At 70.8% G+C, this 57376-nt stretch carries 45 protein-coding genes and 2 pseudogenes (1 of these 47 cut by a window edge); 19 read left to right on the top strand and 28 right to left on the bottom strand.

What is annotated here, in order from left to right:
* Positions 1-196, top strand: partial view of a class I SAM-dependent methyltransferase gene (locus tag ACFVYN_RS23035; RefSeq protein WP_390001378.1) — the final stretch only. 812 nt of this gene lie to the left of the window's left edge; the window shows 196 of its 1008 coding nt (coding positions 813-1008); its start codon lies beyond the left edge, outside the window; the stop codon is at positions 194-196.
* Positions 193-1380: pseudogene (locus tag ACFVYN_RS23030) on the top strand (lysylphosphatidylglycerol synthase transmembrane domain-containing protein); the annotation flags it as partial. The gene ACFVYN_RS23035 and the pseudogene ACFVYN_RS23030, both read left to right, overlap by 4 nt.
* Before the next feature lie 65 nt (positions 1381-1445).
* On the opposite strand, the gene ACFVYN_RS23025 reads toward ACFVYN_RS23030, so the two are convergent.
* The gene (locus tag ACFVYN_RS23025; RefSeq protein WP_390001377.1) at positions 1446-2207 is read right to left on the bottom strand and encodes a creatininase family protein; all 762 of its coding nucleotides are present in this window, start codon (positions 2205-2207) and stop codon (positions 1446-1448) included.
* A gap of 38 nt (positions 2208-2245) precedes the next feature.
* On the opposite strand from ACFVYN_RS23025, the gene ribA reads away from it, so the two are divergent.
* From ribA to ACFVYN_RS23005, 4 genes are read left to right on the top strand one after another with little or no spacing between them, the layout of a single operon-like run.
* Positions 2246-2905, top strand: coding sequence for a GTP cyclohydrolase II (ribA, locus tag ACFVYN_RS23020; RefSeq protein WP_390001375.1), 660 nt, complete (start codon positions 2246-2248; stop codon positions 2903-2905).
* A 45-nt stretch (positions 2906-2950) separates the two neighbouring features.
* Positions 2951-4141, top strand: coding sequence for an NAD(P)/FAD-dependent oxidoreductase (locus tag ACFVYN_RS23015; protein WP_390001374.1), 1191 nt, complete (start codon positions 2951-2953; stop codon positions 4139-4141).
* Positions 4138-5202, top strand: coding sequence for a saccharopine dehydrogenase (locus tag ACFVYN_RS23010; RefSeq protein ID WP_390001372.1), 1065 nt, complete (start codon positions 4138-4140; stop codon positions 5200-5202). Before ACFVYN_RS23015 ends, ACFVYN_RS23010 begins: the two co-directional genes overlap by 4 nt.
* Positions 5195-6349, top strand: coding sequence for a saccharopine dehydrogenase family protein (locus tag ACFVYN_RS23005; protein WP_390001370.1), 1155 nt, complete (start codon positions 5195-5197; stop codon positions 6347-6349). The genes ACFVYN_RS23010 and ACFVYN_RS23005 overlap by 8 nt, the downstream gene beginning before the upstream one ends.
* Before the next feature lie 4 nt (positions 6350-6353).
* Here the strand turns inward: ACFVYN_RS23005 and ACFVYN_RS23000 are convergent, their stop codons facing one another.
* Positions 6354-7580, bottom strand: coding sequence for a serine hydrolase domain-containing protein (locus ACFVYN_RS23000; protein WP_390001368.1), 1227 nt, complete (start codon positions 7578-7580; stop codon positions 6354-6356).
* A 158-nt stretch (positions 7581-7738) separates the two neighbouring features.
* Between ACFVYN_RS23000 and ACFVYN_RS22995 the strand changes: the two genes are divergently transcribed.
* Together ACFVYN_RS22995 and ACFVYN_RS22990 are read left to right on the top strand one after the other, a co-directional pair.
* Complete coding sequence (locus tag ACFVYN_RS22995) at positions 7739-8188, top strand: PPOX class F420-dependent oxidoreductase (protein WP_390001366.1); 450 nt, start codon at positions 7739-7741, stop codon at positions 8186-8188.
* A 311-nt stretch (positions 8189-8499) separates the two neighbouring features.
* Positions 8500-8910 (top strand): VOC family protein, encoded by a 411-nt coding sequence (locus ACFVYN_RS22990; protein WP_390001365.1) that lies wholly within the window; start codon positions 8500-8502, stop codon positions 8908-8910.
* 155 nt (positions 8911-9065) lie between these two features.
* On the opposite strand, the gene ACFVYN_RS22985 is transcribed toward ACFVYN_RS22990, so the two are convergent.
* Both ACFVYN_RS22985 and ACFVYN_RS22980 read right to left on the bottom strand, forming a co-directional pair.
* Positions 9066-10406 (bottom strand): MFS transporter, encoded by a 1341-nt coding sequence (locus ACFVYN_RS22985; protein ID WP_390001363.1) that lies wholly within the window; start codon positions 10404-10406, stop codon positions 9066-9068.
* A gap of 128 nt (positions 10407-10534) precedes the next feature.
* Complete coding sequence (locus ACFVYN_RS22980; protein WP_390001361.1) at positions 10535-11200, bottom strand: TetR family transcriptional regulator; 666 nt, start codon at positions 11198-11200, stop codon at positions 10535-10537.
* A 131-nt stretch (positions 11201-11331) separates the two neighbouring features.
* Here ACFVYN_RS22980 and ACFVYN_RS22975 point away from each other — a divergent pair, with 131 nt between their 5' ends.
* Positions 11332-12207, top strand: coding sequence for a shikimate dehydrogenase (locus tag ACFVYN_RS22975; RefSeq protein ID WP_390001359.1), 876 nt, complete (start codon positions 11332-11334; stop codon positions 12205-12207).
* Positions 12208-12243: 36 nt separating this feature from the next.
* Here the strand turns inward: ACFVYN_RS22975 and ACFVYN_RS22970 are convergent, their stop codons facing one another.
* The 8 genes from ACFVYN_RS22970 to tkt form a co-directional block, all read right to left on the bottom strand.
* A complete protein-coding gene (locus ACFVYN_RS22970) occupies positions 12244-13707 on the bottom strand; it encodes a membrane-associated oxidoreductase (RefSeq protein WP_390001358.1) in 1464 nt (487 codons plus the stop codon).
* Positions 13708-13806: 99 nt separating this feature from the next.
* Entirely contained in the window at positions 13807-14394 is a 588-nt protein-coding gene (locus tag ACFVYN_RS22965) for a histidine phosphatase family protein (protein ID WP_390001356.1), read from the bottom strand.
* A gap of 7 nt (positions 14395-14401) precedes the next feature.
* Positions 14402-15280, bottom strand: coding sequence for a phosphogluconate dehydrogenase (NAD(+)-dependent, decarboxylating) (gene gnd / locus ACFVYN_RS22960; RefSeq protein ID WP_390001427.1), 879 nt, complete (start codon positions 15278-15280; stop codon positions 14402-14404).
* Between the two features lie 10 nt (positions 15281-15290).
* On the bottom strand, positions 15291-16943 hold the full coding sequence (pgi, locus tag ACFVYN_RS22955; protein WP_390001354.1) for a glucose-6-phosphate isomerase: 1653 nt from the start codon (positions 16941-16943) through the stop codon (positions 15291-15293).
* Positions 16936-17871: a glucose-6-phosphate dehydrogenase assembly protein OpcA gene (gene opcA / locus ACFVYN_RS22950; protein ID WP_352381094.1), complete on the bottom strand. Its 936-nt coding sequence runs from the start codon at positions 17869-17871 to the stop codon at positions 16936-16938. Before opcA ends, pgi begins: the two co-directional genes overlap by 8 nt.
* Complete coding sequence (gene zwf, locus ACFVYN_RS22945; RefSeq protein WP_390001353.1) at positions 17868-19403, bottom strand: glucose-6-phosphate dehydrogenase; 1536 nt, start codon at positions 19401-19403, stop codon at positions 17868-17870. The genes opcA and zwf overlap by 4 nt, the downstream gene beginning before the upstream one ends.
* On the bottom strand, positions 19400-20545 hold the full coding sequence (gene tal, locus ACFVYN_RS22940) for a transaldolase (protein ID WP_390001351.1): 1146 nt from the start codon (positions 20543-20545) through the stop codon (positions 19400-19402). Before tal ends, zwf begins: the two co-directional genes overlap by 4 nt.
* Positions 20546-20564: 19 nt before the next feature.
* Positions 20565-22640, bottom strand: a complete 2076-nt coding sequence (gene tkt, locus ACFVYN_RS22935; RefSeq protein WP_390001349.1) for a transketolase — start codon at positions 22638-22640, stop codon at positions 20565-20567.
* A 146-nt stretch (positions 22641-22786) separates the two neighbouring features.
* Here tkt and ACFVYN_RS22930 point away from each other — a divergent pair, with 146 nt between their 5' ends.
* Entirely contained in the window at positions 22787-23701 is a 915-nt protein-coding gene (locus ACFVYN_RS22930) for an AraC family transcriptional regulator (RefSeq protein ID WP_390001347.1), read from the top strand.
* A gap of 375 nt (positions 23702-24076) precedes the next feature.
* On the opposite strand, the gene ACFVYN_RS22925 is transcribed toward ACFVYN_RS22930, so the two are convergent.
* The 4 genes from ACFVYN_RS22925 to ACFVYN_RS22910 all read right to left on the bottom strand — a co-directional run bounded on the left by ACFVYN_RS22925 (position 24077) and on the right by ACFVYN_RS22910 (position 30406).
* Positions 24077-24562 (bottom strand): hypothetical protein, encoded by a 486-nt coding sequence (locus tag ACFVYN_RS22925; RefSeq protein WP_390001345.1) that lies wholly within the window; start codon positions 24560-24562, stop codon positions 24077-24079.
* Positions 24563-24779: 217 nt separating this feature from the next.
* Positions 24780-26165 carry a glycoside hydrolase family 16 protein gene (locus ACFVYN_RS22920; RefSeq protein WP_390001343.1) on the bottom strand — a complete coding sequence of 462 codons (1386 nt, stop codon included), beginning with the start codon at positions 26163-26165 and terminating at the stop codon, positions 24780-24782.
* 752 nt (positions 26166-26917) lie between these two features.
* Positions 26918-28153, bottom strand: a complete 1236-nt coding sequence (locus ACFVYN_RS22915; protein ID WP_390001342.1) for an Ig-like domain-containing protein — start codon at positions 28151-28153, stop codon at positions 26918-26920.
* Between the two features lie 132 nt (positions 28154-28285).
* Positions 28286-30406, bottom strand: a complete 2121-nt coding sequence (locus ACFVYN_RS22910; protein WP_390001340.1) for an MMPL family transporter — start codon at positions 30404-30406, stop codon at positions 28286-28288.
* 194 nt (positions 30407-30600) lie between these two features.
* Between ACFVYN_RS22910 and ACFVYN_RS22905 the strand changes: the two genes are divergently transcribed.
* The gene (locus ACFVYN_RS22905) at positions 30601-31008 is read left to right on the top strand and encodes a VOC family protein (protein WP_390001338.1); all 408 of its coding nucleotides are present in this window, start codon (positions 30601-30603) and stop codon (positions 31006-31008) included.
* Here ACFVYN_RS22905 and ACFVYN_RS22900 read toward each other — a convergent pair.
* The 4 genes from ACFVYN_RS22900 to ACFVYN_RS22885 are packed head-to-tail and all read right to left on the bottom strand — an operon-like array spanning position 31005 to position 34162.
* Positions 31005-31673 carry a response regulator gene (locus ACFVYN_RS22900; RefSeq protein WP_390001336.1) on the bottom strand — a complete coding sequence of 223 codons (669 nt, stop codon included), beginning with the start codon at positions 31671-31673 and terminating at the stop codon, positions 31005-31007. The two genes, ACFVYN_RS22905 and ACFVYN_RS22900, sit on opposite strands and share 4 nt — an antisense overlap.
* Positions 31670-32866 carry a sensor histidine kinase gene (locus ACFVYN_RS22895; protein WP_390001334.1) on the bottom strand — a complete coding sequence of 399 codons (1197 nt, stop codon included), beginning with the start codon at positions 32864-32866 and terminating at the stop codon, positions 31670-31672. The genes ACFVYN_RS22900 and ACFVYN_RS22895 overlap by 4 nt, the downstream gene beginning before the upstream one ends.
* A gap of 58 nt (positions 32867-32924) precedes the next feature.
* Positions 32925-33746, bottom strand: coding sequence for an IclR family transcriptional regulator (locus tag ACFVYN_RS22890; protein ID WP_390001332.1), 822 nt, complete (start codon positions 33744-33746; stop codon positions 32925-32927).
* The gene (locus ACFVYN_RS22885; RefSeq protein WP_390001331.1) at positions 33743-34162 is read right to left on the bottom strand and encodes a MarR family winged helix-turn-helix transcriptional regulator; all 420 of its coding nucleotides are present in this window, start codon (positions 34160-34162) and stop codon (positions 33743-33745) included. Before ACFVYN_RS22885 ends, ACFVYN_RS22890 begins: the two co-directional genes overlap by 4 nt.
* A 197-nt stretch (positions 34163-34359) precedes the next feature.
* Here ACFVYN_RS22885 and ACFVYN_RS22880 point away from each other — a divergent pair, with 197 nt between their 5' ends.
* From ACFVYN_RS22880 to ACFVYN_RS22865, 4 genes are read left to right on the top strand one after another with little or no spacing between them, the layout of a single operon-like run.
* Positions 34360-35277, top strand: coding sequence for an SDR family NAD(P)-dependent oxidoreductase (locus ACFVYN_RS22880; protein ID WP_390001330.1), 918 nt, complete (start codon positions 34360-34362; stop codon positions 35275-35277).
* An 11-nt stretch (positions 35278-35288) separates the two neighbouring features.
* A complete protein-coding gene (locus tag ACFVYN_RS22875) occupies positions 35289-36164 on the top strand; it encodes an amidohydrolase family protein (protein WP_390001328.1) in 876 nt (291 codons plus the stop codon).
* A gap of 10 nt (positions 36165-36174) precedes the next feature.
* Positions 36175-37680 (top strand): long-chain fatty acid--CoA ligase, encoded by a 1506-nt coding sequence (locus ACFVYN_RS22870; protein WP_390001326.1) that lies wholly within the window; start codon positions 36175-36177, stop codon positions 37678-37680.
* A gap of 14 nt (positions 37681-37694) precedes the next feature.
* The gene (locus ACFVYN_RS22865) at positions 37695-38150 is read left to right on the top strand and encodes a MaoC family dehydratase (protein ID WP_355756133.1); all 456 of its coding nucleotides are present in this window, start codon (positions 37695-37697) and stop codon (positions 38148-38150) included.
* A 74-nt stretch (positions 38151-38224) separates the two neighbouring features.
* Here ACFVYN_RS22865 and ACFVYN_RS22860 read toward each other — a convergent pair whose 3' ends face one another.
* The 7 genes from ACFVYN_RS22860 to ACFVYN_RS22830 form a co-directional block, all read right to left on the bottom strand.
* Positions 38225-39898, bottom strand: a complete 1674-nt coding sequence (locus tag ACFVYN_RS22860; protein WP_390001324.1) for a PHP domain-containing protein — start codon at positions 39896-39898, stop codon at positions 38225-38227.
* A gap of 22 nt (positions 39899-39920) precedes the next feature.
* Positions 39921-41747, bottom strand: a complete 1827-nt coding sequence (locus ACFVYN_RS22855; RefSeq protein ID WP_390001323.1) for a LamG-like jellyroll fold domain-containing protein — start codon at positions 41745-41747, stop codon at positions 39921-39923.
* A gap of 80 nt (positions 41748-41827) precedes the next feature.
* Positions 41828-44752, bottom strand: a complete 2925-nt coding sequence (locus ACFVYN_RS22850; protein ID WP_390001321.1) for a glycoside hydrolase family 2 TIM barrel-domain containing protein — start codon at positions 44750-44752, stop codon at positions 41828-41830.
* A complete protein-coding gene (locus ACFVYN_RS22845) occupies positions 44749-45588 on the bottom strand; it encodes a carbohydrate ABC transporter permease (protein ID WP_390001319.1) in 840 nt (279 codons plus the stop codon). Before ACFVYN_RS22845 ends, ACFVYN_RS22850 begins: the two co-directional genes overlap by 4 nt.
* Before the next feature lie 12 nt (positions 45589-45600).
* Entirely contained in the window at positions 45601-46551 is a 951-nt protein-coding gene (locus tag ACFVYN_RS22840; RefSeq protein ID WP_390001317.1) for a carbohydrate ABC transporter permease, read from the bottom strand.
* Complete coding sequence (locus ACFVYN_RS22835) at positions 46551-47837, bottom strand: extracellular solute-binding protein (protein ID WP_390001316.1); 1287 nt, start codon at positions 47835-47837, stop codon at positions 46551-46553. The genes ACFVYN_RS22840 and ACFVYN_RS22835 overlap by 1 nt, the downstream gene beginning before the upstream one ends.
* Before the next feature lie 64 nt (positions 47838-47901).
* A complete protein-coding gene (locus ACFVYN_RS22830) occupies positions 47902-49062 on the bottom strand; it encodes a carbohydrate kinase family protein (protein WP_390001315.1) in 1161 nt (386 codons plus the stop codon).
* Positions 49063-49189: 127 nt separating this feature from the next.
* Here ACFVYN_RS22830 and ACFVYN_RS22825 point away from each other — a divergent pair, with 127 nt between their 5' ends.
* The 4 genes from ACFVYN_RS22825 (at position 49190) to ACFVYN_RS22810 (ending at position 55680) form a co-directional block, all read left to right on the top strand.
* A complete protein-coding gene (locus ACFVYN_RS22825; protein ID WP_390001313.1) occupies positions 49190-49954 on the top strand; it encodes a DeoR/GlpR family DNA-binding transcription regulator in 765 nt (254 codons plus the stop codon).
* On the top strand, positions 49951-51288 hold the full coding sequence (locus ACFVYN_RS22820; protein WP_390001311.1) for a 6-phospho-beta-glucosidase: 1338 nt from the start codon (positions 49951-49953) through the stop codon (positions 51286-51288). The genes ACFVYN_RS22825 and ACFVYN_RS22820 overlap by 4 nt, the downstream gene beginning before the upstream one ends.
* 90 nt (positions 51289-51378) lie before the next feature.
* Positions 51379-54426, top strand: coding sequence for an alpha-mannosidase (locus ACFVYN_RS22815; protein WP_390001309.1), 3048 nt, complete (start codon positions 51379-51381; stop codon positions 54424-54426).
* A gap of 3 nt (positions 54427-54429) precedes the next feature.
* The gene (locus tag ACFVYN_RS22810) at positions 54430-55680 is read left to right on the top strand and encodes an alpha-L-fucosidase (RefSeq protein WP_390001307.1); all 1251 of its coding nucleotides are present in this window, start codon (positions 54430-54432) and stop codon (positions 55678-55680) included.
* Between the two features lie 64 nt (positions 55681-55744).
* Here ACFVYN_RS22810 and ACFVYN_RS22805 read toward each other — a convergent pair.
* Positions 55745-57325: pseudogene (locus ACFVYN_RS22805) on the bottom strand (carbohydrate binding domain-containing protein); the annotation flags it as partial.
* Positions 57326-57376: the final 51 nt, after the last annotated feature.

Here is a 57376-nt window from a genome sequence, read left to right as displayed (position 1 = left end):
CGCCGAGTCCGCGCTCACCGCGCAGTGGCTGCGCGGCTGGGTCGGCGCGGCCGTCGAGGAGCGCCCCGAACTGAAGGAGCGCGCCGAGCGTTACCTCCGGGACCGCCTGGAGGCCTGCACCGCGGGCGAGTTGAAGGTGGTCGTCCACCACAGCGACCTGCTGGCGCTGTCCCGTCCGACGGGCGGAGCGTCATGAGCGTGGAGACGGTGCGGCCGGGCACCGGGCGGCCGAGCCTGCCCGTACGGCGGTCCGCGCGACCGGTCGAGCCGCCGTCCCTCTCCGACCGGGCCCTCACGCTGAAGGCAGAGGTCGTCCGGACCCGGGACGAGGTGCTCACGGCGCGCGCCGACGCCCTCGTGGCCCGGGCCCGGATCCTGGAGGCGGCCGGAGAGTCCGTCACGGACCTGACCGCCGCCGCCGTCTCCCCGCACCGGATCGGCGTGATCGTGACCGAGGCCCGGCCCCGGCCCGCCGAGGCACCCCGGTGGCGTACCGCACTGCGCGCGGTCCTCAACTCCCGCGCCCTGCGCACCCACTTCGGCACCGTCGCCGGCGTCACCATCCTCGCCCTCCTGCTGTGGCGCCTCGGCACCGGCGTCTTCCTGGACGGGCTGCGCCGGATCGACGGCCCCGCCCTGCTCGCGGCGCTCGCGATCGGCGTGCTGACCACCGTACTCAGCGCCTGGCGCTGGCAGTTGGTGGCCCGAGGACTGCGGATCCGGCTGCCGCTCGGCGAGGCCGTGGCCGACTACTACCGGGCCCTGTTCCTGAACGCCGCGCTGCCGGGCGGTGTGCTCGGCGATGTGCACCGCGCGGTGCGGCACGGGCAGAGCGCCGGTGACATGGGCCGCGGGGTGCGGGCGGTCGTCCTCGAACGGGTCGCCGGACAGGTCGCGTTGGCGGTCGTCGGCGGTGCCGTGCTGCTCACCATGGACTCCCCGGTGCTGGCCGAGGCCCGCCACCTCGCCCCCGTCGTCGGCCTCGCCGCCCTCGGGGCGCTCGCCGTCGTCGTGGCCCTGCGGATGAACCGCGCCCCCTCCACCCGCCGGGGCCGGGCCCTGCGCAAGACCCTGGGCGAGGCACGCGAGGCCCTGCTGTCCCGCCGCAACTGGCCCGGTGTCGCGCTCTCCTCGGCCGTCGTCCTCGCCGGCCACCTCGGGATGTTCGTGCTGGCCGCCCGCATCGCGGGCTCCGACGCCTCGGTCGCCGTACTGCTGCCGCTGGCCGTGCTCGCCCTGCTCGCCATGGGACTGCCTCTGAACATCGGCGGGTTCGGCCCCCGGGAGGGCGTCACCGCCTGGGCGTTCGCCGCCATGGGCCTCGGAGCCGGAGCCGGCCTCGCGACCGCGATCGTGTACGGCGTCCTCAGCTTCGTGGCGAGCCTGCCGGGCGCGGTCGTCCTGGTCGTCCGCTGGTACCAGGGACTGCGACGCCCGGCGCAGCCCTACTCGGCCTCGGCCGCGGTCAGCATCGAGAAATACGTCCCGAAGGATGCCGCGAGGCTCTCCAGCAAGGCTTTCCCTTTTTCCGCCGAGCCCAGTGAAGGGCGCCCGATGACACCGGAATCGGTGTAACCGGACATGCCGAGGGTGAGGAGATGACGACGGTCGTCCGCGACGAAATCGGAGGTCTCGTAACCGGGGCGGAGGCTTTCCGGATGCGTGTGCAGAAGAATGGAGGTCTCGATTTCTCCCGCATGCATGTCGGTGAGCAACGAGGTGACCACACCCGCCTCTTCGCGGGCCGCCTCCCAGTCCTCCGCGGCCGGGAACAGCGCCATCCGCTCCCCGCGGGCGGAAGCCTCCTGGACGACATTGCCCAGCACGTAGTTCCCCCCGTGCCCGTTGACCACGACCAGGGCCTCGACGCCCGAGCGGCGCAGCGAGGCCGCGATGTCCCGAACCACCGAGTGAAGGGTGACGGCGGAGATGCTGACGGTCCCCGGCCAGGCCGCGTGCTCGTGCGAACAGGAGATCGTCACCGGGGGCAGGAGGTGCACCGGGTACGCCGTGGCGATCTCCCGCGCGACGGCACAGGCGACGAGGGTGTCGGTCGCCAGCGGAAGGTACGCACCGTGCTGCTCGAAGCTCCCGACCGGAAGAACGGCGACCTGTGTTGAGACGCCCGCCCCCCGCGTCCGTACGTCTTCCGTAGTGTCCGTCGGCACCAGGCCGTACGCCGCCGACCCTATTCCCGAACCGCTCATCTTTTCACGGCCTTTCGTCTCTGCTTAGGAAACAGATCATGACAGATAAAGTTGGCGTCCTCGGCAAGAAGGCATCACAGCGTACCGGCGTGGAACGCGTGGTGAATGCCCCGCTGCCCACCGTGTACGGGAAATTCCAGGCGGTCGGCTACCTCGATCACGACCGCGGTGACGAACAAGTCGCCCTGGTCCATGGAGACATCGGATCGGAAGACGTCCTTGTGCGGCTGCATTCCGAGTGCCTGACCGGTGACGCGTTCGGCTCCCAGCACTGCGAGTGCGGCGACCAGCTGGATGCCGCGATGCGGGCCGTGGTCAAGGCGGGCAGCGGCATCGTCGTCTATCTGCGGGGCCACGAGGGCCGGGGCATCGGACTGCTCGCCAAGCTGCGCGCGATGGCGCTGCAGGCTGAGGGCCTGGACACCGTCGAGGCGAACCTCGCGCTCGGTCTGCCGGTGGACTCCCGCGACTACGGTGTCGCCGCCGGGATCTTCCACGACCTGGGCGTGAACTCGGTCCGCCTCATGTCCAACAACCCGCGCAAGCGCGAGGCACTGCAGCGACACGGCATCGAGGTCTCCGAGACGGTGCCGCTGCTCATCACGCCGTGCGAGAGCAACATCACCTATCTGCGCACCAAGCGGGAGCGCCTGGACCACCACCTGCCCCACCTGGACGCGGTGGCCCACCTCTCCTGACCGCCGGGCGGATTCCGGCAGGGCGGATCCGGACAGGAAGAGGGAATGACCGACGACATCCTCTTCCTCTCCGGAGAGCAGGTACCGGTGACCACGCGTACGGCCGAGGTCGTCGTCATCGGCGGCGGTGTCATGGGCACGAGCATCGCCCGCCACCTGGCGCGCGCGGGCGTACCGGACGTGGTGCTCGTCGAGCGGGACGAGCTCGCCTCCGGCTCCACCTCGAAGGCGGCGGGCGGGGTGCGGGCGCAGTTCTCGGACGAGCTCAACATCCGGCTGGGGACGCGCAGCCTGGAGGCGTTCGGGCGGTTCGCCACCGAGACCGGGCAGGACATCGGACTGCACCGGGTCGGCTATCTCTTCCTGCTGTCGACGCCGCAGGAAGTGGTCTCCTTCGAGGAGAGCGTGCGGCTGCAGAACTCCCTCGGCGTCCCCAGCCGCATGATCGACCCGGCCGAGGCACGTCGGCTGTGCCCGCTCATCACCACCGACGGCCTCCTCGCCGCCGCCTTCTCGCCCGACGACGGCCACTGCACCCCCGAGTCCGTCGTCCAGGGCTACGCGGCCGACGCCCGCCGGCACGGCGTGACCATCCTGCGGCACACCGAGGTCACCGGCATCGACCTGCGCGGCGACGACATCACGGCCGTCGTGACGACCAGGGGCCGGATCGCCACCGGCACGGTCGTCTGCGCGGCCGGCGCCTGGTCGCGGGCCGTCGGCGCGATGGCCGGCGTGGACCTGCCGGTCGAGCCGCTGCGCCGCCAGATCGCGGTCACCGAACCGGTCCCGGGCCTGCCGCCCGGCCTCCCCATGACCATCGACTTCACCACCGGCCTCTACTTCCACGGCGAGGGCCCCGGCCTCCTCCTCGGCATGTCCGACCCCGACGAGACACCCGGCTTCGACACCACCACCCACGACCGCTGGATCCCCCGCCTGGCCGAGGCCATGCAGCACCGCGCCCCCGCCCTCCTCGACCTGCGCCGCACCGGCGGCTGGGCCGGCCTGTACGAGATCACCCCCGACCACAACGCCCTCATCGGCGAGGCCACTTCGGTCTCCCGCTTCCTGTACGCGACCGGCTTCTCCGGCCACGGCTTCCTCCAGGGACCGGCCGTCGGCGAGGTCGTCCGCGACCTGTACCTCGGCCGCGTACCCTTCGTGGACATCAGCCCGCTCAGCGCCGGCCGGTTCGCGGCCGACGCCCCGCGCCCGGAGGCCCACCGCGTATGACCGAGTTCCATCTGTGGCTGCGCCACGAGGTCCGCTCCACCGAGCGACGCACGCCCGTCGTGCCGTCCGACGCCCGGCGCCTCGTCGACAGCGGCGTGACGCTGACCGTCGAGGAGTCCCCGCAGCGGATCTTCCCGCTCGAGCAGTACGAGGCGGCCGGCTGCCACGTCGCGCCCGCGGGTTCGTGGGCCACCCGGGCGCCGCGGGACGCCGTGATCCTCGGTCTGAAGGAACTCCCCGACGAGCCGGCCGCCCTGCCGCACCGGCACGTCTTCTTCGGGCACGCCTACAAGGGGCAGCCGGGCGCCCCGGAACTGCTGCGCCGGTTCGCCGCCGGGGGAGGGGCCCTGCTCGACCTGGAGTACCTGGTCGACGACCACGGCCGCAGGCTCGCCGCCTTCGGGTACTGGGCCGGCTACCTGGGCGCGGCCCTGGCCGTGCTCCAGCACCGGGGCAGGCTGTCCGCGCCCCTCACGCCCACCTCGCGGGAGGAACTGGAGCAGGATCTGAGGCCCGTCGCCGGGGACGAGGAGTTCACGGCGCTGGTGATCGGGGCGCTGGGCCGCAGCGGGCAGGGCGCCCGCGTCGCACTCCGGGCCGCCGGGGTCGAGCCGACCTGCTGGGACCTGGAGGAGACCCGCGACCTGGACCGCCCGGCCCTGCTCGCCCACGACGTGCTGGTCAACTGCGTCCTCGCCACCACCCCCGTCCCGCCCTTCGTCCGCGAGGCGGACCTGGACGACCCTGACCGCCGGCTGCGCACCCTCTCCGACGTCACCTGCGACGTCGGCTCGCCCCTGAACGTCCTGCCGGTCTACGACCGCGTCACCGAGTGGACCGAGCCGGTCCGCCGGCTGCACAAGGAGCCCCCGCTCGACCTGATCGCCATCGACAACCTGCCGTCCCTGCTTCCGGAGGAGTCGAGCGTCGGCTTCTCGGAGTCCCTGCTGCCTCTCCTGCTGGAGTTCGGGGCGGGCGGACCCTGGGGGCGCTGTCTGGACCGGTTCCACCAGGCGTGCCGTGAACTCGGCGTCGAGGAAGGGGAGTTCGGCCGTGGCTGATCTGGTTCCCGCGACCGGCACCGTCCACTGGATCGGCGCCGGGCTCTCCACCGGCAGCGGTCTGGCCGCCCTGTGCGACACGGCCGACCGCGTGCTGCTGTGGCACCGCACCGAGGAGCGGGCGGAAGAGGCCCTCGAAGGACGGGGACTCAACGGACGGGCCGCGCCGCGCGCCTACACGCTGTCCGCGCTCGCGGCCGAACTGGCGCCCGGGGACGTCGTGGTGTCGATGCTGCCCGCCCCGGAGCACGCCGGGATCCTCGCCGCCTGTGCCCGGGAGAACGCCCACTTCGCCTGCTCCAGCTATGTGTCCGACGCCGTCCTCGCACACGTCCCGGAGGCGCAGAAGGCCGGGATCGTCGTCCTCACCGAGGCAGGCCTCGACCCGGGCATCGACCACCTCTTCGCGCACAGCCTCGTCGCCCGGGCCCGCGAGGCGATCGGCGACAGGACACCGGCGTCGTACGGTCTCACCTCCTACTGCGGTGGTGTGCCCGCCGTACCGAACGACTTCAGGTACCGCTTCAGCTGGGCCCCCGCCGGAGTCCTGAACGCCCTGCGCTCGCCCGCCCGTTACCTCGACCACGGCACCCCGGTCACCGCCGACCGGCCCTGGGAGGCGACCCGGCGCCATGTCGTGGACGGCGAGACCTTCGAGGTCTACCCCAACCGCGACAGCGTCCCCTTCGTCGAGCAGTACGGACTGCCCGCCGCCTGGACCGCGCGGACCTTCGTGCGCGGGACCCTGCGTCTGGACGGCTGGCTGCGGGCCTGGGAGCCGGTCTTCGAGGAGCTCGAGGCCGGTGACGACACCCGGATCGCCGCCCTGGCCCAGGAGTTGGCGGCCAGGTACCCGACCACGGACGCCGACCGCGACCGGGTCGTCCTCGCCGTCTCCCTCGACGTGCGCGCGGAGGACGGCCGTACCTGGTCCGGCGGCTATCTGCTGGACCTGGTGGGGGACGAGGAGGACAGCGCCATGGCCCGCTGTGTCTCCCGGACCCTCGCCCTGGGCGTCGGCCACATCCTGGACGGCTCCCTCCCGGCAGGACTGAACCGGGCCGCCGAGACCGCGGCCCGCTCGGAGGAATGGCTGGGCGAACTCGCCCGCGACGGCGTGCACTTCACCCTGCGGGTCGATCAGTAGGCGCCTAGGACACGACCGCCTCGTGGACCAGCCGCTTGAGGTCGGGGAAGAGCTTCAGCGATTTCGGCCGCACCTGGGTGAAGAACTGCACGGTCAGATCGCGGCCCGGGTCGACCCAGAAGGTCGTGGACGCCGCGCCGCTCCAGCCGAAGGAACCGAGGCCGCAGGGGGCCACGGTGCGGGCGGGGTCGATCACCACGGACACGCTGAGACCGAAGCCGACGCCGTCGTTGCCGGGCTCGTCGTGGGCCGGTTTGGCGCCGAACGCGCGCAGGTCGGCGCCGCCCGGGAGGTGGTTGGAGGTCATCAGGTCCACCGTCTCGGCGGACAGCAGGCGGGTGCCGTCCAGTTCGCCGCGGCGGCGCAGCAGTTCCGCGAAGCGGTGGACGTCGTACGCCGACGCCACCATGCCGCCGCTGCCGGACAGCAGGCGCGGGCGGCCCCGCAGCGGCAGTCCGGGGACCGGCTCGATGCTGCCGTCGTCCTTCTCGCCGTACAACTCCGAGAGCTGGTGCGCCTGTTCGTCCGTCACCCAGAAACCGGCGTCGGGCATCCCGAGGGGGCCGAAGACCCGCTCGGCGAGGAAGGCGTCGAGGCTCTGGCCGGACGCGATCTCGATGACCCGGCCCAGGACGTTGGAGGCGACCGAGTAGTTCCACTGGGTGCCCGGCTCGAACTGGAGCGGCAGGCTCGCGTACACGGCGACCGTCTCGGCGAGGTCCGAGCCCGGCAGCACGGACGACTCCAGTCCGGCCTCGCGGTACAGGGCGTCGACCGGGTGGGAGTGGTAGAAGGCGAAGGTCAGGCCCGCGGTGTGGGTCATCAGATGCCGGACCAGGATCGGACCCTCCGCGGGCCGGGTCGTGAGGCTGTCGCCGGAGCCGTCGACATAGACCCGGGGCCGGGCGAACGCCGGCAGGTACTCGGCGACCGGGTCGTCCAGCGACAGCCGGCCCTCCTCCACCAGGATCAGCGCGGCCACCGCGGTGACCGGCTTGGTCATCGAGTAGATCCGCCACAGGGTGTCGGCCTCGACGGGCAGGCCGGAGGCGAGGTCACGCCGGCCGTGCGTGCCGAGGTGGGCGACGCGTCCGCCGCGGGCGACGGACACCAGGAAACCGGGGATCCGGCCCTCGTCGACGTAGTGGGCGAAGTGCTGGTCGAGGCGGTCCAGCGCCTTCGCGTCCAGCCCCACCTCACCGGGGTCCACCTCTTGCCGAAGCTGTGCCATCGCTGTCCTCCGTCGCGTCCGTCGAGGTGGGGACCGACATACCCGGCCCGGGCCACCTCAGACATCATCGTCGCTCAGAAAACCGCGACGAGCCGCGGGTCGCCCGGGATCCGGCGGTCGCGGGAATGCCGGGCGCGGGTGGGCCGGTTGATCGTGTCATGACTGACGACGCGACGCAGGACGCACTGCTCCGGCTGCTCTCCGAGAGCCACGGCGGGGTGCTGGTCACCCTCAAGCGCGACGGGAGGCCCCAGCTGTCGAACGTCACCCACGCGTACTACCCCGACGAGCGCATCATCCGGGTCTCCCTCACCGACGACCGCGCCAAGACCCGCAACCTGCGCCGGGATCCCCGTGCCTCGTACCACGTGACGACACCGGACCGGTGGGCGTACACGGTCGCCGAGGGCACGGCCGACCTCACCCCCGTGGCGAAGGACCCGCATGACGACACGGTCGAGGAACTCGTCCGCCTGTACCGGGACGTCCAGGGCGAGCACCCCGACTGGGACGACTACCGGGCGGCGATGGTCCGGGACCGACGCCTGGTGTTGCGGTTGCGGGTGGAGCGGGCGTACGGGATTCCCGCAGGAACGCTGGGCGGCTGACCGAGGGCCGGGCACCCAGGCCGACCGCCCGAGCACGAGGCCACCACCAGCGCCGGCCGGGCACGGCGTGCCGCCCGGGCGGGCGCGAGCTGCCGCCACCGTCGCGCGCGCCGGCCCGGGCAGGGCCGGTGCGGTCGACGGGAACATGCCCGTGCCGGACGCCCAGAGCAGCGGCCCGCCTGGGGCGCCATCGTGGTCTGCCTCGGCCGCCACGTCCGTCGGTCCTACGACCCCGGGCGCAGGCCGGATGGCCGATGTGCCCGGGGTCGGCGGGTCCTACGCTGACCGGCACACCGAGGGAAGAGGTCGGCATGCCCGTCGACGGCCGCAGCCACATCCGTATCGCCCGTCCCTCCCGGGACCTGGCCGCCGCCGAGCGGTTCTGGGTCGAGGGGCTCGGGCTGGGGGTCGTGTGGCGTGCCGAGGGTGGCCCCGAACCCGGTGAGCACGACCTCCTGATGCTCGGCCGGCCGGACGCCGGCTGGCATCTGGAGCTGGTCCACGAGCAGGGCCACCCCGTCGAACCCCGCCCCACCGACGAGGACCTGCTGGTGATCTACCTCGACGGTCCGGTGCCGGAGGACCTCGTGGCCCGCCTGGAGGCCCACGGCGGCAAGCAGGTGCGGTCGCCGAATCCGTACTGGAACGAGTGGGGGGTCACGGTGGAGGACCCGGACGGATACCGGCTGGTGCTGTGCACGCGGGGCTGGTCGAACGGGTAGGCGGGGTCAGGCCGTCACCGTTTCCGGCTGGGACGCCTCCCGGAGAGCCCGGGCGCCGAGTGCCTCGGTGGGAGCCTTGTGGGTCTCGCAGGCGGTCAGGGCGGCCAGGACCGGCGGGACCCACGGGGCGGCCGTGTCGGACGGGCAGTCCGAGGTCAGGCCGTCACCGTTTCCGGGCGGGGCGCCTCCTGCGGTGCGCGTGCGCCGAGCGCCTGCGTGGGGACCTTGTGGGTCTCGCGGGCCGTCAGCACGGCGATCACCGGCGGGACGCACAGGGCTGCGGTGAACAGAGCCACCGAGGACCAGTCGGTGCCGTCGGGACCCGCGATCCGCGCCGCGAAGGTGACCGCGAAACCGGCCACCGCGAAACCGATCTGCGTGCCGATCGCCATGCCCGACAGCCGGACCCGGGTGGAGAACATCTCGCCGTAGAAGGACGGCCAGACACCGTTCGCGGCGCTGTAGACGACACCGAAGGCGACGATGCCGAGCAGCAGCGTCAGCGGGTAGTTGCCCGTGGAGATCGCCCACAGGTAGAGGAACATCGTCACCGCGCTGCCCGCCGCGCCGAGCAGGAAGACCGGCCGCCGCCCGATGCGGTCCGACAGCGTGGCCCACAGGGGGATCGCGGCGAGCGCGACGAGGTTGGCCAGCGCGCCCACCCACAGCATCGAGGAACGGCTCATCCCGACCGCGTCGCTCGTCGCGTACGCCAGCGCCCACACCGTGAAGATCGTGGAGACCGAGGCGATCAGCGCGCCCCCGATCACCCGCAGCACATCCGCCCAGTGCTCCCGCAGCAGCACCACCAGCGGCAGCTTCGGGGCGCCCTCGGAGGCGGCCAGCTGCTCGAACGCCGGTGTCTCGGCGAGCCTGCGGCGGATCACGAAGCCGACCACGGCGACCGCCACGCTCAGCCAGAACGGCACCCGCCAGCCCCAGGACAGCAACTGGTCCTCGGGCAGCGCGGCGACGGGCAGGAAGACCAGCGTGGCGAGCAGCTGTCCGCCCTGGGTGCCGCTGAGTGTGAAGCTCGTGAAGAAGCCCCGCCGGTGCGCCGGCGCGTGTTCCAGGCTCATGGAGTTGGCGCTGGCCTGCTCGCCGGCCGCCGAGATGCCCTGCAGGACCCGGCACAGCACCAGCAGGACCGGGGCGAGGGAGCCGACCTGGTGGCGGGTGGGCAGACATCCGATGAGGAACGTCGACAGGCCCATCAGGATCAGCGTGAAGACCATGATCTTCTTACGGCCGACCCGGTCGCCGAAATGGCCCAGGAAGAGCGCGCCGACCGGCCGGGCCGCGTAGGCGACACCGAACGTGGCCAGCGACAGCAGGGTCGCGGTGGCCGGGTCGGACTCGTCGAAGAACACCTTCGGGAAGATCAGGGCTGCGGCGCTGCCGTAGATGAAGAAGTCGTAATACTCCAGGGCGCTGCCGATCCAGGCCGCGGTGGCGGCCTTTTTCGGTTGCCCGACGGCTTCGGCGGGGACGGACACGGCGGTGCTCCATTCGGGGGGAGTCCGGGGAGCTACCCAGTTAATTAACCCACTGGGTAGTTAGTAGCGGTTGCCCACGGATGTTGCGCTCACGGGTCCCGGGTGTCAAGAGGTCCGGCCGTCCCGCCTCAGCGGCCGGTCCGTTCCGCCGTCAGGTAGGCGATCACCATGTCGCCCAGCATGGTCCGGTAGTGCTCGCGCTGCTCCGGCGCGACCAGGTCGCGGCCGAACAGGGCGCCGAAGGTGTGCCGGTTGGCCACCCGGAAGAAGCAGAACGAACTGATCATCGCGTGCAGGTCGACCGCGTCCACGTCGGCCGTGAACAGGCCGGACTCCTGCCCCGAGGCCAGGATGCGGCGGATCACGTCCAGAGCGGGGGAGCCGATCCTGCCGAGCTTCTCGGAGGCGGCGATGTGCTCGGCCCCGTGGATGTTCTCGATGCTGACCAGGCGGATGAAGTCCGGGTGCTGCTCGTGGTGGTCGAAGGTCAGCTCCGCGAGGCGCCGGATCGCCGCGACCGGGTCCAGGTGCTCGACGTCCAGCTCCTGCTCGGCCTCGCGGATCACGCTGTACGCCCGCTCCAGGACGGCGGTGAACAGCTGCTCCTTGCCGCCGAAGTAGTAGTAGATCATCCGCTTGGTGGTGCGGGTGCGGGCGGCGATCTCGTCCACGCGGGCGCCGTCGTAGCCGGACCGCGCGAACTCCTGGGTGGCCACGTCGAGGATCTCGGCCTGGGTGCGGGCGGCGTCGCGGATCCGCCCGTTCGGTCGTGCCGGTTCGTCGACGCTGGTCATCGGGGTTCCTTCGGGAGTGCGGCCGGTGCCGCAGATTCTAGAAGGCACCGTCCGGCTCTTCCCCGGCGGCGGCCCGGCTGATATAGCTAACGTACTGGTTCGTACATTAGAGCTCGTCTCAGGAGGTCCGCGTGCCCAAGGACTCGTTTCTCGTCGGACTGATCGGCGCCGGTATCGGGCCCTCGCTGAGCCCGGCGCTGCACGAGCGGGAGGCGGACCGGCAGGGCCTGCGCTATCTGTACCGGCTCATCGACATCGATGTCCTCGGGGCGCGTCCCGAGGCGGTCGGGGAACTGCTGCGGGCCGCCCGTGACCTGGGCTTCGACGGGCTGAACATCACCCACCCCTGCAAGCAGCTGGTCATCGGGCACCTGGACGCGCTCGCCCCGCAGGCCGACGCGCTCGGCGCGGTGAACACCGTGGTCTTCGAGAACGGCCGGGCGACCGGCCACAACACCGACGTCACCGGCTTCGCCGCGTCCTTCGCGCGCGGGCTGCCCGACGTGCCCCTGGAGCGGGTCGTCCAGCTGGGCGCGGGCGGTGCGGGGGCGGCCGTCGCGCACGCCATGCTCACCCTGGGCGCCGGGCGGGTCACCGTCGTCGACGCGCTCGCCGACCGTGCCGCGGATCTCGCCGCCTCCCTGAACCGGCACTTCGGCGAGGGACGCGCGGCCGCGGCCGGCCCCGACCGACTGCCCGCGCTGCTCGCCGACGCCGACGGCCTCGTGCACGCCACCCCGACCGGCATGGCCGCCCACCCCGGACTGCCCCTCCCGGCCCGCCTGCTCCGCCCCGAGCTGTGGGTGGCCGAGGTCGTCTACCGCCCGCTGGAGACGGAACTGCTGCGCACCACCCGCGCGCTCGGCTGCGCCACGCTCGACGGAGGCGGGATGGCCGTCTTCCAGGCCGTGGACGCGTTCCGGCTGTTCACGGGGCGCGAGCCGGACGCGGTCCGGATGCTCGCGGACATCGCGGAACTGGCCGGCGTGGTCGGCGCCCCCAAGTAGCAGGCCCCGCCGTAGCAGGACCCAAGTAGCCCGGGATCACTGGCGGTTGACGGTCCGGGTCACACCGGCGAAGACCGTCGTCGCCAGGATCCAGCCCGCGATGACCAGCGCGTACGACAGCGACTGGTACCACCCCTGCGGAGCGAATGCGCCCTCCTGGCCGAAGGAGATCACCGGCAGCAGCAGGTCGAGGGTGTAGAACAGCGCGTTGAAGTGCGGGGCCTCGTCCGCCTTGAGCGGTGGCGGGTGGTGGAGGCCGTAGGCGACCGTGCCGACGGCGAGCAGGGAGACCAGCCAGACGCAGGCCCGCAGGGGGTGGAAGCCGTAGCCGACGGTGGCGTCCTGGACGTGGCCCCACAGGCGCCCGTACCAGGCGAGGGTGGCGCGGTGGCGGCGCTGCTTGGCGAGCTGGACCAGTCGTGCGGCGCGGTCGTCGCCGATACGGCGGTAGGCGGCGGTCAACTGCTCGTAGGCGTGCGGGACATAGCCCTCGCGGTCCCGCTCCAGCATCGGCAGGCGGCGGTCGGCGGGCTCCTGTGGGGTGAGGGAGGTGTATACCAGTTTGTTGAACTGGACCTCTTCCGGCACCACCTCGGGTTCCAGGAACAGGTCGTCGATCTGGGCGCGGCGCAGGCTCAGGGTGCCCTGGATGCGCGGCCCCTTGCGCAGCCAGAGCTCCCCGATGGTGGAACTGTTCGCCCTGAGCGCCGCGTCGCCCGGGTTGGACAGATGCGCGTACGAGAAGTCGAGCCGGCCCGCGATCCGGGCGCCCCGCAGACCGATCCAGCCGAAGGTGTGCACCCGGCGCAGATGGACGTCACCCTCCACGACGAGGGTCTGGGCGTCGAGGACGATGTCGCCGGGGTGGCTGAGCCGCGCGTCGTTGAGGTTGACGGAACCGGCGACGGTCGCGCCGTTGAGGCGGACCTCGCCGTGGGCGCGCAGACCCGGCGCCCACAGGTCGTCGCCGAAGGTCATGTGGTTGAGCTGGAGCGCGGGTTCACCGGCGTCGACCGCGGTGATCTCGGCGCGGTCCATGAACAGCGCTCCGGCGATCTGTGCCCCGCCGAGCCGCACCGGGCCGTTCACCTTGCAGTCCGTCAGCCGCAGTACGGCGTCCACGCGCATCGTGGCGGCGGTCAGCCCGGGCAGCACGGAGTTGCTCAGGTTCAACTGGCGCATCCGGCAGCCGTACAGCAGCGGTACGTCGTCGAAGTGGCAACGGCTGAGGCGGACTGCGTGGTCGACGGTGCCGTACTGGAGGCCGAGTACACCGGTGATCCGGGCGCCCGCGAGCTTGAGGGCGGGTATCTCCCCGTCCTCCTGCGGCCCGTTGAGCATCAGCGCCCGCAACACGACGGCCCGGACCGTGCGTTCGGCACCCCACTCGGCGCCGTCCGCCACGTCCTCGTCCTCGTCCGTACCGAAGTCCACGGCCTCGCCCTTCGGGAAGGCACGCCACACCCGCAGTTCGGCCGGGGTCAGATTGTTGATCTCCATCAGCCGTGACTCTCCAACGCGCACGTCACGGTGTCAACAGGCCCCGCGGACGACGACGGCCCGGGAGCCTGTGCTCCCGGGCCGTGCGCAACTGCCGTTCTAGACCCTGGTGTTCCACTCCGCGATCACCGGACGGTCGTGTTCCATGGACAGCCGGCTCACCGTGCCGGTCGCCAGCTGGAACAGCCGGCCCTCCGCCGGGGCGAGCCCCAGCCGGCGGGCCGTGAGGACCCGCAGGAAGTGGGCGTGGGCCACGAGGACCACGTCACCGCCGGGAAGGGCGGCCTCGACGCGGGCGAGGACCCGGTCGGCGCGGCGGCCGACCTCCCCGGGTGATTCGCCGGGGTGACCGTCCGGGCCGGGCGGCACCCCGTCGGTCCACAGGTCCCAGTCGGGACGGGTGCGGTGGATGTCGACGGTGGTGACGCCCTCGTAGGCGCCGTAGTCCCACTCGTGGAGGTCGGGGTCGGTCAGGGCCCCGGTGATGCCCGCCAGTTCGGCGGTGCGTATCGCGCGGCCCAGCTCACTGGTCAGGGCGAGCGAGAAGGACCGGCCCGTAAGGAGCGGAGCGAGTGACTTGGCCTGTTCCTCGCCGTGCCGGGTGAGGGGCAGGTCGGTCCAGCTCGTGTGCTGTCCCGACGCGCTCCACTCCGTCTCGCCGTGGCGGACCAGGAGGAGATCCCCCATGACGCGCCTACTTCTTCGCTTCGACGGCGTGCCCGCCGAACTGGTTGCGCAGTGCCGCGACCATCTTCATCTGCGGGGAGTCGTCCTGGCGGGACGCGAACCGCGCGAACAGCGAGGCGGTGATCGTGGGCAGCGGCACCGCGTTGTTGATGGCCGCCTCCACGGTCCAGCGACCCTCGCCGGAGTCCTCCGCGTAGCCCTTGAGCTTGTCCAGGTGCTCGTCGTCGTCGAGGGCGTTGACCGCGAGGTCGAGCAGCCAGGAGCGGATGACGGTCCCCTCCTGCCAGGAGCGGAACACCTCCCGGACGCTGTCCACCGACTCGACCTTCTCCAGGAGCTCCCAGCCCTCGGCGTAGGCCTGCATCATGGCGTACTCGATGCCGTTGTGGACCATCTTGGAGAAGTGCCCGGCGCCGACCTTGCCCGCGTGGACATAGCCGTACGGCCCCTCGGGCTTGAGGGCGTGGAAGATCGGCTGGAGCCGTTCCACGTGCTCCTTGTCGCCGCCGACCATCAGCGCGTAGCCGTTCTGCAGGCCCCACACGCCGCCGGAGACACCGGCGTCGACGAAGCCGATGCCCTTGGCGCCCAGCTCCTCGGCGTGCTTCTCGTCGTCGCTCCAGCGGGAGTTGCCGCCGTCGACCACGGTGTCACCGGGGGAGAGGAGCTCGCCGAGTTCGTCCACGACGGACTGGGTGGCGGCGCCGGCCGGGACCATCACCCACACCGTGCGCGGCGCCTCGAGCTTGTCGACCAGCTCGGACAGGCTCGCCACGTCGGACACTTCGGGGTTGCGGTCGTAGCCGACGACGGTGTGGCCGGCGCGGCGGATGCGCTCGCGCATGTTGCCGCCCATCTTGCCGAGGCCGATCAGGCCGAGCTGCATCGCTGTCATGTCAGAGCACTTCCTTCAGTTCACGGTAGGCGGCCACGAGGGCGGTGGTGGAGGGGTCGAGACCGGGGACGTCGGCGCCCTCGGTCAGGGCGGGCTCGACGCGCCTGGCGAGGACCTTGCCGAGCTCGACGCCCCACTGGTCGAAGGAGTCGATGTTCCAGACCGCGCCTTGCACGAACACCTTGTGCTCGTAGAGGGCGATGAGCTGGCCGAGCACGGAGGGGGTGAGCTCCTTGGCCAGGATCGTGGTCGTGGGGTGGTTGCCCTGGAAGGTGCGGTGGGCCACCTGCTCCTCCGCCACGCCCTCCGCGCGGACCTCCTCGGCGGTCTTGCCGAAGGCGAGCGCCTGCCCCTGTGCGAACAGGTTGGCCATCAACAGGTCGTGCTGCGCCTTGAGTTCGTCGCTCAGCTCGTCGATCGGGCGGGCGAAGCCGATGAGGTCGGCCGGGATGACCTTGGTGCCCTGGTGGATCAACTGGTAGTAGGCGTGCTGCCCGTTGGTGCCGGGCGTGCCCCACACCACCGGCCCGGTCTGCCACTCCACGGGGTTGCCGTCACGGTCCACCGACTTGCCGTTGGACTCCATGTCCAGCTGCTGCAGGTAGGCGGTGAACTTGGACAGGTAGTGGGAGTAGGGCAGTACCGCGTGGGACTGGGCGCCGTGGAAGTTGCCGTACCAGATGCCCAACAGGCCCAGGATCAGCGGGGCGTTGGCCTCGGCGGGGGCGTTCTGGAAGTGCTCGTCGACGATCCGGAAACCGTCGAGCATCTCCCGGAAGCGGTCCGGGCCGATGGCGATCATCAGGGAGAGGCCGATCGCCGAGTCGAAGGAGTAGCGGCCGCCGACCCAGTCCCAGAACTCGAACATGTTGTCCGGGTCGATGCCGAAGTCCGTGACCTTCTCGGCGTTCGTCGACAGCGCGACGAAGTGCCGGGCGACGGCCTTGTCGTCGCGCAGACCCGCCGGGCCGTCGAGCAGCCAGGTGCGGGCCGACGTCGCGTTCGTGATCGTCTCGATCGTGGTGAAGGTCTTGGACGCGACGATGAACAGGGTCTCCGCCGGGTCCAGGTCCCGCACCGCCTCGTGCAGGTCGGCGCCGTCCACGTTGGAGACGAAACGGAAGGTCAACTCCCGTGCCGTGTACGCGCGCAGGGCCTCGTAGGCCATCGCGGGGCCCAGGTCGGAGCCGCCGATGCCGATGTTGACGACGTTCTTGATGCGCTTGCCGGTGTGGCCGGTCCACTCGCCGGAGCGGACCCGGTTCGCGAAGTCGCTCATCTTGTCGAGGACGGCGTGCACACGGGGCACGACGTTCTCGCCGTCGACCTCGACGACCGCGCCCGCGGGGGCGCGCAGCGCGGTGTGCAGGACGGCCCGGTCCTCGGTCGTGTTGATCTTCTCGCCGCGGAACATGGCGTCGCGGAGCCCGAACACGTCGGTGGCGGTGGCCAGTTCCTGGAGCAGGGCCAGGGTCTCGTCGGTGATCAGGTGCTTGGAGTAGTCGATGCGCAGATCGCCCACGCGCACCACGTACCGCTCCGCGCGGCCCGGGTCGTCCGCGAACAACTCACGCAGGTGCGCGTGCTGTTCGGTTCGGTGGTCCTCCAGGGCCGTCCACTCGGGGCGATGCGTCAGAAGAGGGGAGTCAGACATGAGCAGGGGTCTCCTCGGTGGCCTCGCCCTGCAGGGCGACGGCGTACATCTCGTCGGCGTCGAGGCGGCGGAGCTCCTCGGCGATGAGTTCGGAGGTGGTGCGGACCTTCAGCGCCAGGGTGCGGGGGGGCTGGCCCGGCAGGGACAGCGTGGCCAGCGGGCCCTCGGGGCGGTCGATGACGATCTCGCCGTTCGCGGTGCCCAGACGGACGGCCGTGACGACCGGACCGTCGGTGACCACACGGTCGATCCGCACCTTCAGCCGCGCCTCCAGCCAGCGCGCGAGCAGCTCGGCGGCCGGGTTGTCGGCCTCGGCCTCCACGGCCCCGGAGATGATCTCCGCGCGGGCCTGGTCGAGAGCCGCCGCCAGCATCGAGCGCCACGGGGTCAGCCGGGTCCAGGCGAGGTCGGTGTCGCCCGGCGCGTAGGAGCGGACCCGGGTCTCAAGGACCTGCATCGGGTGCTCCACCGCGTACAGGTCGGTGATCCGGCGCTGGGCCAGCGCGCCCAGCGGGTCCTTCGCGGGGTTCTGCGGCGCCTCCACCGGCCACCACACGACGACCGGGGCGTCCGGCAGCAGCAGCGGCAGCACGACGGAGTCGGCGTGGTCGGAGACCTCGCCGTAGGTCCGCAGGACGACCGTCTCGCCGGTGCCGGCGTCGGCACCCACCCGGACCTCGGCGTCGAGGTGCGAGTTGGTGCGGTCGCGGGGGGTGCGGGCGTGCCGCTTGATGACGACCAGGGTGCGCGAGGGGTGCTCGTGCGAGGCCTCCTCGGCCGCCTTGATCGCGTCGTAGGCGTTCTCCTCGTCCGTGACGATCACCATCGTCAGGACCATGCCCACCGCGGGGGTTCCGATGGCGCGGCGACCCTGCACCAGCGCCTTGTTGATCTTGCTTGCCGTGGTGTCGGTCAGGTCGATCTTCATGGCCTGCGCCAGCTCCGTCCGTCTCGTGCGAGCATCTCGTCGGCTTCCTCGGGTCCCCAGGTACCCGACGCGTACTGCGCCGGACGGCCGTGGTTCGCCCAGTGCTCCTCGATCGGGTCGAGGATCTTCCAGGACTCTTCCACTTCCTGGTGACGCGGGAACAGGTTGGCGTCCCCGAGGAGGACGTCCAGGATGAGCCGCTCGTAGGCCTCCGGGCTGGACTCCGTGAACGACTCGCCGTAGGCGAAGTCCATCGTCACGTCCCGGATCTCCATCGAGGTGCCCGGCACCTTCGACCCGAACCGGACCGTCATGCCCTCGTCCGGCTGCACCCGGATGACGATGGCGTTGGAGCCGAGCTCCTCGGTGGCCGTGGAGTCGAAGGGCGAGTGCGGGGCCGTCTGGAAGACGACCGCGATCTCGGTGACCCGGCGGCCCAGCCGCTTGCCGGTGCGCAGGTAGAAGGGGACGCCCGCCCAGCGGCGGTTGTCCACGTTCAGCCGGACGGCCGCGTAGGTGTCCGTCGTGGAGGCCTGGTCGATGCCCTCCTCCTCCAGATAGCCGAGCACCTTCTCGCCGCCCTGCCAGGCACCGGCGTACTGCCCGCGCACGGCGTGCGCGCCGATGTCCTCCGGCAGCTTCACGGCCCTGAGGACCTTCAGCTTCTCGGTGAGCAGCGACTCCGCGTCGAAGGCGGCCGGCTCCTCCATGGCGGTCAGCGCCATCAGCTGGAGCAGGTGGTTCTGGATGACGTCACGGGCGGCGCCGATGCCGTCGTAGTACCCGGCCCGGCCGCCGATGCCGATGTCCTCGGCCATCGTGATCTGCACGTGGTCGACGTAGGACCGGTTCCAGATGGGCTCGTACATCTGGTTGGCGAAGCGCAGCGCCAGGATGTTCTGGACGGTCTCCTTGCCCAGGTAGTGGTCGATGCGGAAGACCTGGTCCGGCTCGAACACGTCGTGCACGAGGGCGTTGAGCTCGCGGGCGCTCTTCAGGTCGCGGCCGAACGGCTTCTCGATGACCGCCCGCCGCCAGGACCCCTCGGGAGCGTTCGCCAGCCCGTGCTTCTTGAGCTGCTGGACGACCTTCGGGAAGAACTTCGGCGGCACGGAGAGGTAGAAGGCGTAGTTGCCACTGGTGCCGCGGGCCTTGTCCAGCTCCTCGACCGTCTGGCGCAGCTGCTTGAACGCCGTGTCGTCGTCGAAGTCGCCCGGGATGAACCGCATCCCCTCGGCGAGCTGCTGCCAGACCTCCTCACGGAACTCGGTTCGCGCGTGCTCGCGCACCGAGTCGTGCACGATCTGCGCGAAGTCCTCGTCCTCCCAGTCCCGGCGGGCGAATCCGACGAGCGAGAAGCCCGGCGGGAGCATGCCGCGGTTGGCGAGGTCGTAGACGGCCGGCATCAGCTTCTTGCGGGACAGGTCGCCGGTGACCCCGAAGATGACGAGCCCGGAGGGCCCGGCGATCCGCGGGAGGCGCCGGTCGCGCTCGTCCCGCAGGGGGTTCTCCCAGTCGGCGGTGATGGTCATTCCGCGTCCACTCCCTTGCTGTTCAGCGACTTGGTGACGGCGTCCAGCAGCTCCTGCCAGGCAGCCTCGAACTTGGCGACACCCTCGTCCTCCAGCTGCCGCACGACCTCGTCGTAGGAGATCCCCAGCGCCTCCACGGCGGCCAGGTCGGCGCGGGCCTGCGCGTAACCGCCGCTCACCGTGTCGCCGGTGATCTCGCCGTGGTCGGCGGTGGCGTTCAGCGTGGCCTCCGGCATGGTGTTGACCGTGCCGGGCGCGACCAGGTCGTCGACGTAGAGGGTGTCCTTGTAGGACGGGTCCTTCACGCCGGTCGAGGCCCACAGCGGGCGCTGCTTGGTTGCGCGGGCGCCACCGAGCGAGGTCCAGCGCTCGCCGCCGAAGACCTCCTCGTACGCCTGGTAGGCGAGCCGCGCGTTGGCGAGCGCCGCCTTCCCCTTGAGCGCGAGGGCCGCGTCCGTGCCGAGAACCGTCAGCCGCTTGTCGATCTCGGAGTCGACGCGCGAGACGAAGAAGGAGGCGACGGAGTGGATGGTGGAGAGGTCGAGGCCCTTCTTCGCGGCCTTCTCCAGACCGGCCAGGTAGGCGTCCATCACCTCGCGGTAGCGCTCCAGGGAGAAGATCAGCGTGACGTTGACGCTGATGCCGAGGCCGATGACCTCGGTGATCGCCGGGAGGCCGGCCTTCGTCGCCGGGATCTTGATCATGACGTTCGGGCGGTCGACCAGCCAGGCGAGCTGCTTGGCCTCGGCGATCGTCGCCGCCGTGTTGTGGGCGAGCCGAGGATCGACCTCGATGGAGACCCGGCCGTCCCGGCCGCCGGTGGCGTCGTGCACCGGACGCAGCACGTCGGCGGCGGCGCGGACGTCGGCCGTGGTCATCATCCGTACGGCCTCGTCGACCGTGACGCCCCGGGTGGCGAGGTCGCTCAGCTGCTCCTCGTACCCCGCTCCGGAGCCGATGGCGGCCTGGAAGATGGACGGGTTGGTGGTGACGCCGACGACGTGCTTCGTGGCGACGAGTTCGGCGAGGTTGCCCGACTCGATCCGCCCCCGCGACAGGTCGTCCAGCCAGATGGAGACGCCCTCGTCGGACAGGCGCTTGAGTGCTCCCGCGGTAGCGGTCGCTTCGGTCACAGTGATCATCTTCTTTCTGGCGGTCGGATCAACCACGCGCGGCGGCCACGGATTCCCGGGCTGCCGCGGCGACGTTCTCGGCGGTGAAGCCGAACTCGGCGAACAGGACCTTCGCGTCGGCGGAGGCGCCGAAGTGTTCGAGGGAGACGATGCGTCCTGCGTCACCTGTGAAGCGGTACCACGTGAGACCGATACCGGCCTCGATTGCGACGCGGGCTCGCACGGACGGCGGAAGGACGCTCTCCCGGTACTCCCGAGGCTGCTCCTCGAACCACTCCACGGACGGCATCGACACCACCCGGGTGCCCACCCCCTCCGCCTCCAGCTGCTCCCGCGCGGCGACGGCGAGCTGGACCTCGGAGCCGGTCGCGATGAGGACGACGTCGGGAACCTCCGTGGAGGAGTCCCGGAGCACGTACCCGCCCTTGGCCGCGTCCGGGTTCGGGGCGTACGTCGGCACACCCTGGCGGGTGAGCGCGAGGCCGTGCGGGGCCGGGTTGATGGCGTGCCGCTTGAGGATCTCGGCCCAGGCGGTCGCGGTCTCGTTGGCGTCGGCCGGGCGGACGACGTTCAGGCCGGGGATGGCGCGCAGCGAGGCCAGGTGCTCGACCGGCTGGTGGGTCGGGCCGTCCTCGCCGAGGCCGATGGAGTCGTGCGTCCAGACGTAGGTGACGGGCAGCTGCATCAGGGCGGACAGCCGCACCGCGTTGCGCATGTAGTCGGAGAACACCAGGAAGGTGCCGCCGTAGATCCGCGTGTTGCCGTGCAGCGCGATGCCGTTCATCTCGGCCGCCATCGAGTGCTCGCGGATACCGAAGTGGACGGTACGGCCGTACGGGTCGGCCTCCGGGAGCGCGTTGCCCTTCGGCAGGAAGGAGCTGGTCTTGTCGATGGTGGTGTTGTTCGACCCGGCGAGGTCGGCGGAACCGCCCCACAGCTCGGGGAGCACCGGGCCCAGCGCCTGCAGGACCTTGCCGGAGGCGGCACGGGTGGCGACGGAGGAGCCCTCCTCGAAGACCGGGATCGCGGACTCCCAGCCCTCGGGGAGCTGGCCGGCGACGATCCGGTCGAAGAGCTCGGCCCGCTCGGGCTGCTCACCGCGCCACACGGAGATCTGCTTGTCCCAGGCCGCGTGCGCCTCGGCGCCCCGGTCCAGGGCCAGACGGGTGTGGCGGATGACCTCGTCCGGGACCTCGAAGCTCTTGTCCGGATCGAAACCGAGGACCCGCTTGGTGGCGGCGACCTCGTCGGCGCCGAGCGCGGAGCCGTGGGCGGCCTCGGTGTTCTGGGCGTTCGGGGCGGGCCAGGCGATGATCGTGCGCATCGCGATGATCGAGGGGCGCTCGGTCTCGGCCTGCGCCGCCTTCAGGGCCGCGTACAGGGCGTGGACGTCGATGTCGCCGTCGGCGCCGGGCTCGATGCGCTGGGTGTGCCAGCCGTAGGCCTCGTACCGCTTCAGCACGTCCTCGGAGAACGCGGTGGCGGTGTCGCCCTCGATGGAGATGTGGTTGTCGTCGTAGACGAAGACCAGATTGCCGAGCTTCTGGTGACCGGCGAGGGAGGAGGCCTCGGCGGAGATGCCCTCCTCCAGGTCGCCGTCGGAGACGATCCCCCAGATGGTGTGGTCGAAGGGGGACTCGCCCTCGGGGGCCTCGGGGTCGAAGAGGCCGCGCTCGTAGCGGGCGGCCATGGCCATGCCGACGGCGTTGGCGACACCCTGGCCGAGCGGCCCGGTCGTGGTCTCGACGCCGGCGGTGTGCCCGTACTCGGGGTGACCGGGCGTCTTGGAGCCGTGGGTGCGGAAGGCCTTCAGGTCGTCCAGCTCCAGCTCGTACCCGGAGAGGTAGAGCTGGGTGTAGAGCGTCAGCGAGGTGTGCCCGGGGGAGAGGACGAAGCGGTCACGGCCGGTCCACTCGGGATCGGCCGGGTCATGACGCATCACCTTCTGAAAGATCGTGTACGCCGCGGGGGCGAGGGCCATCGCGGTGCCCGGGTGCCCGTTCCCGACCTGTTGCACGGCATCCGCCGCCAAGAGGCGGGCGGTGTCGACGGCACGCCGGTCGAGTTCGGTCCATTCGAAGCTGTCCGGTGTCTGCGTGCTCATCTTCAAGAAGTCCTCGATCGGAGCGGGATGGCTGGTCTGACGTGTTCAAACTTAAAAGTCTGACTTTTACGGTGGAAGGTCGCGGTGTGTCAGCCTGTGGTGAAAGTGGGACACGGAACGCTCCAGGCAGGCGGCACGAGCACGACATGGCGGACAGAACAGGCCAAGTCTCCATCCAAGGTGGAGACGGTGACGGCGGAGTGGACGGGATCAGAACGTTCCCCTTCCCCAGCGAGCTGAGTGTGGGCGGTGTCGGCATGCAGGTCGGCCCGATGGGAGCAGGGCGCACCTGGCACGCGGATGCCCCGTTGGAGCGTGTCCACCGCATCGACTTCCATGTAGTGATGCTCTTCGACGGCGGTCCCGTGCGCCACATGATCGACTTCGCCGAGTACGAGGCGACGGCGGGCGACCTGTTGTGGATCCGGCCGGGTCAGGTCCACCGCTTCTCACCGTCGAGCGAGTACCGCGGAACCGTCCTGACCATGCAACCGGGCTTTCTGCCGCGGGCGACGGTAGAGGCGACGGGGCTCTACCGCTACGACCTCCCGCCGCGACTACGGCCCTCCGACGCCCAGTTGGCGGGCCTGAAGGCCTCCGTGACCCAGCTTCAGCGGGAGTACGAGGACTCCTCGACGCTCCCGCTGAGCCTGCACACCTCGGTCCTGCGGCACTCGTTGACGGCGTTCCTGCTGCGACTGGCCCACCTCGCGGCGAGCTCTGCGGAGGCCGGGCGGCGCGCCGAGTCGACGTTCACCCTGTTCCGGGACGCGGTGGAGAAGGGCTTCGCCACGAACCACAGTGTCAGCGCGTACGCCGACGCGCTGGGCTACTCCCGCCGGACCCTGGTACGCGCGGTGCGCGCCGCGACGGGGGAGACCCCCAAGGGGTTCATCGACAAGCGGGTCGTACTGGAGGCGAAGCGGCTGCTGGCCCACACGGACCTGCCGATCGGGCGGGTGGGGGCGGCGGTGGGATTTCCCGACGCCGCGAACTTCTCCAAGTTCTTCCAGCAGCACACCGACATGACACCGGCGGCGTTCCGGACGGACCTTCGATAGGAGTCCACGGCGCCGCGATGGACGGCTGTGCCGTCGAGCCGTACGACGACGCGGAGTTGGCCGCCTTGGGTTTCTCGGGACAACGGACGTCGAGGACGCCCGACCGTGCTGGTGGCGTCCTCGCGGGGGCGGCCCCCGGCTCGTCTGATGCCTCGCGAGGCGTCGATGTGCCGAAGCTCGATAGCTGTCACCGGATGCGACGATTGGCGTGGTGAATTGCGAAATGAAGCAAAGTGGTTGTCACTATTCAGGCGCGCTACTTGTCACCTGTGGGCAGCGCTCGGCCGTTCCGTCGTCTGCGGTCCGGTGAAAGTTACTCGGACAGCAGACAGCGGCTGAGGGCCGAGCAGGGCCCAGGGCCACTGGCCACATTCATCAGCGGAGATCGATCGGGTGCGGGAGCGGCTCCCACTCCGGCAGCCAGTCAGTGGCCGTCCCGCCGGACAGCGCAAGGTAGAGCCAGTCACTGAAGCCGAGCTCGGTGTCATGCCAGTCTGCCCAGCCGCGGCGGAACGCTGAGACGGTCCAGGACCCGCCGTCACGGGGAACGAGGAACAGCTGGTCGCCTTCGATCGTGTTCCCCCAGACCAAAGCGCCACCCGGAGTCGGCAAGACCGTGTGGGGAACCATCCGGGATGCCTCCAACTTCCGGCCCATACCGTCGGCATACTCACGCAGCGTCCGAGCCCCACAGAAGTAGATGTAGTCCGAGATGACCGCGTCACCGTAAGCGCCCGCGATCTCGACGAAGTCCGCCGGCAGGGTGACCGACCACGCCGAGGCGATCTCCTCGATCAGGTGCCCTTCGCCGTGCCGAACGGGCAACCCGAGTACGGGGGCGAAGTCGCTGATGGTCTTCAACTGGTCTCCTACCGCCGGCGGCCCCCGCAGCTCTGAGTCGTCGCCTGCAGCAGCCGATCGACGAGATCGTAGCCCAGGGCTATGACGACGCCGGAAGACCCCTTGGCAAGAGGCAGCATCACGGCAATGACCGACTGGTGACAACTATCACGCCTTGGTGACACCTGTCGCGCTTTGGCACAGTCGACCGCTCTCGCGAGGCATCCTGACAGCCCGGTCAGTGACCGAAGTTGAACCAGTTCAGGTTGACGAAGTCCGCCGGCTGGCCGCTGGTGAAGGTCAGATAGACGTCATGGGTGCCGGTGACGGCGCTGATGTTCGCCGGGACCGTTCTCCAGGACTGCCAGCCACCGGTGTTGGCGAGGGCGAAGCTGCCGATCGGAGTGGCGGTACGGCTGTCCAGGCGCACCTCGACCAGACCGCTGACGCCGCCCGCCGCGCCGCTCGCCACCCGCGCGACGAACTGGGTCGCGGGCGTGGAGCCGAAGTTGACGTTCTGGTACAGCGCCCAGTCACCGTTGGCGAGGGCGCTGAGGTTCTGGCCGCCGCCCGTGTCCGTGGTGGTCTCGGAGCTCACGCCGCTCTGGCTGTTGTACGACTCGGCCTGAATGGTGCTGTAGGCGTCACGGCCGCCGCTCGGTGGAGGGGTGGTACCGCTCCCACTCGCCGACAGCACCTGGACGTAGTCCACGACCATGGGTACGCCGGACTGGGTGCCGGAGTCGAGCCCGCCGCCGAACGCGTCCGGGAAGGCGCCGCCCATCGCCACGTTGAGGATGATGAAGAACCCGTGGTTGGTGGCGTTGGTCCAGGTCGTCGCGTCGACCTGGCTCGCGTTGACCGAGTGGTACTGGGTGCCGTCGACGAGGAAGCGGATCGTCTCGGGGCTCACCGAGCGGTCCCACTCCATCGTGTAGGTGTGGAAGCCGGACTGGCAGGTCGAGCCGGGACACGCCACGTTGTTCCCGATGCCGGTCGTCTCGTTGCACGGGCCGCCCGGATTGCTGCCGCAGTGCATGGTGGCCCACACGCGGTTCATGCCCTGGACGTTCTCCATGATGTCCAGCTCGCCGACGCCCGGCCAGTTCTGGTAGTTGCCGCGGTAGGGCGCGCCCAGGGCCCAGAACGCCGGCCAGTAGCCCTCGGCCGCGGTGCCGGTGACGTTGGGCATCTGGATGCGTGCCTCGACGCGCAGCTTGCCGCCGGCCGGGGGCTGGAAGTCGGTGCGGTTGGTCTCGATGCGGCCCGAGGTCCAGTTGCCGGCCGAGTCGCGGAGCGGGGTGATGCGCAGGTTGCCGTTGCCGTCGAGGGCGACGTTGCTGGTGCTGTTGGTCATCCTCTCGACCTCGCCGGTGCCCCAGTTCGCGGGGCCGCCGGGGTAGGAAGTCCCGGTCGTGTACTGCCAGTTGGAGGTGCTGACGCCGGTTCCGGCGGAGCCGTTGAAGTCGTCGAGGAAGACCTGCGACCAGCCCGTGGGAGGCGTGGGGGCGGAGGCGTCGGCGGGGAGGGTGGCGGCCGTCGCGAGGGCGGCGGCCAGGCCGAGGGTGCTCAGCACGGCGACGAGGGCCCGTCGCCGTCTGGGTATGCCGGAGGTTTCGCTCATGGGGGTGCCTCTCGGTACGGAGTGGGGTGCGGGTGCGGGAGTGCCCTTCGAGCGCGCTCTGAGAGCGCTCTCAAAGTGCACCCAATGTGCTCTCGGCCACTCCGGTCGTCAATAGGTGAAACAGTGAAAGTCGCTGCGGCCCTGGTGAGTTCACCCCATGAATCCGGGGGGAGCGGGTGCGTGGCGCGGGTTTGTTCTGGTCGACGGTCGGCAGCGGGATGAAGCGCGGTACGCCTGCGGGTCGCTGACCGGCTAGCACCGCCAGGGCCGGCCGACGCCGGCGGCCGGACCGCCGGTGTCGACCGGGTGTGCCTGCGCGCCGGATGCCGCCGCCGGTGACGCCGGCGAGCAGGGTGGCGAGTGGGGACGGCCGCGTCCGTCGGAGAGACCGCTCAGGCCTGCGCCGACGATGTGGTGGTCAGGCCTGCTGCACAGTCAGGTCGGTGGAGCCGGCGAGCCGGGCTGTGCGTGCGGACCGCGTCGCCGCCGGAGCAGCCGCCCCGGGGACCGTCGCTCCCCGGTGGCACCGGCGAGCTGGGCAGCGCCTGCCGCACCGCCGGGGGCGCCCCGGGTGTCTGCGTCGGCGATGTGGTGGTCGGCTGCGCCCAGCTGCGGTGCGCGGCCAGGTCCCCGGTGCGGCCGGTGAGCAGGGTGGCGGGTGCGGATCGCCGCGTTGCCTGAGAGGCCGACCGCCCCGGATCTGCCTGGACGGTGGGGTGGCCGAGGCGGCCCTGGCCCGGCTCCTGTGACGTCTAGAGCGCGCTGCCGGCCTTCCAGTCCGACCACGGCAGGTTCCAGCCGTTGAGTCCGTTGGACGGTTCGACGGTCTTCTCGCCGGAGTTCTTCACGACGACGACGTCACCGAGCATGGAGCTGTCGTAGAACTTGTAGCCGTCCACGGACGTGTCGTTCGCGCCCTTGGCGTCGTGCAGGCCCACGCAGCCGTGGCTGGTGTTCTGGTGGCCGAACACCGAGGTGGCCGCCCAGTAGTTGCCGTGCACGAAGGTGCCGGAGGTGGTCAGGCGCTGGGCGTGCGGCACGTCGGAGATGTCGTACTCGTCGCCGAGCCCGACCGTCGAGGACTCCATGCGGGTCTGCTTGAACCGCTCGCTGATCACCATGATCCCGGACCATGTGGTGTGGTCGGCGTCGCCGCCGGAGACGGGGTACGTGGCGACGGTGCGGCCGTCCCGCCTCACGACCATCTGCCGGGTGCGGAGGTCGACCGTGCTGATCTGCTCGCGGCCGATGTGGAAGGTGACGTCCTTCGACTGCACGCCGTAGACGGCGTCCGCGCCCTGGACGTCCTTGAGCCGCAGACCTAGCGTGATCTTCGTGCCGGCCGCCCAGTAGGTCTCGGGCCGGAAGTCGAGCCGGGTGTCGCTGAACCAGTGGCCCACGATCTCGACGGCGGGCTCGGCGGTCACGGTGATCGCCTTCTGGACGGCGGCCCGGTCGGACACGGCGTGGCTGAAGTTGATCGACACGGGCATGCCGACGCCGGAGGTGGAGTTCGCCTCGGGGGTGAAATAGCCCACGAAGGTCTCGCCGGGGGACCTGGTGGTGAAGGTCGCGGTCTGCGCGGTGCCGCTCGACGCGGTCGCCGTGACCGTGTACTTCGTGCCCGAGAACGGGTTCTTCGACGAGGTCCATGTCGTCCGGGCGTCGTTGTAGGAGCCGTCGAGCGTGGAGCCGTCGTTGCCCGTGACCTCGACCGAGGCGAGGGTGCCGTCCGTGACCGTGACCACGACGGGAGTCGCGAAGCCCGCCTTGGTGGTGCCGTCCGCCGGGGTGACCGAGACGACCGCCTTCCTGGTCGCCGCCTGCACGGACGCGGTGGCCCCGGCCCCCTGCGAGGCGTCCGCCGAGCCGCCGTCGCACCCCGTCAGCAAGGTCGCGGCCGGTACGGCGCCGAGCGCGGCGAGGATCCCGCGCCGGGACCACTTCTCCGACTGCCCGGACCGGTTCGATATGTGCGAGTCGCCCACTGCAGGCCTTCCTGAGACATCCGTCTTTGCGCCTGCATCGTGCGCCTCGCACCTTGGGTGATCCTTTGAATCGCCGGGCCACTGGCTGAGATTCCGATGAGGACACTGACGAGAGGCGCCCGGCCTCCGCCGTCAGGCGTTCGTCGACACGGACCGCTCCGACGTGGCCGCCTCCCGCAGCCCGAACCGCTCGTGCACCCTGCGCAGCGGCTTCGGCGCCCACCAGGCACGCCGGCCGAGCAGCGCCATGGTCGCCGGGACGAGCAGCATCCGTACGACCGTCGCGTCGATCAGCACCGCCAGGGTCAGGCCGAGACCGATCTGGAGGATGGGGGAGAACCCGCCGGTCATGAAGGCGCCGAACACGACCGCGAGGAGCAGTGCCGCACAGGTGACGACCCGCCCGGACCGGCGCAGCCCGGTCACGACGGCCTCCTCGTGGTTCCCGCCGCGCCGGCGGGCCTCGCGCATCCGGGCCAGGATGAACAGCTCGTAGTCCATGGCCAGCCCGAAGGCGATCGAGACGATCAGCGGTGGTGCGGTCACGCTCAGTGCGCCCAGGCCCTCGCCGCCCAGCAGCCCGGCCCCGTGGCCGTCCTGGAAGACCCACACCACCACACCGAGCGCCGCGCCCAGGCTGAGCAGGGTGGTCGCGATCGTACGCAGCGGGATCAGCACCGAGCCGGTGAAGGCGAACAGCAGGACGAAGATGCCGGCCAGGACGGTCAGCGCCGCCCAGGGTGCCCGGTCGGCGAGCATGGCGCGGAAGTCGACCAGGCGGGCCGCGACCCCGGTCACCTCGACGGGTTCGTCGCCGCGCAGGTCCCGTACCCGTTCGACCAGGCCGGTGGCCGCCCCGCCGTCCACGCTGCCGGGCGGCTGGAGCTCTACGACGGTGTTGCCGCCCGGCAGTCGGCGGGACTCGGCGTTCGGGACCAGAGCGCGGATCCGGTCGGCGGTCGCGGAGTCGGTGCCGGGCTTGAGGACGACGACCACGGGGGAGACCCCGGTGCCCTTGGGGAAGTGCGCGTCCACGCTGTCGTACAACTGGCGTGCCTCGGTGTTCGAAGGCAGCTGCCGGGCGTCACCGATGGCGATGCGCAGGCCGGTCAGCGGCAGCGCGAGGAGCAGCAGGACCGGTACGACGGTGACCAGGACGGCGACCCGGCGGCGCTGCGCGAAGCGGGCCAGTCGGGCGAAGACTCGGCCCTCTTCGTCCTCGGAGTCCTCGGAGTCCTCGGTACGCGCCTTCGAGGGCCGGATCCGCCCGCCGAACCTCGTGAGCAGCGCGGGCAGCAGGGTGACCGCGGCCAGCATGTCGACCACCACGACGGCGGCGACGGCCAGTCCCATGCTGCGCAGGAACACGCTCGGGAAGACCAGCAGCCCGGTCAGGCTGACGGCCACGGTGAGGCCGGAGAACAGGACCGTCCGGCCGGCCGCGTCGACCGTGCGGTGCACGGCTTCCACCACGTCGTCGGTGTGCCGGCGTTCCTCGCGGAAGCGGACCAGCATCAACAGGGCGTAGTCGACGGCGAGTCCGAGGCCGAGCATGGTGGTGACCTGGATCGCGTACACCGAGATGTCGGTGACCTGGCTGAAGGCGAACAGTCCGAGGAACGCGCCCGCGATCCCGCTCACCGCGATCACCAGCGGCAGCGCGGCGGCGCGCAGCCCGCCGAACACGACGAGCAGCAGCGCGAGGACGACCGGCAGAGAGACCAACTCGGCGTTCTTCACGTCCTCCTGGGCGCGCTCGCCAAGCTGCCGGCCGAGCAGTTCGCCGCCGCTGACGTGGACGTCGGGCGCGTCGATCCGCTTGACGGTCTCGACGGCCGAGTCCGTCGCCTCCTCCTCGGCCTCGTCGCTCAGGCCGCCCTCGAAGGTGACGGGGATGATGAGCGCCTGTCCGTCGCGGGCGGTGAGACCGGGGGTGCTGTACGGGTCCGGCACGTCGGCCACGCCGGCGATCTCCCGGACCTCGGCGACGGTCCGCTCGACCTGGGCGCGCAGGGCCGCGTCGGAGACCGGCTCGCCCGCGACGACCGCGGTGACGGACTCGCCGCTCGGGTCCACGCCGGAGAGATAGTCGTCGGCCAGGTCGGACTCGGTGCCGGGCACGTCGGGCACGTCGTCGGAGAGGTCGGCGAAGACGCCCGTCCCGAGGCCGAAGCCGAGGAGCAGGAAGGCGGCCCAGAGGCCGATGAAGGTCAGCGGGCGGCGGGTCGCCGCCCGGGCGAGGGTGGAGAGCACGGTCGCCTCCCGGCGAGTTGAGGAGTGGTGCGACCTCAGACTCGTGGCGCGGACGTGATCACCGGATCGCCGGGGCGGGCGGTTTCCTGGCCTCCGCCGTACGGGTGAGACGGGGTGCTCCCTCACTCTCCGGAGGGAGGAATCTTCGGTACCGGTCCGGGAGTTGACCATGCAGACACCATCGAGGAGGCCGTATGTCCGAGGTACCACCCGCTGTCCGTGAACTCCGGCTCGTCGTCACGGCGGACGACTACGACGAGGCGTTGCGCTTCTACCGGGACGTCCTGGGACTCCCCGAACGGGCCGCGTTCTCCTCGCCCGGCGGGCGGGTCACCATCCTGGAGGCCGGGCGGGCGACACTGGAGCTCACCGATCCGAACCATGCCGCGTTCATCGACGAGGTGGAGGTCGGCAGACGGGTCGCCGGGCACATCAGGGTCGCCTTCGAGGTCGACGACTCGACCGGCACCACCGCCCGGCTGGCCGAGGCGGGCGCGGAGGTGGTCGCCGAGCCGACCCGAACGCCCTGGAACTCGCTCAACTCCCGCCTGGAGGCGCCCGGTTCGCTCCAGCTGACCCTGTTCACCGAACTCGGGGACTAGGGAGTACCCGGGGTAACCAACCCCGTCTCGTACGCGCAGATCACCGCCTGGACCCGGTCCCGCAGACCCAGCTTGCTCAGCACGTTGCTGACATGGGTCTTGACCGTGTGCTCGCTGACGAACAGGGTCGTGGCGATCTCCGCGTTGGACAGCCCCCGGGCCAGCATCCGCAGGGTCTCCACCTCGCGGGCCGTCAGGACGTCCAGGCGGTCGGGGGTGGCCCCGGTGGCGGCCTCCTCGCGGCGGCGGCGCACGATGTCCGCGACCAGGCGGCGGGTGACGGTCGGCGCGAGCAGCGAGTCGCCGCCCGCCACCACGCGGACCGCGTGCACGAGGTCGTCCCGGCGCACGTCCTTGAGGAGGAAGCCGCTGGCGCCCGCGTACAGCGCGTCGTACACGTACTCGTCGAGATCGAACGTGGTCAGCATGACCACCTTGCAACTGGACTGCGCGCACACCCGCCGCGCCGCCTCCAGGCCGTCCATGACGGGCATCCGGATGTCGAGGAGCAGGACGTCGGGCCTGTGGCGCTGCACCGCGGCCACCGCCTCGGCGCCGTCCCCGGCCTCGGCGACCACCTCGATGTCCTGCTGCGCCTCCAGGATCATGGTGAAGCCGCTGCGGACCAGTTCCTGGTCGTCGGCGACGACCACCCGGATGCTCACCCGAGGGCCGCTTCCCGGCCCGCGGTGACGGGCAGCCGTACGACGACCCGGAAGCCCCCCTCCGGACCCGGACCGGCCTGCGCGCTGCCCCCGCAGGCGGCCGCCCGCTCCCTGAGGCCGATCAGCCCCTGTCCGCCGCCCGTGTGCGCGGGGCCCCTGCCGTCGTCGGTCACCGAGAGGGTCAACTCGTCCTCCGCCCAGTCGAGTTCCACCTGTGCGCAGGAAGCGTACGCGTGCTTGACCGTGTTGGTCAGGGCTTCCTGCACCGCGCGGTAGGCGGCGACCTCGGTGTCCGGGGGAAGGGGACGCGGCAGTCCGCGCACGCTCAATTCGACCCGCAGGCCGGCCGATTCGGAGACCTGCCGGACCAGGGCCGGGAGTCCTGCGAGATCCGGCTGGGGCAGCCGGGTGGCGCCGCCCCGGCGCTCCTCCTCCTTCAACACGCCGAGAATCCGGCGCAGTTGGGCCATCGCGTCCCGGCCGCTGGCCGCGATCGCGTCGAACGCGGCCTCGGCGCGGGCCGGGTCGCTGCGCACCACGACCGGTCCGGCCTCCGCCTGGACGACCATCAGGCTCACCGCGTGCGCGAGGATGTCGTGCATGTCCCGGGCGATGCGGGAGCGTTCCTGGGCGATGGCCCGGGCGGTCTCCGCGGCCCGCTCCCGTTCCAGGCGGCGGGCCCGGTCCTCGACGGCGGCGGTGTAGGCGCGCTGGACGCGGGCCAGGACGCCGAGGCCGTAGGCGCAGATCATGCCGGTGATGTGGAAGGCGTACTCGAAGGGCTCGGAGTGCTCCTTGTGCTGCATGGTCAGCACGGCCCCGAGCAGCCAGCTCGCCAGCATCGAGCGGCGCTGCCAGGGCAGGCCCTGGGCGGCCATGGTGTAGAGGACGACCAGTCCGCCGTAGAGCACGTCCGGGGGCGGTGCGTGGTAGTAGGCCATCGCCGTGGTGGCCGCCGAGACCGCCAGGGCGCACGCGTAGGGATGGCGGCGCCGCCAGACGAGGGGGACGGCGGTGGCGGCGCCCAGCAGCCAGCCCACCGGGCTCAGCGGGTCGTCGCCCTCGTCCGGGAACATCCACTGGAGGGACGCGGCGAACAGCACCAGCACGGCGAGCGCGCTGTCGACGACGTAGGGGTTCGTCGTCCTCAGACGGGTCACGACACGGGCGTACCAGGACCGGACGGCGGACATGAGCGGCTCCTCGGGGCCGGGGCCGTCCCAGTATCACGACGCCGGTGCGGCCGGGACCTCACCGGTGAGAGGGATATCCGGCGCCCGAACGGGGTGCGACCGTCGGCTGCCAGCCCAGCGCCCGCGAGATCCCGAGCGCCGCGAGCCGTACCGCCGGGATCAGCGCCGGCACCTGGGCGTCGGCGTGGGGCACGACGACCGACACGGCCGCGACCACCGACCCGTCGGGTCCGCACACGGGGGCGGCCACCGACAGGGCGTCGTCGGTGACCTGACGGCTGCTCACCGCGACGCCGGTGCGCCGGACTTCGGCCAGGACCCGGCGCAGCCGCACCGGTTCGGCGATGGTGTACGGAGTGAACACGGCGAGCGGGCTCGCGCAGTACTCCTCCTGCTCGCCCGGCGCGCAGTGCGCCAGCAGCACCAGGCCGACGCCGGTGGCGTGCAGCGGCCAGCGCGCCCCCACCCGGATGTGCACGCCGACCGACGAACGCCCCGCGATCCACTCGATGTAGACGACGTCCGAGCCGTCCCGCACCGCCAACTGCACGTTCTCGTGGGTGGCTTCGTACAGGTCCTCCAGATACGGCAGCGCCAGCTGCCGCAGCGCGACCCCGCGCGGCGCGAGCGCGGCGACCTCCCACAGGCGGAGCCCGACGTGGTAGACGCCGGCGTCGTCGCGCTCCAGGGCGCCCCACTCGGTCAGCGCGCCCACCAGCCGGTGCGTCGTCGTCAGCGTCAGCCCGGCCCGCCGGCTGATGTCGGTCAGGGACAGCGCCGGATGGTCGTGGTCGAACGCGGCGAGGACGGACAGCAGCCGGTCCGGCGCGGTGGGCGTCCCCCCGCGCGCGAGAGGCCGGGAGTGGGGGCGGGCCGTCATGGCCGGTCGGCGACTCTCAGCAGGAGGGCCTGGAGCGTCTCGCGCTCGGCTGCGTCGAGCGGGGCGAGCAGGTCGTTGGTGACCCGCCGGCCCGCCTCGTCGGTGCCGCGCAGGAAGGCACGGCCGTCCTCGGTGAGCACGACGATCTTGCTGCGGCGGTCGTCCGGGGAGGGGCGGCGCTCGGTCAGGCCCAGTTTCTCCAGGTCGTCGACCAGGCCGACGATCGCGCTGGGGTCGTAGCCGAGCCGGGTGCTCAGCTCCCGCTGGAGGGCGCCCTCGGCGCCGGCGAGATAGCGCAGCACCGCGTAGTGCCGCAGCCTGAGCCCCGACTCCTGGAGGAACGTGTTGAACAGCTGACCCGAGCGCAGGCCGAGGCGGTACAGCAGATAACCGGTGTCCGCGTGCAGCCCGCGCATCCACGGCTCCTCCGAGTCGATGGGTTTCGGGGTGACGTGCTGGCGTGTGATGGCGGGCTCCCTGGGTCGGTGCGGCATGCGCATTCCAGCATGACTTACGGACAGGTCTCCAACAACTATTGACGTCAACAATTATTGCTCTTAGCTTCGATCTCGTAGCCGCACCCGCATGCATCCGTTCGTGAAGGGACCTCCTCGTGCCCAGCATCGATCTCACCGGCAAGGTCGCCGTCGTCACCGGCAGTGGCCGTGGCCTCGGCCTCGCCTACGCACACGCCCTGGCCGCCCACGGCGCCCGCGTGGTCGTCAACGACGTCGACGAGGCGGTCGCCGAGCAGGCCGTGAAGTCCATCACCGAGGCGGGCGGCACCGCCGTCGCCGAGGTCGTCCCGGTCGGCACCACCGAGGCCGCGGAGCGCCTGGTCAGCCGGGCCGTGGAGGAGTTCGGACGGCTCGACATCCTGGTCACCAACGCGGGCATCCTGCGTGACAAGGTGCTGTGGAAGATGACCGACGACGACTTCGACGCGGTGATCACGACCCACCTCAAGGGCACCTTCACCTGCGCCCGCGCCGCCGCCGTGCGGATGCGCGAGCAGGGCGAGGGCGGCACCCTGATCCTGGTCGGCTCCCCGGCCGGCCAGCGCGGCAACTTCGGCCAGACGAACTACGCCGCCGCCAAGGCCGGCATCGCCGCCTTCGCCCGCACCTGGTCCATGGAACTGGGCCGCGCGAACATCACCGTCAACGCGATCGTGCCCGTCGCGGCCACCGCGATGACCGAGACCATCCCCGCCTTCGCCCCGTACATCGAGGCCATGAAGAACGGCGAGCCCCTCCCGGACTTCCTCCGCAAGGGCGAGGGCTTCGGCACCCCCGAGGACTGCGCGGCCCTCGTGCCCTTCCTCGCCTCGGAGGCCGCCCGGGGCATCACCGGCCAGGCCATCGGCATCGGCGGCGACAAGGTGGCACTCTGGTCCCATCCGCAGGAGATCAGGACGGCGTACGCGGACGGCGGCTGGACCCCCGACACCCTGGCCGACGCCTTCCCGACGTCGGTCGGTGCCGAGCTCCAGACGGTCGGCATCCCGGCCCCGAAGCTTCCGGAGGCGTGATGGACCTCTCCATGAACATCGAGGACCTGGTCGCCATCGACGTCCACACCCACGCCGAGGTGTCCTCCAAGGGCCACTCCTCCCTCGACGACGACCTGCACGACGCCTCCTCGGCCTACTTCAAGGTCCAGGGCAAGCGGAAGCCGACCTTGGAGGAGACCGCCGCGTACTACCGCGAGCGGAAGATGGCCGCCGTGATCTTCACGGTGGACGCCGAGTCCGCGACCGGCACGGCCCCCGTCCCCAACGAGGAGGTCGCCGAGGCGGCCGCCGCCAACGCGGACGTCCTCATCCCCTTCGCGTCCATCGACCCGTTCCGCGGCAAGGCGGGCGTCAAGCAGGCCCGCCGCCTGGTCGAGGAGTACGGGGTGAAGGGCTTCAAGTTCCACCCCAGCATCCAGGGCTTCTTCCCCAACGACCGCGCGGTGGCCTACGACCTCTACGAGGTCATCGAGGAGACCGGCACGATCGCCCTCTTCCACACCGGCCAGACCGGCATCGGCGCCGGCGTCCCGGGCGGCGGCGGCATCCGCCTGAAGTACTCGAACCCGCTGCACGTGGACGACGTGGCCGCCGACTTCCCGCATCTGAAGATCATCCTGGCGCACCCGTCCTTCCCCTGGCAGGACGAGGCCCTCGCCGTCGCCACCCACAAGCCGGGCGTGCACATCGACCTGTCCGGCTGGTCGCCGAAGTACTTCCCGCCGCAGCTCGTGCAGTACGCCAACACGCTGCTCAAGGACAAGGTCCTCTTCGGCTCCGACTTCCCCGTCCTCACCCCCGACCGCTGGCTCGCCGACTTCGAGAAGCTGTCGATCAAGGACGAGGTCAAGCCGAAGATCCTCAAGGAGAACGCCGCCCGTCTGCTCGGGCTGACCAAGCCATAAGGGGCCTCAGATGCGCAACGAGGGACTGGGCTCGTGGCCCGCACGCCGGGCCCGCAAGACCCCGCACCGCACCGCCCTGATCCACGGCGACACGACGGTCACCTACGCCGCACTGCACACCCGCGTCACCCGCCTCGCGCACGCCCTGCGCGCCCGGGGCATCCGGCGCGGCGACCGGGTCGCCTACCTCGGCCCCAACCACCCCTCCTACCTGGAGACGCTGTTCGCGGCCGGCTCCCTCGGCGCGGTCTTCGTCCCCCTCAACACCCGCCTCGCCGGACCGGAGATCGGCTACCAGCTCTCCGACTCCGGAGCCAGGGCACTGGTCTACGGCCCCTCGCACGCGGGTCTCGTCGCCGGACTGCCGGGCAGCACCGACGTCCGTACGTACGTCGAAGTCGGTCCCGAATACGAGCAGTTGCTCGCCGACTCGGCGGCGGAACCGATCGACGAGCCGGTCACCGCCGACGACACCTGCATCATCATGTACACCTCGGGCACGACCGGCCGCCCCAAGGGCGCCATGCTCACCCACGGCAACCTGACGTGGAACGCGATCAACGTCCTCGTCGACACCGACCTGATCGCCGACGAACGGGCCCTGGTCTCCGCCCCGTTGTTCCACACGGCCGGCCTGAACATGCTGACCCTGCCGGTGCTGCTCAAGGGCGGCACCTGCGTCCTCGTCGAGGCCTTCGACCCCAGCGCCACCTTCGACCTGATCGAACGGCACCGGATCACCTTCATGTTCGGGGTGCCGACGATGTTCGAGCAGGTGGCGAGGCACCCGCGCTGGGCGGACGCGGACCTGTCCTCCCTGCGCATCCTGACCTGCGGCGGCTCCCCGGTGTCGACCCCCCTCATCGCCGCGTACCAGGAGCGCGGGCTCACCTTCCTCCAGGGCTACGGCATGACCGAGGCCTCTCCCGGAACCCTGTTCCTGGACGCCGAGCACGCCATCAGCAAAGCGGGTTCGGCGGGCGTACCGCACTTCTTCAGCGACGTCCGGGTCGTACGGCCGGACCTGGCGCCCGTCGACGTCGGCGAGACCGGCGAGGTCGTGCTCCGCGGCCCGCACGTCATGCCCGGCTACTGGGGGTTGCCCGAGGAGACCGCCGCCTCCTTCGCGGACGGCTGGTTCCGCAGCGGGGACGCCGCCCGCGTCGACGAGGACGGATACGTCTTCATCGTCGACCGCATCAAGGACATGATCATCTCCGGTGGCGAGAACATCTACCCCGCCGAGATCGAGGACCTGCTCCTCGGCCATCCGGACATCGCCGAGTGCGCGGTCATCGGCGTCCCGGACGACAAGTGGGGCGAGGTGCCGCGCGCGGTCGTCGTCCCGCGCGAGGGCGCCGCGCCCGACCCCGACGAGGTCCTGGCCTCGCTGGCCGGACGGCTCGCCAAGTACAAGATCCCCAAGTCGGTGGTGATCGCGGACGAACTCCCGCGCACCGCCTCCGGCAAGCTCCTCAAGTCCCGGGTGCGCAAGCGCTTCGGCTCCCACTCTTAGGTAAGGACAACTACATGAGCGTCACCGTGAACGGCATCGACGAACTGAAGAAGCTCGCCGGCAGCGACCTCGGCACCAGCGAGTGGATCGAGGTCACCCAGGAGCGCGTCAACACCTTCGCCGACGCCACGGGCGACCACCAGTGGATCCACGTGGACCCCGAGAAGGCGGCGGCAGGCCCCTTCGGCGCCCCCATCGCCCACGGCTACCTCACGCTCTCCCTCTTCATCCCGCTCTTCACCGAGCTGCTGGACGTCCAGGGCGTCACCACGAAGGTCAACTACGGCCTGAACAAGGTCCGTTTCCCTTCCCCGGTGAAGGTGGGCTCCCGCATCCGTCTCGTTGCCAAGCTCACGGACGTCGAGGAGGTCCCGGGCGGTGTGCAGGTCACCGTCGACGGGGCGATAGAGATCGAGGGCGGCGCCAAGCCGGCGGCGGTGCTGCAGAGCCTGTCGCGCTTCTACGCCTGACGGTCCGCGTACACGGCCTTCGACGCAGCGCACACCCCGGCCGGGACCAGCTCCCGCCCGGGGTGTGCCCTGCATCAGGCTCCCGCCACGTCCACGAACACGGGGTTGGAATAGAACCACGTGTCCGCCCACGGGTCACCGTCACCGGGCTCGTGCGGAACCGGCCCGTGCGGGTCGACCGAGGCACCGAGATAGCCCGTACCGTGCCGCTTGCCGTCGCCGCCGCGCAGCCGCACATAGAACGACTCGTCCCCGGCGGTCAGCGGGACGCGCAGGGTGTACGTCCCCTTCCGCCCCGACACGTCCTTCGTCTCTACGACCCTGGTGTCGGGCGCCTTCCAGCCGTCCCGGTCGCTCACCGGACCCCGCACCGCGCCCCGGATCACGTCCACGTGCGCCAACTCCGGCAGGATTCCCTGGGGGTTGGGCCGGGAGGCGGTGGTGACGGTGACGTACAGCGTGATCTTCTCGCCCTTGCGGACCCGCAGCCGTCCGCCCAGCGTCACACCGCGCCCGGAGTCGCAGTCCCGCTTCACGCGGACGTCGAGCCCGTCGAGCAGATGCCCGTGGTCCGCCCAGACACGGCCCGCGCGCAGGCCCGCCATGACCGCGCGGTAGCCGTAGCGGGTCACGCCGACGTGGGTGCGGCTGAACTCGCCCGGCCAGAAGTCGCTGCCGGGCTGCGGGGTGTCGGTGTTCACCGGGTCGGGCAGCTTGCCGGTGTTGTCGAAGTTCTGCCCGGCCGGCCAGTCGCCGTTCTTCCAGGTGTCGAAGACGGTGCGGTGGTTGTCGGAGTTCGTGGTGATCGAGAACAGGCTGCCTTCGGCCAGCATCGAGTCCCACAGCCCGCCGACGGTCGCCGTCGCCCAGTCGAAGCCGCCGTACGTCACATACGCGTCCGCCGGATAGCCCTGCCAGGACTGCGCCGAGGGCTTGTTCTCGTACTCGCCGCGAATCGAGGCCGCCCCGCGCCAGCCCGGGATCGCCGCGCCCTGGGCGCCGGGTGCGCCCTCCATGCCGATCATGACCTCGGGGGCCGCGTCCCGCCAGCCCCGCATCTCGTGCGGGGAGTCGATGCCGAGCCGCAGCGGGTGGTTGGCGATGACGAGGACGTCGTCGACGTAGCCCGAACGACGCTGCTCCGCCAGCCACTTGATCGCCTTGACGGCGTGGGCCTCGTTGCGCGCTGTGTCGGCGGCGCCCGAGGATCCCTCGGTGTAGCCCAGGAGCTTGCCGTCGTAGGCGAGCTCGAACTGCGTGAGCAGGTCGGTCTCGTGCGGGCCGGGGGCCGCGAACACCGTGCAGTGCTCGGCCGCCGGGATGTACCACTCCAGGCCCTGGAAGATCAGCTGGCGCGGGTTCTCCGCACGTGCCTTGACGATCTCCGCATGCTCCAACTTGGCGCCGTAGTATGCGTGTCCGAAGTTGGAGTGCTCGTTGAACACCATCCAGTCGAGGCCGTACCTCGCGGCGGCCGTGGCCAGCTGGGAGAACGTGTACTTGGCGTCGTGGCTGTAGACGGAGTGCACGTGGTGGTCGCCCACCAGGTAGGCGAGGTGCGGGTCCTCGCCGCCGAAGCCCCGCTTCCCGGAAGCGGCGAAGGCGGGGGTCGTCGCCGAACCGAGGGCGAACGCGGCCCCGAACAGGCCCGCGCGGCGCAGGAGTCCGCGTCTCGACACGCCCTGCGCGTCGAGGTCGGAGGGGTTGACGGAGGGGTCTGCCCAGGAGGGCAGCTGCTGCTCGGTCATGGTGATCCTCGAAAATGGGCGGTCAGTGAGTCATGAAGGAGGAGACGGGGAGCGCCCGTGAGACGATCCGGACGTCACCGAGACGGCCGTGGAAGATCTGGTCGATCTTGTCGGCATACGTGTAGCCGCCCACCAGCCACGGCAGTCCGACCGAGGCGATCCCGACGGCGGGCGCCTTCGGGTTGCGGACCACCGGGCAGCCCTGGACGTACAGCGTGGAGTGCCTGCCGTCGTTGACGACGGCGAGGTGCCACCACGTCTCCAGCGGTGTCTCCTGGCCCCAGTTGGTCGCGATGCCCTCCTGGTTGAGCGGGCGCATGGCCCACTGGGGCTCGCGGTCGTTGGAGAGGGAGAGGGTGGCGAGCGGCTCGTCGGGATCGTCACCGGTCTTGCCCGCGCCGCCGCCGGTTCCCCGTCGACTGACCAGTCCTGACCAGGCGTTGTGGTCCGGGTCCCAGTCGGCGGGCATGCGGTAGAACACCTCGATGGTGTAACCGTCCTTGAACACGGCCGAGTTGAGCGGCGCCTTGTCGACCGTCTGCAGATAGGCGCCCTTGAGCGGAGACTTGTAGCCCTGGAACTCCAGGCTGCCGTGGCCGGGCTGGTCGGGGTGGTGGTCCGCGGACCAGCCCAGCGAACCGCCGCCCACCGATACGACGGTGAGGTCGTTGCCGCGGCCGGAGAGGTCGCGGACCGTGCCGGAGACCGCCGACTCGAAGCGCCAGTACGCGGCCGTCCCGGGTATCAGCATCCTCGACGCCGGGCGGGCCGCACGCGCGGGCACCGGGTCGAAGCCGGCGAAGCGCGAGGCGAAGTCGATGTCGACCGAGAACCGGTCTGCGTCGCCGCTGAGTTCGATCTCCTGCCGCTCCAGCTCGTTGAGCCCCTTGGCGGCCCGGCCGAGGATCCACGGGGAGACCGTCTCCACGTCGATCACACCGCGGTCGAGGTCGAAGCGGTACAGGCGGATCATGGCCGCGCCGCCGAAGTACCGGTTCTGGTAGTTCGTCAGGTGCAGATGGACGTCGTTGCCCGCCGTGTTCGTGCGGGTCGCCCGGCCTGCGGGCCAGTAGTGGCCGTTGAGGGTGAGGAAGATCTGGTCGTGGTCCTTGACGAGCCGGTCCCAAAGCTGCTGACCGTAGTCCGACAGGCTGTCGTCCTCCACGACCAGCTCGTGCGTGGTCAGGATCACCGGCGTCTTCGGACGGGCGGCCAGGACGCTCCTCGCCCAGGCGTACCCCTGGTCCGACAGCCGCCAGTCCAGAGCGAGGACCATCCACTCCCGGCCCGCGGCCCTGAACAGGTGGTACGTGTTGTAGCCGTCCGGGGAGGCACCCCCGAACGTCCTGTGGCCCTGGAACCGGTCGGGACCGAACACGTCCAGGTACGGCGACGCGCCGCGCTGGTCGGTGGTGGACGACTTCACGTCGTGGTTGCCCGCCAGGACGCTGTAGCCGACACCCCGGCGGTCGAGCAGCTCGAACGCCTCACCGATCGCGGCGCACTCGGGTGCCGCGCCGTTCTGCGTGAGATCGCCGAGGTGGGACAGGAAGACGATGTTCTCCTCCTTGCCCTGCTCCAGGAGATACCGCAGCGAGGCCTCGACCGGCGCCTTGTCGATGCTCGGACCGTCGAAGAGGTACTGCGTGTCGGGCATGACGGCGAGCGTGAACCGCCTGCTCTCGGTGTCGGGACGCCAGGTGGAGCCCGAGGCGGCCTCGGCCACCGCGGGCAGCGCGACCCCGGCCGTGGCGGCCGCGCCCAGCAGCGCCGTGGCCCGCAGGAAACCGCGTCTTCCGGCACCGGCCTGCGCGGCCTCGGCCTGATCGTGCTCATGCGAAGTACACACGTGTGCTCCGTTGCAAGGGAAGTGAAGAAGGAAGTGAAGAAGAAGGGGGATGAAGGGGGATGAAGAGGGATGAAGAGGATTCAGAGCGCGCGCAGCGTCCAGCTCCAGCGGTGGACGCCCGGCGCGACGAGGTAGGAGGCGAAGGTGTCGGGTCCGCACGAGGCGGTGCCGAGGCCGCGGTGGGCCGCGTCGATGTGCACGACACAGCCCGCCCTCGGGAGGAGTTCGTCGTGGTGCGCCACAGCGGTGAGGTCCGCGGCGCGGTACCGGCTCACGCCGACCTGGCGGGGTTCGTCCAGGACGACCGTGAGGCCGGTGGCGTCCGGCGCGGAGAGCGTGAAGTGCCGTACACCGTGCCGGCCGCCGCTCTCCTGCGGACGCAGATAGGGGGTGAACAACGCGTCCACGGGCACCGAGTGATGCCCGACCGGCGCTCCGAAGGCGCGGTCCGGATACGACTCCCAGGGGCCCTGTCCGTACCACTCCATCAGGTCGAGCCCGGCGACCGTCTCGAACACGGAGCCGACCCGTGCCACGTCGTCGAGCCGCTCCGGCAGCTCGGCCGACTCCTCTACGTGGATCCCGCCCTCGACGGCCGTGAGGACCTGTACATGCCGGACGACACCGGCTTCGGTGGCGTACTCGGCCCGGACGGTGACCCGTCCGGGAGTCTGCCGGATGTGCGCGACCTTGCGCACCGGCGCGTCGAGGCCCCAGTCGCGCCAGCGCGCCGCCATGCCGCCGAGCTCGTCGTTGTCGGTGGGGGCGCGCCACAGGGAGAGTGCGGGGGCGCGGGTGAGCAGGGGGTGGATCAGGAGACCGTCGTCGTCGACTCTGACGGAACGGTTCCGCACGGCCGCGGGAGCATCCCGCACGGCCTCCCGCAGCCGCACCTGGGGCACGCACACCACCGTTCCGCGCGGCGCCCACGGCTCGTCGCCCGCGGTCGTCACCCGCAGCGTCAGCCACGCCTCGCCGCCGTCCTCGGGCAGCTCGAACGGCACCGGCAGCGTCGCCGTCTCACCGGGCCGCAGATCGGGCAGCGCGGCGGGCGCGGTCAGGGTGCCGCCCTCGGCCAGGGACAGCTCCCACTCGGCGGCGAGCCAGTCCAGGCCCCGGAAGTGCTGGTGGTTGCCGAGCACGATGCCCTCGTGCCGGAAGCACTCGATGCGCACCGGCGCCGCGATCTCCCGGTGCTCGTATATCACCGGCTTGGGCGTGCGGTCGGGCAGGACCACGCCGTCCGCGATGAAGGCGCCGTCGTGGCGGACCTCGCCGAAGTCGCCGCCGTACGCCCAGCGATGCCCGGGCGCGGCGACACCGTTGTCATACAGCCCGGCGCCCCCACGCCCGACCGGTCTGCCGTCGTTCACACGCTGGAGAATGCCGTGGTCCCACAACTCCCAGATGAACCCGCCCTGAAGACCCGGGGTTGACTCGATGGCCGCCCAATGGTCCGCGAGCGTGCCGTTGCTGTTGCCCATGGCGTGGGAGTACTCGCACCAGATCAGCGGTCTGGTCTGCCGCCCGGAGAGCGCGTGCTCCACACACTCCTCCAGCGAGGCGTACATGGGGCAGGCGATGTCGGACGCGTCGTCGGTGGCCGCCCAGTCGAGCTTGGCCGCGCCCTCGTACTGCACCGGTCGCGTCGGATCGTGGCGGCGCACCCACCCGGCGGCCGCGTCGTGGTTCGCCCCGTAGTCGGACTCGTTGCCCAGCGACCAGACGATCACCGACGGGTGGTTCTTGTCCCGCAGCACCATCCGCGAGACCCGGTCCACGAAGGCGTTCAGATAGCGCGGGTCGTCGGCGATCTCGTGGGCGTGGTCGTGCGACTCGATGTCCGCCTCGTCGACCACGTAGAACCCGAGCTCGTCGGCGAGGTCGTACAGCGCCGGGTCGTTCGGGTAGTGCGAGGTGCGGATCGCGTTGAACCCGAACCGCTTCAGGGTGACCAGATCCGCGCGCATGTCGTCGTACGACACCGTCCGCCCGGTCAGCGGGTGGAAGTCGTGCCGGTTGACGCCCCGGACGAACACCCGCTCGCCGTTGACCAGCAGGTCCCGGCCGGCGATCTCGACGTCCCGGAAGCCGATCCGGTGCCGTGCCGTGTCGGCGACCGTGCCGTCGGCGCGGTGCAGCCGGACGGTGAGGTCGTACAGCTCGGGGAGCTCGGCGTTCCAGGTGCGGACGTCCGGGACGGTGGCGGCCAGCCGCGCCTCGCCGAGGAAGTCGGAGACCCGGTCGTCCTCCCGGTTGAACCGGTCGAACTCCGCGTCCTGCGCCAGCAGCAGACCGTCCAGCTCCCCGCTGACGTACCAGCCCTCGGGCAGCGCGCCACCGGTGTCCCGGACCCGGCAGTCCACCCGCAGCTCACCGGCGTGGGAGGCCCGCACCGTGACGTCCGCCAGATGCAGCGGGTCCGTCACGTACAGCAGCACCGAGCGGGTGATCCCGCCGTGCCACCACTGGTCCTGGTCCTCGATGTGCGAGGCGTCCGACCACTTGACGACGGTGAGGCGCAGCGTGCTGGGTGAGCCGGGGGCGACCAGGCCCGTCAGGTCGAACTCGGCGGCCAGATGGGAGTCCTTGGAGATGCCGACGGGCCGCCCGTCCACGTGCACCAGCAGCACGCTCTCGGCGGCCCCGACCTGGAGCACGATCCGGTGTCCGGCCCACTCGACCGGGACGTCCAGCTCACGTTCGTACACCCCCGTGGGATTCGACGCGGGGGAGTGGGGCGGGAACTCGGGGAACGGCATACGGACGTTGAGGTACTGCGGCAGGTCGTCGGTGCCCTGCATCGTCCAGACACCGGGGACGTACGCCGAGGACCAGGCACCGCCGACCGGCGCGTCCGGAGTGGGCAGCAACTGGAAACGCCAGTCGCCGTCCAGGGGGAGTGCTCCGGGGCGCCGGTCGACGGCGTTCATGGGCAGCCGTCCCCAGGAGGTCACCTCGGGTGCCTCCCACGGGCGCAGGGCGATCAGGGCATCGTCCGTCATCCGCGCACGGCTCCCTTCGCGAGGTCGCCGATGATCTGCTTGGCGCCGATCGCGAACACGATGAGCAGCGGGACGAGGGCGAGCAGGGCGCCGGTCATCACGATGCCGTAGTCGGTGGTGCCGTGGGTGCCGTTGAGCTGGGACAGCGCGACCTGGAGGGTCACGTTGCCGGGGTCGGTCAGGGCGATCAGGGGCCAGGCGAAGTCGTTCCACTGGCCCATGAAGGTGAAGATGCCGAGGAAGGCGAGGCCGGGGCGGACCACCGGCAGCGCCACGTGCCAGTACTGGCGCAGGAAGTTGGCGCCGTCCAGCTTGGAGGCGTCGAGCAGTTCGTCGTGGATGGCCGTCTTCATGTACTGGCGCATCCAGAAGATGCCGAAGGCGTTGGCCGCGGCCGGCACGATCAGCGCGGTCATCGAGCCGATCCAGCCGATCTTCGCCATGATGACGAACTGCGGGATGACCGACAGCTGCGCCGGCACCATGAAGATGACCATGAGCAGCCCGAACAGCGCGTTCTTGCCGGGGAACTCGAACTTGGCGAAGACGAAGGCGGCGAGGGAGTCGAAGAGCAGGACCAGGAAGGTCACCGACACCGCGACCAGCAGCGAGTTCCACATCGACCCGAAGAAGTCGACGGCGTCGAAGAGATGGCGGACGTTCTCCAGGAAGTGCGTGCCCGGCAGCAGCTTCGGCGGGTAGGAGAAGATCTCCGTCGAGCTGTGCGTCGACATGATCACGGCCCAGTAGAACGGGAACGCCGAGGTCAGGGTGCCGATGATCAGCGGGAGGTGCAGCGCGATCCCTCTGCGGCGGGACCCCTTGATGGAAGCCATGGTGGGCCCTTCCTAGTCGCCCCGGCGCTGCACGAGGCGCCAGTTGATGATCGAGAAGAGGACGACGACGAGGAAGATGCCCCAGGCCACCGCGGCGCCGTACCCGAAGTCGTTGTTGTCGAAGGTCTGCTGGAAGAAGTAGAGGACCATCGTCTGGCCCGAGTGGCCCGGACCGCCCGCGAACGTCGAGTCGTTGGAGGAGGTCTGGAGCAGGACCTGTGGCTCGGAGAAGCTCTGCAGACCGGTGACGGTCGAGACGACGAGCACGAACAGCAGGGTGGGCCGCAGCAGCGGCAGCGTGATCCGGAAGAAGGTCTGGACGGGCCCGGCCCCGTCCACGCGCGACGCCTCGTACAGCTCGCCCGGGATGGTCTGCAGTCCGGCGAGGAAGATGATGGCGTTGTAGCCGGTCCACTGCCAGGTCATCAGCGCGGCGATGGTGACCTTGATGCCCCACGGCGTGTTCAGCCAGGCCACCTGGTCGATCCCGACCGCGTGCAGGACGGCGTTCACCATGCCGGCGTTGGTGGAGAAGATCGAGCCGAAGACGATGGCGATCGCGACGACCGAGGTGACGTTCGGCAGGAAGTACGCGACGCGGTACAGGCCCTTGAAGCGGACCGCGGAGTTGAGCATCACGGCCGTGACCATCGCCAGCAGGATCATGGGGAAGGTGGCCAGCGCCCAGATGATGAGGGTGTTGCCGATCGAGTTCCAGAAGTCGCTGTCGCTCAGCAGGTACTGGTACTGCGAGAGTCCGGCCCACTCCATCGGGCCGAGGCCGTCCCAGCGGTGGAAGGACAGGTAGAGCGAGAAGCCGACCGGGAAGAGCCCGAAGCCGAGGAAGATCAGGTAGAAGGGGGAGATCGCGGCGTAGAGGTGCCAGTACTTGCGCCAGCCCTTCTTGGGCCGCGTGGGCGACGGCTGCGCCACCGCGGGCGCGGTCTGCTCCAGGACGGCCATCAGTAGCTCACCCCCAGGTGCTTCGCGATGCGACGGCACTTGCTCATGGCGTCACTCCAGGCCTTCTTGGGATCCTTGCCGAGGACGCCGACGTTCTTGATCTCGTCCTTGATGGGCTGCCCGAGCGCGATGTCGAACGGGCTGTTGTAGGCGACCACGATCTTCTGCGCGGCCGGCCCGAAGACGTCCGTGGTGACCTGGCCGCCGAAGAACGGGTCGGGCTCCCGCATCTGCTCGAGACCGTAGGAGGCGGGCGTGGAGGGGAAGAGGCCCGCGTCGACGTAACCCTGCGCCTGGTTGGACGCGTCGAGGATCCAGGTGATGATCTCGAAGGCCTGCTCGGGCTCCCGGCACTCCTTGGTGACCGACAGGAAGGAGCCCCCGTTGTTGGCGGGCCTGACCGGCATCTGCGCCACCCGCCACCTGCCCTTGGTCTTCGGCACGCCGTTCTTGATGTCGAAGGCGGCCCAGGAGGCGTTCAGCTGGCTCGGCAGCGTGCCGTCCTGGATCGCCGACAGCTGGTCCGGGGTACCGCTGACCAGGTCCGAGACGATCTTCCGCTGCTTGGCCTCCACGGCCAGCGCCCAGGCCCGGCGCACGTGTTCCCGGTCGCCGATGAAGTGGCGGTCCTTGTCGACGTACCGCTCGGCGCCCTGCTGCACGACGTTCTCGAAGACCGAGTTGATGTCGGTGAGCAGCTTCGCGCCCGGCACCCGCCTGCCCAGCCGCACGCCCGCGTCGAAGAACTTCTCCCAGGTGTCGAGCTGCGCGCTCACGTCGTCGGGCTCGTACGGCAGCCCTGCTTTACGGAAGACGTCGTACTGGTAAAAATGCGCGACCGGTCCGCAGTCGATCGGGAAGCCGACCATCGTGCCGTCGTCGGCGATGCCCTGGTCCCACTTCCAGGACAGGTACTGGTCCTTGTACTTGTCCGCGCCCAGCGTCCGCAGATCGACGAACTGGTCCGCGTTCGGCAGATAGGCGGCCATGTCCTCGCCCTTGAGCCCCGCGATGTCGGGGATGTGGGCCCGGCCGGTGATGGTGGTGATGAGCTTCGAGCGGTACTGGCCGCCGATCTGGATGGCCTGGAGGTCCACCGAAGCGCCGTAACGGGCCTTGGCGTTCTTGACGACGGTGTCGCTGAGACCGCCGCTCCAGTACCAGAGGACCATGTTCCGGCCGGTGGAACCGGCCGGCACGGCGCAACCGGTGGCCAGGCCGCCGAGTGCCGCGGCGGCTGTACCGCCCAGGCCCGCGCGGAACAGGCCTCTTCGTGAGAGCCGCACAGCTCCCACCGCCTTTCGGGTCTTTTCGCAACGTGCGTGTGAGGGGCTCGTGGGGGCTTGCGGATCAGTGCTGCCGTGCGGTGTCGGGCGGGAGGACGGGGGAGTGCGCGGACGGTGGGCTGTCCGGGGCGATCGGGGCGTGCTCGGCCGACGGGGTCCGCGGTGCTGCCGGTGGGTGCTCGGCCCCCGGGGTGACGGGCGCGACGGGTGCCGGCCTGGCCGGCGGGGTGACCGGCGCGTGGTGGACCGGCGGGCCCACGTCCGCGGGGATGCGGTCGGCCAGGAAGCCGTACGCGCGCTGCAGATCGGGATCCGTCAGCGAGCGCCACCACTGGTCCACTCCGTACCAGCCCGGCGCCGCCAGGGCCCCACCGTGATGCCGTACCGACAGACCGGCGGCGAGGACGGCGAACCGCAGCCGTTCCTCCAGCGGCCAGCCGCCGAGCGAGGCCGCGACGAAACTCGCGCCGAACACGTCACCCGCGCCCGTGGCGTCGAGGACCTCGACGTCCAGGGCCGGCACGTCCGCGTACTCGCCGGTCATCTGGTCGACGGCGACCGCCCCGTCGCCGCCCCGCGTGACCACGGCCACCGGCACCAGCTCGGAGAGCGTGCCGAGCGCCGCGACCGCGCTGTCGGTGCGGGTGTAGGCCATCGCCTCGCCCTCGTTGGGCAGGAAGGCATGGCACAGGGCCAGCTGGTCGAGGAGGTCGGTCGACCACACCTGGGTGGGATCCCAGCCGACGTCCGCGTAGATCTGCGTGCCGTTCGCGGCGGCCTTGGCGAGCCAGGCGCGCGGCTCGGCCTCCAGGTGCACCAGGGCCGTGCGCGCCTCGGGCGGGTCGCCCATGAGCGTGTCCTGCGAGTACGGCGGCTCCTGGCCGTGGGTGACCAGCGCCCGGTCGTCACCGTGGGCGAGCGCTACGGTGACGGGGGTGTGCCAGCCGTCCGCGACCCGTGAGAGCGAGAGGTCGACGCCTTCCTGGCCCGCGAGGATCTCCTGGCAGTGGGCGCCGTAGAAGTCGTCGCCGAAGACCGTGGCCAGCGAGGTGCGCAGGCCGAAGCGGGAGGCGGCCACGGCCAGGTTGGCGATGCCGCCGGGGCCGCAGCCCATGCCGGCCGTCCAGATCTCCTCACCCGGTGTCGGCGGCTTTCCCAGACCTGTCAGGACGAGGTCGTAGAAGAGCAGCCCGGTCAGCAGGACCTCGGGCCGGTCGTCGTCCACGTGAGCGCCTCTCGTCAAAACTCGTCAATTTCGATGACGGGAATCGTGCGCTGCTCCGCGAGATTGGTCAATACCCAAGCAGAACTGAGCATGGAAATGATTGAAGATGACGAGTAGTGTTCGCGGCGTGCTGGCTGAACGACGACACCAACTCATCCTGCGGGCCCTGCGCTCGGGCGGCCCCGCTGCTGTGACCGACCTCTCCGAACAGCTCGGTGTGAGCCCCGCCACCATCCGGCGTGACCTCGTCAAGCTGGAGGAGGACGGACTGCTCACCCGGGTGCACGGCGGCGCGCGCGCCGAGGAGGGCGATCAGCCCTTCGAGGAGGTCGCCGAGGTCCGGGTGGCCGAGAAGGACGCCATAGCCGCCCGCGCCGCGGCGCTGGTCCAGGACGGCCAGTCGGTGCTGCTCGACATCGGCACCACCGCCTACCGGCTGGCCCGGCAGCTGCACGGCCGCCGGCTCACCGTGATCACCAGCAACCTGGTGGTCTACGAGGAGCTCGCCGACGACGAGGGCATCGAGCTGGTGCTGCTCGGCGGCATGGTCCGCCGCGAGTACCGCTCCCTGGTCGGCTTCCTCACCGAGGACAACCTGCGCCAGCTGCACGCCGACTGGCTCTTCCTCGGCACCAGTGGAGTGCGCCCGGGTGGGCAGGTGATGGACACGACGGTCGTGGAGGTGCCGGTGAAACGGGCGATGATCAAGGCGAGCGAAAAGGTCGTCCTGCTCGCCGACACCGCCAAGTTCCCGGGCACGGGCATGGCGAAGGTCTGCGGTCCCGAGGCCCTGGACGTGGTGGTGACGAACGCGCCGGTCGACGCGGTGACCCGGTCCTCCCTGGAGGAGGCGGGCGTCGAGGTGGTCCTGGCAGGAAAGGCTCAACGGTGAAACTGACGATTCTTGGCGGCGGCGGCTTCCGGGTCCCGCTCGTGTACGGCGCGCTGCTGACGGACCGCGCGGAAGGCCGGGTGACCGAGGTCGTCCTGCACGACCTCGACGCCCGCAGGCTCTCCGCGGTGTCCCGCGTGCTCGCCGAGCAGGCGGCACAGGTCCCGGACGCCCCCACGGTGACCGCCACCACCGACCTCGACGAGGCCCTGCGCGGCGCCGACTTCATCTTCTCGGCGATCCGCGTCGGCGGCCTGGAAGGGCGTGCCGACGACGAGCGGGTGGCCCTCGACGAGGGCGTCCTCGGCCAGGAGACGGTCGGCGCGGGCGGTATCGCCTACGGCCTGCGCACGGTCCCGGTGGCCGTGGACATCGCCCGGCGCGTGGCCCGCCTCGCCCCCGACGCCTGGGTCATCAACTTCACCAACCCGGCGGGCCTGGTCACCGAGGCCATGTCCCGCCACCTCGGCGACCGCGTCATCGGCATCTGCGACTCCCCGGTCGGCCTCGGCCGCCGTATCGCCCGCGTGCTCGGCGCCGACCCCAACGAGGCCTGGATCGACTACGTCGGCCTCAACCACCTCGGCTGGGTCCGGGGCCTGAAGATCGCCGGCCGGGACGAGCTCCCGCGGCTGCTCGCCGACTCCGACCTGCTCGGTTCCTTCGAGGAGGGCAAGCTCTTCGGCGTCGACTGGCTCCAGTCGCTCGGCGCGATCCCCAACGAGTACCTGCACTACTACTACTTCAACCGCGAGGCCGTCCGCTCCTACCAGCAGGCCGAGAAGACCCGCGGCGCCTTCCTCGCCGACCAGCAGGCACGGTTCTACGACGAGGTGGGCGCCCCCGGTGCCAGGGCGCTGGACGTCTGGGACCGCACGCGTGCCGAGCGCGAGGCCACCTACATGTCCGAGAACCGGGAGACGGCCGGTGCCGGCGAACGCGACGCCGACGACCTCTCCGGCGGCTACGAGAAGGTCGCCCTCGCCCTGATGCGGGCCATCGCCCGCGACGAACGCGCCACCCTGATCCTCAACGTCCGCAACCAGGGCACGCTCTCCGTGCTCGACCACGACGCCGTCATCGAGGTGCCCTGCCTCGTCGACGCCAACGGCGCCCACCCCGTCTCCGTCGCCCCGCTGCCCGACCACGCCAACGGCCTGGTGTGCTCGGTCAAGGCGGTCGAGCGGGAGGTGCTGGCCGCCGCCGAGTCCGCCTCGCGCGCGACCGCGGTGAAGGCCTTCGCGCTGCACCCGCTGGTCGACTCCGTCAATGTCGCCCGCAAGCTGGTCGAGGGCTACACCTTGGTGCATCCGGGGCTCGCGTACCTTAAGTAGCGACGGTTTTTGGAAAGCGCTTTCCCCGCGGTGCTTTTCCCACGCTCCCCGGCCCCACCAGCTCGCCCTCTCCCTCCCTGGAGACCCTTCATGCACGACGAACGCCGCCGCATCGAGGAGCGCGTCCAGCGCGCCCACGACCAGCGCATCAAGCCCGCGATCTACGCGGCCACCGTCCCGTTCGAGGTCGAGGCCTGGCAGGCGCCGGGCGAGCCGGTCTCCTTCGAGGAGGCCGCGGCCGCCCGCTACACGCCCTTCGCGATGAACACCCCGTGGGGCCCGCCCTGGGGCACCACCTGGTTCCGGATGCGCGGACAGGTGCCCGCCGAGTGGGCCGGCAGGCGCGTCGAGGCCGTCATCGACCTCGGCTTCGTCGGCGACTGGCCCGGCAACCAGGCCGAGGCCCTGGTCCACCTCGCCGACGGCCGCCCCCTGAAGGCCGTCAACCCGCTCAACCAGTACGTCCCCGTCGCCAACCCGGCGAACGGCGGCGAGGAGATCGACTACCTGGTCGAGGCCGCCTCCAACCCGGACATCCTCAAGGACAACTTCTCCAAGGTCACGCCGATGGGCGACAAGCTCACGGCCGGCTCCGCGCCCCTCTACACCTTCCAGCGCGCCGACCTCGCGATCCTCGACGAGGAGGTCTTCCACCTCGACCTGGACCTCCAGGTGCTGCTCGGCGTCATGGTCCACCTCGGGGAGCACGAGCCCCGCCGCCACGAGATCCTGCACGCCCTGGACCGGGCCATGGACGCCCTCGACCTGGACGACGTCTCCGGCAGCGCGGCAGCCGTCCGCGAGGTCCTCGTGCCGGTGCTGGCCAAGCCCGCCCACGCGAGCGCGCACACCATCTCCGGCGTCGGCCACGCCCACATCGACTCCGCGTGGCTGTGGCCCATCCGCGAGACCAAGCGCAAGACGTCCCGCACCTTCTCCAACGTCACCGCGCTCGCCGACGAGTACGACGACTTCATCTTCGCCTGCTCCCAGGCCCAGCAGTACGAGTGGGTGCGCGACAACTACCCGCACGTCTGGGCTCGCATCCAGGACTCCGTGAAGAAGGGCCAGTGGGCCCCCGTCGGCGGCATGTGGGTCGAGGCCGACGGCAACCTGCCCGGCGGCGAGGCCATCGCCCGCCAGCTCGTCCACGGCAAGCGGTTCTTCATCGAGCACTTCGGTGTCGAGACCAAGGGCGTGTGGCTGCCGGACTCCTTCGGCTACACCGCCGCCTACCCGCAGCTCGCCAAGCTCGCCGGCAACGACTGGTTCCTCACCCAGAAGATCTCCTGGAACCAGACCAACAAGTTCCCCCACCACACCTTCTGGTGGGAGGGCATCGACGGCACCCGCATCTTCACCCACTTCCCGCCCGTCGACACCTACAACGCCCGCTTCAGCGGCGAGGAGATGGACCGCGCGGTCCGCAACTACAACGAGAAGGGCGGCGGGACGCGCTCGCTGGCCCCCTTCGGCTGGGGCGACGGCGGAGGCGGCCCCACCCGCGAGATCATGGAACGGGCCCGGCGCCTCGCCGACCTGGAGGGCTCGCCCAAGGTCGTCGTCGAGCACCCCGACGAGTTCTTCGCCCAGGCCCGCGCCGAGTACCCGGACGCCCCCGTCTGGGTCGGCGAGCTCTACCTGGAGCTGCACCGCGCCACCTACACCTCGCAGGCCCGCACCAAGCAGGGCAACCGGCGCTCCGAGCACAAGCTGCGCGAGGCCGAGCTGTGGGCGACCACGGCCGCGCTGCACGCGCCGGGCTACTCCTACCCGTACGAGAAGCTCGACCGCCTGTGGAAGACGGTCCTGCTGCACCAGTTCCACGACATCCTGCCGGGCTCCTCGATCGCCTGGGTGCACCGCGAGGCGGAGGCCGAATACGCGCGCGTGGCCGAGGAGTTGGAGGCGCTGACCGCCGAGGCGGTGGCCGCGCTGGGCGCCGGTGACACGCGGGTCTTCAACACCAGCCCCTTCGACCGGGCCGAGGTGGTACGCACGTCCGAGGGCGCTCTCGCGTACGTCGAGGTACCCGCGAGCGGCAGCACGCCGCTCGTCGACGCCAAGCCCGCCCAGCCCGTGCAGGCCGAGGGCCGGGTCCTCGACAACGGCCTGGTGCGCGTGGAGGTTGCGGAGGACGGCACGCTGTCGTCCGTCCTCGACCTGCGGGCCGGCCGGGAGGTGCTGGGCGACAAGGGCAACCTGCTCCGGCTGCACACCGACCTCCCGAACTACTGGGACGCCTGGGACATCGACAAGCACTACAACAACCGGTACACGGACCTGCTGGAGCCCACCTCGGTCGAGGTCGTCTCGGAGGACCCGCTCCTCGGCGCGATCCGCGTGACCCGGGCCTTCGGCAAGGGCTCGACGATCACCCAGACCATCACCCTGCGCGCCGACAGCCCCCGGATCGACTTCGAGACCGACATCGACTGGCACGAGGCCGAGAAGATCCTCAAGGCGGCCTTCCCGATCGACGTGCGGGCCGCGCACTCCTCGGCGGAGATCCAGTTCGGCCACGTCCAGCGGCCCACGCACACCAACACCAGCTGGGAGGCGGCCCGTTTCGAGGTCTCCGGGCACCGCTGGGTGCACGTCGGCGAACCGGGCTACGGCGTCGCCGTGCTCAACGACTCCACCTACGGCCACGACGTCTCCCGTACGGTCCGTGAGGACGGCGGTACGACGACCACGGTCCGGCTCAGCCTGGTCCGCGCCCCGCGCATCCCGGACCCGGAGGCCGACCAGGGCAGGCACCGCTTCACCTACGCGCTGCTGCCCGGCGCGAGCATCGAGGACACCGTCGCCGAGGGCTACTCCCTCAACCTCCCGCTCCGGGTGGCGGACGCGTCCGGCGCCCCCCAGCCGGTCGTCTCGGTCGACGGCGAGGGCGTGACCGTCGAGGCGGTCAAGCTCGCCGACGACGGCTCCGGTGACGTCGTGGTCCGTCTCTACGAGTCGGGCGGCGGCCGCGCCCGGGGCGTGCTGCGCACCGGGTTCCCGCTGGCGGGCGCCCAGGTCACCGACCTCCTGGAGCGCCCGCTGGAGGACGAGACGGCCGAGGTCGCCGACGGCGGCGTGGCGGTCTCGCTGCGCCCCTTCCAGGTGCTGACGCTCCGGCTGCGCAGGGGCTGACCCGTGCCGATGCAACCGTGGTTCACCGACGCCAAGTTGGGGATCTTCGTCCACTGGGGCATCTACGCCGTGGACGGCGTCCAGGAGTCCTGGTCGTTCTACGACGACATCGTCCCGCACGAGCAGTACATGTCCCAGCTGGAGCGCTTCACGGGGGCGAAGTACGACCCCCGCGCGTGGGCCGGCCTGTTCGCCCGCGCGGGCGCGAGGTACGCGGTGCTGACGAGCCGTCACCATGACGGAGTGGCCCTGTGGGACACGGAGTTCGGCGACCTGAACCTCGGCAGGGACTACCTCGGTCCCTACGCCGAGGCGCTGCGGGACAAGGGCCTGAAGGTCGGCCTGTACTACTCGCACTCCGACTGGAACCACCCGGACTACGCCTCCACGCGCAAGCCGGGCCGCCCGCCGGAGCAGGAGGACAACCGCTACTCCGAGGTCGCGGCCGAGGACGAGGACCTGGCGGCCTGGGAGCGGTTCATCGCCTACCGGGACGGCCAGATCCGGGAGCTCGCCTCCCGCTACCGGCCCGACCTGATGTGGTTCGACGGTGAGTGGGAGCGCAGCGAGGAGCAGTGGCGCATCCCCGAACTCGCCGCGCTCATCCGGTCGTACGTGCCGGACGTCGTCTTCAACGCACGCATGCTCAGTGAGGGCGACTACGCCACCCCCGAACAGGGCGCCCCCATCGAACCGCCCGACGGTCCCTGGGAGTTGTGCCTGACGATCAACGACTCGTGGGGCTACCAGCACCACGACCACCACTACAAGTCGCTCGCCCAGCTCATCCGCTATTTCACCGAGACCATCGGCGGGGGCGGCAACCTGCTACTCGACGTCGGCCCGCGGGAGGACGGCACCATCCCCGAGCCTCAGGTGGAGCGCCTGGAGGGACTGGGGGAGTGGATCCACAAGCACTCCGAGGCCGTGTACGGGACCATGCGCGGGCTGCCCGCCGGGCACCACTACGGGCCCAGCACGCTCTCCGCGGACGGCCGGACGCTCTATCTGGTGCTCTTCGACGCGCCCCGCGCCGAAGTGGGCCTGCGGGGCCTGGTCACCCCGGTCCGCAGGGTCACCGTCCTGGGCACCGGCAAGGAACTGGGCCACCAGGTGGTCGGCGGACTCCACGAGGCCGTGGGCACCGTGTGGATCGACCCGCCGGCCGAGGCCGACCTCGATCCGTACGCCACGGTGCTCAAGGTGGAGCTGGACGGGGAACTGGAGCTGTACCGGGGGGCGGGCCGGTCCTGACGGCGATGCCGGGCCACGGCGGGTTTTGAGGCCGCCGTGGCCCGGCATCCGCAAGGGACGGGGCTCAGCCGGTGAACCCGGCCGTGATCGAGGTGAACTGCCAGGTGCTCTGGCTGATGCCGGAGCAGTTGCTGACGACTCCGCCGCCCGGGCACGGCCGGTCGCGGTTGACCGACCAGAAGGCGAGCCGGGCGAGGTGATGGGAGTTCGCCCAGTCCCGGATCTGGGTCCAGATCGCCGGGGTCGTGTTCTCCTGCTGGTCGGAGAGGCCGTTCATGCCGGAGATGCCGATGTGGGCGTACGCGGTGGCGTCGTCCCAGCCGAAGGTGGACTTCAGCTTGGCCTTCAGCCCCTCCGTGGCGTTCACGGTGCTGCCGTACATGTCCGAGCCGCCGCCGAAGTCGAACGGCATGATGGTGAACACGTCGATGTTCGCGCCCAGCGACTGCGCCTGCTCGATGAGCCGGTTGCCGTAGTAGGTCGGGCCGGTGGTCGAGGTGCCGAAGGTGACGATGGTCTTCAGGCCGGGGTTGTTGGCCTTGACCGTCTTCAGCGCGGTGAGGATCCTCGCCTGCACGGCCTCGTTCTCGAACTCGTCGCTGTTCTCGATGTCCATGTCGATCGCCTTGAGCGAGTAGGCGTCGATCACCTTCTGCAGGGCGGCGGCGAGCGCGCTCGCGGAGGAGCAGTTGGCGCCGAGCTTGCTGCCCTGCCAGCCGCCGAAGGACGGCACGATGTCACCGCCGGCGGCACGGATCTGGTTGATGGCGGTCTGGTCGGCACCGCCGGTCAGCGGCCTGCTGCCGTCCCAGGCGGGGTTGCAGCCACCGGAGTCCAGTACGAACGCCATCGTGAACCACTTGACGCCGGTCGCGCTCATCACCGTGCTCGGGCTCGGCGGGTCGCCCCAGCCCTCGTACAGATACGGCGCGGCCTGCTTGAAGCCGGTACCGCCCCCGCCGCCCGCGTCGGTCGTCACGCTCACGGAGTTGGAGGCCCCGGAGGTGTTCCCGGCCGCGTCACGCGCCTTGACGGTGAAGGTGTACGCCGTGCTGGGCGAGAGACCGCTGACGGTGGCGGACGTGCCGGAGACGGCGAGGACGTTGGTGGAGCCGCTGTAGATGTCGTAGGCCGTGACGCCCACGTTGTCCGTGGCGGCGTTCCACTTCAGGGACACGCTGGACGACGTCTTGCCCGTGGTGGCCAGCCCGGTCGGCGTGCTCGGCGCCTGGGTGTCCGAACTCCCGCCACCACCGGGCCCGTCGAGGCTGATGTCGTCGGCGTAGTAGGTGCCCTGGGCGTACCAGCCGTGGACGTAGATCGTGGCACTGGTCTGCGCGGCACCGGTGGTGAAGCTCGTGGTGAGCCGGCTGTACGCCGACGGGGAGCTCGTCCAGGTGGAGGCGCCGCCGTTCACGCCGAGGTAGACGTAGGAGCCGCGGACCCAGCCGCTGAGCGAGTAGGTCGTGTTCGGCTGGACGGCGACGGTCTGGCTGCACTGGGCGTTGTCGCTCGAACTCACCGCTCCCTGAAGGGACTTGGAGCCCCCGTGCACGGGAGAGGAGACGACCGAACCGAGGTTGCCGGTGCAGGTCCAGGGGGAGAGGCTCCCCGATTCGAAGCCGGGGTTGGCGAGGACGTTGGCTTCCTAATGCTGTTGTCAAGCTGCCGCAGTCACCGGTGGTACCACTTCGTA

Origin of the sequence: Streptomyces sp. NPDC058307 (genome assembly GCF_042880295.1) — a bacterium.
Lineage (GTDB): Bacteria > Actinomycetota > Actinomycetes > Streptomycetales > Streptomycetaceae > Streptomyces.
This window is presented reverse-complemented; position numbering and strand designations above follow the sequence as displayed.

Excerpts from the sequence above, each read along its gene's own strand:
- ACFVYN_RS23025 (WP_390001377.1), bottom strand. The coding sequence starts at position 2,207 with ATGAGCGGTTCGGGAATAGGGTCGGCGGCGTACGGCCTGGTGCCGACG.
- ribA (WP_390001375.1), top strand. The coding sequence starts at position 2,246 with ATGACAGATAAAGTTGGCGTCCTCGGCAAGAAGGCATCACAGCGTACC.
- ACFVYN_RS23015 (WP_390001374.1), top strand. The coding sequence starts at position 2,951 with ATGACCGACGACATCCTCTTCCTCTCCGGAGAGCAGGTACCGGTGACC.
- ACFVYN_RS23010 (WP_390001372.1), top strand. The coding sequence starts at position 4,138 with ATGACCGAGTTCCATCTGTGGCTGCGCCACGAGGTCCGCTCCACCGAG.
- ACFVYN_RS23000 (WP_390001368.1), bottom strand. The coding sequence starts at position 7,580 with ATGGCACAGCTTCGGCAAGAGGTGGACCCCGGTGAGGTGGGGCTGGAC.
- ACFVYN_RS22995 (WP_390001366.1), top strand. The coding sequence starts at position 7,739 with ATGACTGACGACGCGACGCAGGACGCACTGCTCCGGCTGCTCTCCGAG.
- ACFVYN_RS22990 (WP_390001365.1), top strand. The coding sequence starts at position 8,500 with ATGCCCGTCGACGGCCGCAGCCACATCCGTATCGCCCGTCCCTCCCGG.
- ACFVYN_RS22980 (WP_390001361.1), bottom strand. The coding sequence starts at position 11,200 with ATGACCAGCGTCGACGAACCGGCACGACCGAACGGGCGGATCCGCGAC.
- ACFVYN_RS22970 (WP_390001358.1), bottom strand. The coding sequence starts at position 13,707 with ATGGAGATCAACAATCTGACCCCGGCCGAACTGCGGGTGTGGCGTGCC.
- ACFVYN_RS22965 (WP_390001356.1), bottom strand. The coding sequence starts at position 14,394 with ATGGGGGATCTCCTCCTGGTCCGCCACGGCGAGACGGAGTGGAGCGCG.
- gnd (WP_390001427.1), bottom strand. The coding sequence starts at position 15,280 with ATGCAGCTCGGCCTGATCGGCCTCGGCAAGATGGGCGGCAACATGCGC.
- pgi (WP_390001354.1), bottom strand. The coding sequence starts at position 16,943 with ATGTCTGACTCCCCTCTTCTGACGCATCGCCCCGAGTGGACGGCCCTG.
- opcA (WP_352381094.1), bottom strand. The coding sequence starts at position 17,871 with ATGAAGATCGACCTGACCGACACCACGGCAAGCAAGATCAACAAGGCG.
- zwf (WP_390001353.1), bottom strand. The coding sequence starts at position 19,403 with ATGACCATCACCGCCGACTGGGAGAACCCCCTGCGGGACGAGCGCGAC.
- tal (WP_390001351.1), bottom strand. The coding sequence starts at position 20,545 with ATGATCACTGTGACCGAAGCGACCGCTACCGCGGGAGCACTCAAGCGC.
- tkt (WP_390001349.1), bottom strand. The coding sequence starts at position 22,640 with ATGAGCACGCAGACACCGGACAGCTTCGAATGGACCGAACTCGACCGG.
- ACFVYN_RS22930 (WP_390001347.1), top strand. The coding sequence starts at position 22,787 with ATGGCGGACAGAACAGGCCAAGTCTCCATCCAAGGTGGAGACGGTGAC.
- ACFVYN_RS22920 (WP_390001343.1), bottom strand. The coding sequence starts at position 26,165 with ATGAGCGAAACCTCCGGCATACCCAGACGGCGACGGGCCCTCGTCGCC.
- ACFVYN_RS22905 (WP_390001338.1), top strand. The coding sequence starts at position 30,601 with ATGTCCGAGGTACCACCCGCTGTCCGTGAACTCCGGCTCGTCGTCACG.
- ACFVYN_RS22895 (WP_390001334.1), bottom strand. The coding sequence starts at position 32,866 with ATGTCCGCCGTCCGGTCCTGGTACGCCCGTGTCGTGACCCGTCTGAGG.
- ACFVYN_RS22890 (WP_390001332.1), bottom strand. The coding sequence starts at position 33,746 with ATGACGGCCCGCCCCCACTCCCGGCCTCTCGCGCGCGGGGGGACGCCC.
- ACFVYN_RS22885 (WP_390001331.1), bottom strand. The coding sequence starts at position 34,162 with ATGCGCGGGCTGCACGCGGACACCGGTTATCTGCTGTACCGCCTCGGC.
- ACFVYN_RS22875 (WP_390001328.1), top strand. The coding sequence starts at position 35,289 with ATGAACATCGAGGACCTGGTCGCCATCGACGTCCACACCCACGCCGAG.
- ACFVYN_RS22870 (WP_390001326.1), top strand. The coding sequence starts at position 36,175 with ATGCGCAACGAGGGACTGGGCTCGTGGCCCGCACGCCGGGCCCGCAAG.
- ACFVYN_RS22865 (WP_355756133.1), top strand. The coding sequence starts at position 37,695 with ATGAGCGTCACCGTGAACGGCATCGACGAACTGAAGAAGCTCGCCGGC.
- ACFVYN_RS22860 (WP_390001324.1), bottom strand. The coding sequence starts at position 39,898 with ATGACCGAGCAGCAGCTGCCCTCCTGGGCAGACCCCTCCGTCAACCCC.
- ACFVYN_RS22850 (WP_390001321.1), bottom strand. The coding sequence starts at position 44,752 with ATGACGGACGATGCCCTGATCGCCCTGCGCCCGTGGGAGGCACCCGAG.
- ACFVYN_RS22845 (WP_390001319.1), bottom strand. The coding sequence starts at position 45,588 with ATGGCTTCCATCAAGGGGTCCCGCCGCAGAGGGATCGCGCTGCACCTC.
- ACFVYN_RS22840 (WP_390001317.1), bottom strand. The coding sequence starts at position 46,551 with ATGGCCGTCCTGGAGCAGACCGCGCCCGCGGTGGCGCAGCCGTCGCCC.
- ACFVYN_RS22815 (WP_390001309.1), top strand. The coding sequence starts at position 51,379 with ATGCACGACGAACGCCGCCGCATCGAGGAGCGCGTCCAGCGCGCCCAC.